At 42.3% G+C, this 57,671-nt stretch carries 58 protein-coding genes (2 of these 58 cut by a window edge); 6 read left to right on the top strand and 52 right to left on the bottom strand.

Annotation, left to right across the window (positions count from 1 at the left end; genetic code table 11):
• The 19 genes from BKD12_RS06380 to BKD12_RS06290 form a co-directional block, all read right to left on the bottom strand.
• Positions 1-1,379 carry the 5' portion of an ATP-dependent nuclease gene (locus BKD12_RS06380; protein ID WP_070088548.1) on the bottom strand. The gene continues 613 nt to the left of window position 1, outside the view, so the window shows 1,379 of its 1,992 coding nt (coding positions 1-1,379); the start codon lies at positions 1,377-1,379; its stop codon lies off the left edge, out of view.
• A gap of 164 nt (positions 1,380-1,543) precedes the next feature.
• Positions 1,544-4,837 carry a DEAD/DEAH box helicase family protein gene (locus tag BKD12_RS06375; protein WP_070088547.1) on the bottom strand — a complete coding sequence of 1,098 codons (3,294 nt, stop codon included), beginning with the start codon at positions 4,835-4,837 and terminating at the stop codon, positions 1,544-1,546.
• A 49-nt stretch (positions 4,838-4,886) separates the two neighbouring features.
• On the bottom strand, positions 4,887-6,008 hold the full coding sequence (locus tag BKD12_RS06370; RefSeq protein ID WP_070088470.1) for an AbiH family protein: 1,122 nt from the start codon (positions 6,006-6,008) through the stop codon (positions 4,887-4,889).
• A gap of 79 nt (positions 6,009-6,087) precedes the next feature.
• Positions 6,088-7,242, bottom strand: coding sequence for a restriction endonuclease subunit S (locus BKD12_RS06365; RefSeq protein ID WP_083262865.1), 1,155 nt, complete (start codon positions 7,240-7,242; stop codon positions 6,088-6,090).
• Positions 7,243-7,353: 111 nt separating this feature from the next.
• A complete protein-coding gene (locus BKD12_RS06360; protein ID WP_070088468.1) occupies positions 7,354-8,145 on the bottom strand; it encodes a DUF3800 domain-containing protein in 792 nt (263 codons plus the stop codon).
• A gap of 23 nt (positions 8,146-8,168) precedes the next feature.
• Positions 8,169-9,671, bottom strand: a complete 1,503-nt coding sequence (locus BKD12_RS06355; protein WP_070088467.1) for a class I SAM-dependent DNA methyltransferase — start codon at positions 9,669-9,671, stop codon at positions 8,169-8,171.
• 1 nt (position 9,672) lies between these two features.
• Positions 9,673-10,728 carry a Fic family protein gene (locus BKD12_RS06350; protein ID WP_070088466.1) on the bottom strand — a complete coding sequence of 352 codons (1,056 nt, stop codon included), beginning with the start codon at positions 10,726-10,728 and terminating at the stop codon, positions 9,673-9,675.
• Between the two features lie 402 nt (positions 10,729-11,130).
• On the bottom strand, positions 11,131-11,991 hold the full coding sequence (locus BKD12_RS06345) for a DUF2935 domain-containing protein (protein WP_070088465.1): 861 nt from the start codon (positions 11,989-11,991) through the stop codon (positions 11,131-11,133).
• Between the two features lie 141 nt (positions 11,992-12,132).
• Positions 12,133-12,687 (bottom strand): class IV adenylate cyclase, encoded by a 555-nt coding sequence (cyaB, locus tag BKD12_RS06340; protein WP_070088464.1) that lies wholly within the window; start codon positions 12,685-12,687, stop codon positions 12,133-12,135.
• A gap of 217 nt (positions 12,688-12,904) precedes the next feature.
• Positions 12,905-13,372: a helix-turn-helix domain-containing protein gene (locus tag BKD12_RS06335; RefSeq protein WP_070088463.1), complete on the bottom strand. Its 468-nt coding sequence runs from the start codon at positions 13,370-13,372 to the stop codon at positions 12,905-12,907.
• Between the two features lie 10 nt (positions 13,373-13,382).
• On the bottom strand, positions 13,383-13,661 hold the full coding sequence (locus BKD12_RS06330) for a hypothetical protein (RefSeq protein ID WP_070088462.1): 279 nt from the start codon (positions 13,659-13,661) through the stop codon (positions 13,383-13,385).
• A 175-nt stretch (positions 13,662-13,836) separates the two neighbouring features.
• On the bottom strand, positions 13,837-14,154 hold the full coding sequence (locus BKD12_RS06325; RefSeq protein WP_242872723.1) for a DUF6618 family protein: 318 nt from the start codon (positions 14,152-14,154) through the stop codon (positions 13,837-13,839).
• The gene (locus BKD12_RS06320; protein ID WP_070088461.1) at positions 14,151-14,969 is read right to left on the bottom strand and encodes an ExeA family protein; all 819 of its coding nucleotides are present in this window, start codon (positions 14,967-14,969) and stop codon (positions 14,151-14,153) included. The genes BKD12_RS06325 and BKD12_RS06320 overlap by 4 nt, the downstream gene beginning before the upstream one ends.
• On the bottom strand, positions 14,962-16,371 hold the full coding sequence (locus tag BKD12_RS06315) for a Mu transposase C-terminal domain-containing protein (protein ID WP_070088460.1): 1,410 nt from the start codon (positions 16,369-16,371) through the stop codon (positions 14,962-14,964). The genes BKD12_RS06320 and BKD12_RS06315 overlap by 8 nt, the downstream gene beginning before the upstream one ends.
• A 77-nt stretch (positions 16,372-16,448) precedes the next feature.
• Positions 16,449-16,949, bottom strand: a complete 501-nt coding sequence (locus BKD12_RS16890) for a DUF6431 domain-containing protein (RefSeq protein ID WP_176730930.1) — start codon at positions 16,947-16,949, stop codon at positions 16,449-16,451.
• An 835-nt stretch (positions 16,950-17,784) separates the two neighbouring features.
• Positions 17,785-20,016 (bottom strand): nuclease domain-containing protein, encoded by a 2,232-nt coding sequence (locus tag BKD12_RS06305; RefSeq protein ID WP_070088459.1) that lies wholly within the window; start codon positions 20,014-20,016, stop codon positions 17,785-17,787.
• An 18-nt stretch (positions 20,017-20,034) separates the two neighbouring features.
• Positions 20,035-22,473, bottom strand: coding sequence for a DUF8727 domain-containing protein (locus BKD12_RS06300; RefSeq protein ID WP_070088458.1), 2,439 nt, complete (start codon positions 22,471-22,473; stop codon positions 20,035-20,037).
• 133 nt (positions 22,474-22,606) lie between these two features.
• A complete protein-coding gene (locus BKD12_RS17205; RefSeq protein WP_070088457.1) occupies positions 22,607-24,235 on the bottom strand; it encodes an HNH endonuclease in 1,629 nt (542 codons plus the stop codon).
• An 83-nt stretch (positions 24,236-24,318) separates the two neighbouring features.
• Positions 24,319-24,711 (bottom strand): hypothetical protein, encoded by a 393-nt coding sequence (locus BKD12_RS06290; protein ID WP_083262862.1) that lies wholly within the window; start codon positions 24,709-24,711, stop codon positions 24,319-24,321.
• Positions 24,712-24,818: 107 nt separating this feature from the next.
• On the opposite strand from BKD12_RS06290, the gene BKD12_RS06285 reads away from it, so the two are divergent.
• Positions 24,819-25,073, top strand: coding sequence for a helix-turn-helix domain-containing protein (locus BKD12_RS06285; protein WP_070088543.1), 255 nt, complete (start codon positions 24,819-24,821; stop codon positions 25,071-25,073).
• A gap of 59 nt (positions 25,074-25,132) precedes the next feature.
• Here the strand turns inward: BKD12_RS06285 and BKD12_RS06280 are convergent, their stop codons facing one another.
• The 4 genes from BKD12_RS06280 to BKD12_RS06265 form a co-directional block, all read right to left on the bottom strand.
• A complete protein-coding gene (locus BKD12_RS06280) occupies positions 25,133-26,560 on the bottom strand; it encodes a MobA/MobL family protein (protein ID WP_334293016.1) in 1,428 nt (475 codons plus the stop codon).
• 331 nt (positions 26,561-26,891) lie between these two features.
• Positions 26,892-28,187, bottom strand: coding sequence for a virulence-associated E family protein (locus tag BKD12_RS06275; RefSeq protein WP_070088456.1), 1,296 nt, complete (start codon positions 28,185-28,187; stop codon positions 26,892-26,894).
• A complete protein-coding gene (locus tag BKD12_RS06270; protein WP_070088455.1) occupies positions 28,090-28,836 on the bottom strand; it encodes a CHC2 zinc finger domain-containing protein in 747 nt (248 codons plus the stop codon). The genes BKD12_RS06275 and BKD12_RS06270 overlap by 98 nt, the downstream gene beginning before the upstream one ends.
• Positions 28,833-29,027 carry a YNR034W-A-like family protein gene (locus BKD12_RS06265; RefSeq protein ID WP_070088454.1) on the bottom strand — a complete coding sequence of 65 codons (195 nt, stop codon included), beginning with the start codon at positions 29,025-29,027 and terminating at the stop codon, positions 28,833-28,835. Before BKD12_RS06265 ends, BKD12_RS06270 begins: the two co-directional genes overlap by 4 nt.
• Before the next feature lie 212 nt (positions 29,028-29,239).
• Between BKD12_RS06265 and BKD12_RS06260 the strand changes: the two genes are divergently transcribed.
• Positions 29,240-29,824 (top strand): helix-turn-helix domain-containing protein, encoded by a 585-nt coding sequence (locus tag BKD12_RS06260; RefSeq protein WP_070088453.1) that lies wholly within the window; start codon positions 29,240-29,242, stop codon positions 29,822-29,824.
• Positions 29,825-29,871: 47 nt separating this feature from the next.
• Entirely contained in the window at positions 29,872-30,990 is a 1,119-nt protein-coding gene (locus tag BKD12_RS06255; protein ID WP_083262861.1) for a site-specific integrase, read from the top strand.
• A gap of 449 nt (positions 30,991-31,439) precedes the next feature.
• Here the strand turns inward: BKD12_RS06255 and BKD12_RS06250 are convergent, their stop codons facing one another.
• The 9 genes from BKD12_RS06250 to BKD12_RS06215 all read right to left on the bottom strand — a co-directional run bounded on the left by BKD12_RS06250 (position 31,440) and on the right by BKD12_RS06215 (position 37,713).
• Positions 31,440-32,309, bottom strand: a complete 870-nt coding sequence (locus tag BKD12_RS06250; RefSeq protein WP_083262860.1) for a TrmH family RNA methyltransferase — start codon at positions 32,307-32,309, stop codon at positions 31,440-31,442.
• The gene (locus tag BKD12_RS06245) at positions 32,306-32,830 is read right to left on the bottom strand and encodes a DEAD/DEAH box helicase family protein (protein WP_083262859.1); all 525 of its coding nucleotides are present in this window, start codon (positions 32,828-32,830) and stop codon (positions 32,306-32,308) included. The genes BKD12_RS06250 and BKD12_RS06245 overlap by 4 nt, the downstream gene beginning before the upstream one ends.
• Positions 32,831-32,971: 141 nt before the next feature.
• Positions 32,972-33,286, bottom strand: coding sequence for a hypothetical protein (locus tag BKD12_RS06240; RefSeq protein ID WP_173829266.1), 315 nt, complete (start codon positions 33,284-33,286; stop codon positions 32,972-32,974).
• Between the two features lie 21 nt (positions 33,287-33,307).
• Positions 33,308-34,657 (bottom strand): plasmid recombination protein, encoded by a 1,350-nt coding sequence (locus BKD12_RS06235; protein ID WP_070088538.1) that lies wholly within the window; start codon positions 34,655-34,657, stop codon positions 33,308-33,310.
• A 141-nt stretch (positions 34,658-34,798) separates the two neighbouring features.
• Complete coding sequence (locus tag BKD12_RS16885; protein WP_172516886.1) at positions 34,799-34,975, bottom strand: hypothetical protein; 177 nt, start codon at positions 34,973-34,975, stop codon at positions 34,799-34,801.
• 1 nt (position 34,976) lies between these two features.
• Positions 34,977-36,110 (bottom strand): AAA family ATPase, encoded by a 1,134-nt coding sequence (locus BKD12_RS06230; protein ID WP_070088451.1) that lies wholly within the window; start codon positions 36,108-36,110, stop codon positions 34,977-34,979.
• On the bottom strand, positions 36,107-36,430 hold the full coding sequence (locus BKD12_RS06225; protein ID WP_070088450.1) for a plasmid mobilization protein: 324 nt from the start codon (positions 36,428-36,430) through the stop codon (positions 36,107-36,109). Before BKD12_RS06225 ends, BKD12_RS06230 begins: the two co-directional genes overlap by 4 nt.
• A gap of 4 nt (positions 36,431-36,434) precedes the next feature.
• On the bottom strand, positions 36,435-37,517 hold the full coding sequence (locus tag BKD12_RS06220; protein WP_016302463.1) for a site-specific integrase: 1,083 nt from the start codon (positions 37,515-37,517) through the stop codon (positions 36,435-36,437).
• A gap of 16 nt (positions 37,518-37,533) precedes the next feature.
• The gene (locus tag BKD12_RS06215; protein WP_016302462.1) at positions 37,534-37,713 is read right to left on the bottom strand and encodes a helix-turn-helix domain-containing protein; all 180 of its coding nucleotides are present in this window, start codon (positions 37,711-37,713) and stop codon (positions 37,534-37,536) included.
• Between the two features lie 336 nt (positions 37,714-38,049).
• Here BKD12_RS06215 and BKD12_RS06210 point away from each other — a divergent pair, with 336 nt between their 5' ends.
• A complete protein-coding gene (locus tag BKD12_RS06210) occupies positions 38,050-38,610 on the top strand; it encodes a helix-turn-helix domain-containing protein (protein WP_070088449.1) in 561 nt (186 codons plus the stop codon).
• Positions 38,611-38,788: 178 nt separating this feature from the next.
• Here the strand turns inward: BKD12_RS06210 and guaA are convergent, their stop codons facing one another.
• From guaA to BKD12_RS06155, 11 genes are all read right to left on the bottom strand, one after another.
• The gene (gene guaA / locus BKD12_RS06205; RefSeq protein WP_070088448.1) at positions 38,789-40,336 is read right to left on the bottom strand and encodes a glutamine-hydrolyzing GMP synthase; all 1,548 of its coding nucleotides are present in this window, start codon (positions 40,334-40,336) and stop codon (positions 38,789-38,791) included.
• A gap of 131 nt (positions 40,337-40,467) precedes the next feature.
• Positions 40,468-41,823 (bottom strand): MATE family efflux transporter, encoded by a 1,356-nt coding sequence (locus tag BKD12_RS06200; RefSeq protein ID WP_408606941.1) that lies wholly within the window; start codon positions 41,821-41,823, stop codon positions 40,468-40,470.
• A gap of 150 nt (positions 41,824-41,973) precedes the next feature.
• Entirely contained in the window at positions 41,974-42,204 is a 231-nt protein-coding gene (locus BKD12_RS06195; RefSeq protein ID WP_070088446.1) for an HPr family phosphocarrier protein, read from the bottom strand.
• 64 nt (positions 42,205-42,268) lie between these two features.
• A complete protein-coding gene (gene spoIIID, locus BKD12_RS06190; protein WP_070088445.1) occupies positions 42,269-42,523 on the bottom strand; it encodes a sporulation transcriptional regulator SpoIIID in 255 nt (84 codons plus the stop codon).
• Positions 42,524-42,590: 67 nt separating this feature from the next.
• Positions 42,591-43,433, bottom strand: coding sequence for a hypothetical protein (locus tag BKD12_RS06185; RefSeq protein WP_242872722.1), 843 nt, complete (start codon positions 43,431-43,433; stop codon positions 42,591-42,593).
• Between the two features lie 276 nt (positions 43,434-43,709).
• The gene (locus BKD12_RS06180) at positions 43,710-43,892 is read right to left on the bottom strand and encodes a type II toxin-antitoxin system antitoxin (protein WP_070088444.1); all 183 of its coding nucleotides are present in this window, start codon (positions 43,890-43,892) and stop codon (positions 43,710-43,712) included.
• Between the two features lie 84 nt (positions 43,893-43,976).
• The gene (locus BKD12_RS06175) at positions 43,977-44,963 is read right to left on the bottom strand and encodes an SPFH domain-containing protein (protein ID WP_070088443.1); all 987 of its coding nucleotides are present in this window, start codon (positions 44,961-44,963) and stop codon (positions 43,977-43,979) included.
• Between the two features lie 98 nt (positions 44,964-45,061).
• The gene (locus tag BKD12_RS06170) at positions 45,062-45,676 is read right to left on the bottom strand and encodes an SGNH/GDSL hydrolase family protein (RefSeq protein ID WP_070088442.1); all 615 of its coding nucleotides are present in this window, start codon (positions 45,674-45,676) and stop codon (positions 45,062-45,064) included.
• A 36-nt stretch (positions 45,677-45,712) separates the two neighbouring features.
• A complete protein-coding gene (locus BKD12_RS06165) occupies positions 45,713-46,045 on the bottom strand; it encodes a hypothetical protein (RefSeq protein ID WP_070088441.1) in 333 nt (110 codons plus the stop codon).
• Positions 46,046-46,111: 66 nt separating this feature from the next.
• Positions 46,112-47,167: a sensor histidine kinase gene (locus BKD12_RS06160; RefSeq protein ID WP_070088440.1), complete on the bottom strand. Its 1,056-nt coding sequence runs from the start codon at positions 47,165-47,167 to the stop codon at positions 46,112-46,114.
• Positions 47,157-47,861, bottom strand: a complete 705-nt coding sequence (locus BKD12_RS06155) for a response regulator transcription factor (protein WP_070088439.1) — start codon at positions 47,859-47,861, stop codon at positions 47,157-47,159. Before BKD12_RS06155 ends, BKD12_RS06160 begins: the two co-directional genes overlap by 11 nt.
• A 282-nt stretch (positions 47,862-48,143) precedes the next feature.
• Between BKD12_RS06155 and BKD12_RS16435 the strand changes: the two genes are divergently transcribed.
• Entirely contained in the window at positions 48,144-48,722 is a 579-nt protein-coding gene (locus BKD12_RS16435) for an AP2/ERF family transcription factor (protein WP_083262858.1), read from the top strand.
• Between the two features lie 37 nt (positions 48,723-48,759).
• On the opposite strand, the gene BKD12_RS06145 is transcribed toward BKD12_RS16435, so the two are convergent.
• The 5 genes from BKD12_RS06145 to BKD12_RS06120 are packed head-to-tail and all read right to left on the bottom strand — an operon-like array spanning position 48,760 to position 54,103.
• On the bottom strand, positions 48,760-49,332 hold the full coding sequence (locus tag BKD12_RS06145; RefSeq protein ID WP_070088438.1) for a DUF3841 domain-containing protein: 573 nt from the start codon (positions 49,330-49,332) through the stop codon (positions 48,760-48,762).
• Positions 49,325-49,900, bottom strand: coding sequence for a DUF3841 domain-containing protein (locus BKD12_RS06140; protein WP_070088437.1), 576 nt, complete (start codon positions 49,898-49,900; stop codon positions 49,325-49,327). The genes BKD12_RS06145 and BKD12_RS06140 overlap by 8 nt, the downstream gene beginning before the upstream one ends.
• A complete protein-coding gene (locus BKD12_RS06135) occupies positions 49,842-51,404 on the bottom strand; it encodes a BCCT family transporter (protein ID WP_070088436.1) in 1,563 nt (520 codons plus the stop codon). The genes BKD12_RS06140 and BKD12_RS06135 overlap by 59 nt, the downstream gene beginning before the upstream one ends.
• Before the next feature lie 54 nt (positions 51,405-51,458).
• A complete protein-coding gene (gene grdH / locus BKD12_RS06125; protein ID WP_083262857.1) occupies positions 51,459-52,763 on the bottom strand; it encodes a betaine reductase selenoprotein B in 1,305 nt (434 codons plus the stop codon).
• Positions 52,764-52,777: 14 nt separating this feature from the next.
• Positions 52,778-54,103: a glycine/sarcosine/betaine reductase component B subunit gene (locus BKD12_RS06120; protein WP_070088434.1), complete on the bottom strand. Its 1,326-nt coding sequence runs from the start codon at positions 54,101-54,103 to the stop codon at positions 52,778-52,780.
• 280 nt (positions 54,104-54,383) lie between these two features.
• Between BKD12_RS06120 and BKD12_RS06115 the strand changes: the two genes are divergently transcribed.
• A complete protein-coding gene (locus tag BKD12_RS06115) occupies positions 54,384-55,055 on the top strand; it encodes a TetR/AcrR family transcriptional regulator (protein WP_083262856.1) in 672 nt (223 codons plus the stop codon).
• 56 nt (positions 55,056-55,111) lie between these two features.
• On the opposite strand, the gene BKD12_RS06110 is transcribed toward BKD12_RS06115, so the two are convergent.
• The 4 genes in view from BKD12_RS06110 to BKD12_RS06095 are tightly spaced (at most 11 nt apart) and all read right to left on the bottom strand, a layout consistent with a single transcriptional unit that may run on beyond the window.
• Entirely contained in the window at positions 55,112-55,729 is a 618-nt protein-coding gene (locus BKD12_RS06110) for an ABC transporter ATP-binding protein (RefSeq protein ID WP_070088433.1), read from the bottom strand.
• Positions 55,726-56,541: an ATP-binding cassette domain-containing protein gene (locus tag BKD12_RS06105; protein WP_070088432.1), complete on the bottom strand. Its 816-nt coding sequence runs from the start codon at positions 56,539-56,541 to the stop codon at positions 55,726-55,728. Before BKD12_RS06105 ends, BKD12_RS06110 begins: the two co-directional genes overlap by 4 nt.
• An 11-nt stretch (positions 56,542-56,552) precedes the next feature.
• Complete coding sequence (locus tag BKD12_RS06100; protein WP_070088431.1) at positions 56,553-57,380, bottom strand: ABC transporter permease; 828 nt, start codon at positions 57,378-57,380, stop codon at positions 56,553-56,555.
• Positions 57,377-57,671, bottom strand: the final stretch of a protein-coding gene (locus BKD12_RS06095) for an ABC transporter permease (protein WP_070088430.1). Its footprint extends 698 nt past the window's final position; the window shows 295 of its 993 coding nt (coding positions 699-993); the start codon falls outside the window, past its right edge; the stop codon is at positions 57,377-57,379. Before BKD12_RS06095 ends, BKD12_RS06100 begins: the two co-directional genes overlap by 4 nt.

Below are 57,671 nucleotides of genomic sequence, written 5' to 3'. Positions count from 1 at the left end.
GGTTTCCCCAATAAATCAGCAAATCTTGGAATTAAATACTCCTCAGCAATTCCCTCTACCAAAATCACCGCCTTTCCAAGATAAATTTCCCCCCTTTTAACATCCAGATACCTTTCAACATCTAAAAACTCCCCATCACACATGGGCATTGTTGCTGTAGCATGTATCACTGTTCCGCCTTCTCTATCATCATGCAGATGAACAATTGAATCAATCGGTGCTATCGCAGTAATATGCGTAGAATGTGTTGTAAGCAAAACAGAATTGCTGCTATTTTGTATGACATCTCTATATATCAATCTTTGATTAACCGGATGTAGATGAGCTTCTGGTTCCTCAATTGCTAAAATAGTAACACCTTTTGAAATCGGCATATTTTCAGACATAAAAGTATACAATTTATCTTGTTGAATCTCTGAAATATCATCATTAAGAAAGTAGTTCCCATTTTTACTTTTCTCATAGGTATCTTTCAGTATCTTGCCACCTTTAATTGATGATAACTCCATATATTTCTCTGCTTTTATCAAAGACGGAATCGTCTTATCCTGCAATAATTGTAAAATCATAGAAATATATAAGATGTTATTCAACCCCAAACTTATCTCTGTTGTATTCCGTTGTGCCATTAAAAGTTTTAACGAAGAAAGTACTTTGGCTGGATTGATTTCCATTGCCCGAAGGGACACATCAAAGTCATTATTTCCTAAAACCATTCCAAATCGCTTATTTATATTATTCGTAAGATCCACTAATTCATCTAAATTCAGTATCTTCTCCCCATTTTTTCGGTATTCTTCTGCAATATGCTCTAAATCCTGTTTATCTATTGCATAATTTTTAAGCATCTTCTGGATAGGTGATGTCCGTGAATTTCTCATTTCACCTTCTACATCTCGCAGTGCCTTAACAACCTTTATATTCAAATATTTACGTTCATAAGAACCAAATTTCTTTGTCTCGTCATTTCCTTTATAAATATTGTATTGGTATTCAGCAACTCCCCCTTCATTAATATATGGAAAGAAACGATATGTAAATTTCAATACTTCCTTTCCGTCTTCTGTCATGACTGTTGCATCCTGAAATACAGCTAGAATTGTTTTGTTCTTATCATAATTATCTATAAAAATTTCAATAAGAATTTCTTCTTTGTTCTCCATTGGATTTTTAATAGAGTCATTAAAATCTGCTTCCTGCAACATTCGGTCTTCATCAGAAAGCGTAGGATCTAGTACCAACTGTAATGCCCGCAAAAAATTTGTTTTTCCAACATTATTTTCTCCAATAATAATCTGTTTATGACCAAGGCAAACATCTACATTTTTGAAATTCCGAAAATTTTTTATTACTACTCTTGAAATAAATAAACTTTTCATATTTCCTCCTCTCCCTTTATCGTGCTTATTTTCTCCGACTATAGGTACTTTTCTCATATTCATATCTTCTTCCGTCGCTTAATTTTCTCATATCTGTCTTACATACCGCATATTCCCGGTCATATACATTCCTATCTGTCTTCTAGCCAGATCAATAACATTTTTTATGCTACCTTCGCATTATCATTGATCCCTTCAATAACCTTCCTTATTCCCATCCATACATTCAAATCAGTAAAGATATCCACAACACTTCCTTGATCTGTAAACGGAGATTCCTGCAGTACAGATAAGTCCTTCATCAATCCATTATGTACGATATATTCCACAATCTGATTCACAAAGTAAATCTGTCTGCTGTCCAGATTGGCCTCATTCAAGTATTCAGAAAATGCTTCTTTTGCAGCGTTCATATCCAGGCCCACGATCTCACGGACAAATTCTCCAAGAGGCTTGTCTCCATATTCTGCTTCATATTCGTCCTTCGTCCCCAGATCACTCCACAGAATTTTTTCCAATGTTTTGATATCATCCTGGGTCATTGGCTTATTCTTTTTCAGTTTCGCAATGACGAGGTCATCCTGGTGCTGACGGACATAATATTCGGCCTTTGCCTTATAATTCTTCAGATCATCATTCTCCAGTTCTGACTCTTTCCATTCAATGGACAGAATATCATCCTCGAAGTTTGTGTCATAACGCACCTTCTTTTTAGGAAGATACTTCATCAGATCACGAAGACTTTCCCGGATATGTTCAAATTCATTGATTCCGGCACGATCCAGATAGTCCGTGTGGAGAATCTGATTAATCAGTTCTGCCTGTACCATAATTTCCGGTATGTTTGCCACTGTAGAAATAGCACTGACTTTTTTCAACAAATCACTGCGGGCTTTCCCATATTTCTTTCCTATCAGATAGGCCAGCTCTATTCCGTACATCAATGCATCAAATCGAACTGCACTTGCCTCATCTCCATCCGGCAGAATCAAAGGCGCCAGCTCTTCCCTTACAAGCAACGTATCCTCATAACTCAGGGTCTGGTAGCTGGATTGATCTGAATACAAATCTACATATTTCAGGTGCTGACGGACTGCAAAGTTTTCCCTGTTCAGTTCCTGCACTTTCTCACTCATATGCTGTATCAATGCATTCCGGTAGGCAATCAATCGTTCTGTCTGGTATTCCATATCCTGCAGTTTGTAAGTAATCTGAAATTCCAGATTAAAAATTGCTCCCTGCAGTGCCATCATATTGGCTGTTGCCTTTCCTTTGTTCATACGGAAAAACTCGAAGTTGCCACAAAAATCAAAAATATAAAATTTCTGCTTGTCCTCTCCATCCAACAGACCGGGACACAGACGGGTCCCCCGTCCGATCATCTGCCAGAATTTTGCTTTACTCATAACCTTCTTAAAAAAGACAAGATTCAACACTTCCGGCACATCGATTCCTGTGTCCAGCATATCTACAGAAATAGCAATCCGAGGAAGTTTATCTGATTCCGAGAATTCATCAATGGCACTCTGCGCATAAGTCATATAATTATCGATGACTTTCGCATATCCCGGAAGATTCGGATATTCTTTCCCAAAGATTTCCAGAATCTTTTCCGCATGGTCATGATTCTTAGCAAAGATAATGGTCTTTCCTAAAGTCTCTCCATAGTTGATACGAATTCCTTCTGTCATAAGAATATGTAGCGCCTTTTTTATGGTATCTTCATTGAACAGCCATGAATTCAACGCAGAAGAATTGATTCTTTCCGGAAGTTCTCCATTTTCATTTTCAAAAGTAGCCTCATACGCTTCCTTATCTTCTTCTGACAATTCATCATACACAATTCCCTGTTCAATAAATTTCAAAGAAGATTCTACAGAGAGGAAATCTACCAGATATCCATCTTTAACAGCCTGTGACAGTTCATATCCATAAGTCGGCACACCATTTTCCAATTCAAAAATATTGTAGGTATTTTTATCAATTTCATCCTTTGGCGTAGCTGTCAAACCTACCAACGGCGCATCAAAATAGGTAAAAATGTCTTTGTATTTATTATAAATAGACCGATGGGCTTCATCGCAGATTACCAGATCAAAATGTCCGCAGGTAAACAGCTTTCCCTCTTCGTCCTTTACAAAATCAATACAATTCATCATGGTCTGATAAGTAGAGAAAACACAATGTGCCTGATAATTATCCTTTTCTTCACACAGATTTGTCACAGACAAATCCGGAAGAAGATTTACAAAGCTTCGTTTTGCCTGTGTAACCAGAGAATTCCGATCTGCCAGAAACAGGATATTCTTTACCCAGCCATGCTGCAGCAACACGTCGCACAACGAAATAACCGTTCTTGTTTTCCCAGAACCGGTCGCCATGACAAGCAATGCTTTCCTACGCATCTTCCCTAAGCTGTCACAAACCGCCTTGACTGCACCTTCCTGATAATAACGCCCAGCGATATTCTTATCCACAATAATATTCTTCAGGCTCGTCTTCATAGACTGCAGATTAAACCATTTTTCCAGATCTCGTTTAGAATAAATCATGGATACTTTCCGTTCCGGATACTGACCATCATCAATCCTCGTATCAAATCCATTGGTCAGAAAAATAACCGGTCTTCTTCCATACTGTTTCTGCAGCAGATCCGCATATAACTTTGCCTGCTGGCGTCCTTTTGCCACATCCACACAGGTACGTTTTGCTTCAATTAACGCAAGTGGTCTATGAGCATCGTCATACAGCACATAATCTGCATAACCCACCTCTGATTTATTTGGCATTCCTGGAAGCTCCACTTCATTGATCCAGTTTTTCCCTTCTATCCATCCGGCATCCATCAACATGGTATCAATATAAATCTTTCTGGTCTTATACTCGGACAGATCAAGAGGCTTCGGTACATAAGTCTGCTGCTGCTCTTCACGTCTTGCTGTCAATTGCTCTTTCAACGCCTGATTTTCCGCAATGAGAGCTTTCAGATCAATTTCCGAAATTGGCGACTCATCTTCTAAAACAGGCTGTTTAGATTCTTCAAGAAGTTCTACGTTGAACTCCCCTTCTGTATAATCTTTGGCATAACAATACGCCACAAAGTCCAGAAAGATATACAAATTTTCCAGACATAATTTTGCTTGATCCAGGGTAATCTTCTTGCCATTATGAGCCGCATTGTTTCCCACTCTACGGACAAAATCCAGTCTTCTCCAGAGATCTGAATCTACAATATCCCGAAACTCTTCTGTACTCATCAGGCTGACCAACGTATCCTGATACGGCATGACAAGAGAACCATCTACGGAATACATCCATTTGATAGCAAACTCCATAGCCCGGCGGCAATTAATCACACTTGCTTCTACATCAATATGTAATATTTTTTCGGCCGAAATGGCTACATCTGCGAAAGAATCAAATTGTGATTCTTCCTTAAGGAAATCAAAGTTGGTCATAAAAATCACCCCATTTCTCCATTACTCGAAGCCAAATATCTTTTTCCTTTTATTTCAACGTTTTATCTTTTCCTGTTTCAATTTGAGTACTTTTATCAACACTTTCTTGTAATTTTTCTATTGTTTTTCCATAATTTTTTATCTGGTCATTACTTTCTTTTTCCTCACTTATTAAAGGGAATTCAAATATATCTTCTAACGATAAATGTATCCTATCTCTTAGCGATTCTACTTTTATTCCTGTATTTTTACTATATAGTTGGAGTTTATCTATTAGAGAATCCATTTTTCTTATCCATCCAAACTGAGTAGATCTTGAGAAATGGTCATCATGTTCAAAAATAATTAAGTGCCTGTCTTTTGCACCATTTAGCCATAAAATAAGTTTTTTCCACCATAATAAATCTGTTTCTCCTAAGGACATTCCATATATACAGATAATTCTACTTCTATCTATCATTTTAGAAGCAGTACTTGCATTTCCCATTCTATGTAATTCATTTAATGAAGGTTTAATTAAGTACTTAACAAAAGCAGAATCTTTTGCTAATTCAGGATTTTTTATTTGTTCCACATCATTTAAGCCCATAAGTGGAAATTGATTACACAATCCATGCACATGTATAATTCCTCCAATTGTATCTGTATATATCGTATTTGATATTTTTCTTGTATTAATCTTCTTGTTCGGTATTTTTTCTAGGCATTTATCCAACGCTTGTGTATAATTGAAAGAAACAAAATTATAATTATGTCCACTAGCCTTATACGTATTAAAGACTTCTTTGATAGTAGTAATAGATTCTGGATGAAGCGTTTCATAAAATTTTAAAATTTTTTCTTGAAAAAATTGCCCTATTTTCCCCGAATCATCGAGTTCAAGTTTTCTTTCTTCATTCAAAAGATACGCAACGAACTCTTTTTCAAAATCCTCTATTTGCTCTATCAAATCCTGTTTATTCTCTTTAGAAAATTTTAAAGTATATTCTCCTATCTGCTTTTCAAAGTAAGACCACTTATCTGCATTATCACCTAAATCTTCCGAAAAATCTTTAAGAACTTTTTTCTTGTCTTTTCCGTTTTGGATATAACAAGGTATAAATTGAGCATATTGTGTTTTCATACCTAAACCAATATCAAATCCATTTCCAATCAAAAAAGTAATTTCCATATAGCTCCTTTATCTTTTACAGTAAATTATCCCAATTCAGCATCCGCAAACTCGGTTGTTTTATGCCGTAACGTTCTTATTATCCAAAATATTTCTGCATTAAACAATCAAATAATGTTTGTGTTTCATCTAATGATTTTTGTATGACAGCTTTTGATTTGTCGGTCTGTTTAACGAATGCGGCGAATTGATCTTGCTGCTCTATCGGAGGCATATACACCACAAAAGATTGTACATCTTTTTGGTTGATACTTGCTTGATTGACCGCCTTTTTTGCTCGTCTTAAAATTTGCTGATAAATAAATTCAGAGCAAAGCAGTTTCGTAATGTAGACCGGATGAAATTTATGTTCATCTACATGTAATCTCATCATATTTGACTCAAAAATCGTATTTTCTACTAAACCTTGAATCAAACCGCACTTGCCGAGATATTCAATGCTATTGACTCGATTGATAACAATATCATTTTCATATAGCGAGTATCGTTTCAGCTCTATTTCTGAACAAATTAGCCGTCTTAGTGATGAAAGATTCGACACTTTGCCCTCATAAAAACTATCTATTCGGAGAATAGGTACACCTGTTCCATCTGATACATAATCGGACTGAGGCTTATAAAGTCCATTCTGCGGCTCGATTGTCAAAACTGATCCTAAAATCACTTTTGGTAAGTTGTATGGATTCGTCATTGGGTCCCCAAACATCTCGATAAATCGGGATTTGATAAGCTCATCCAGCTTCTGAAGTTCCTGTTTTCTAAGTTGAATAATTCCATTTATTTTTTCAAGAATTGCCGAATATTCAGCCTGTTGATCTATACCAATATCTGGAACTAATATTTCTTCTAATACTTTACGACTAATAGCTTTAAATGTACTTCCTGTTCCTTTACTATTTAACTCTGCGGTTTTCCCTTTTAAGAGCCAAAACATAAATTCCGGTGAAATCTTGGATTTATTCGGAGTCAATGCTGCCAGCCCTCGTCCAATGCAACATTCTTCTTTCGCATAATTCAGCGCCCCTATCGGAGCACGGACTGATATCAATATATCTTCTGGTTCTGCCATTTTTATTGGAGCCGAACACCATTGCCTAGCCACAGGATAACGCTCACCAAAGTCAGCATTGCCTTGAAAAAAAGGAATACCTTCACCATTATCATTATAGCTATCTGACGCCGGAGATTGCCCCATCTTGATAGAACAGACTTCTTTTAACATCATATATTTCATTCCTTTATCCCCACAAATCCGAATTTATTTTATAATTTGTTGACTAAATTATAATTATTTCATATAATATTATTGAACCACTGAAACCGCGAATGCGACGTAGGTGGTGTTTTATTTTGGATAAATCACAAAACCGTATGTATGCTTTTCATTCGCTTTCAGATTGATCTTTTCTGTCTGTTTCAATGTCGCCATAACTCTTCCCACAAAGCTTTTATCGATAACATTTGCCACACGTTTGGGCAATTCTTTATTCTTTTCATAGCACGAATAATACAAATGAACAAAAAACGATATAAAATCACATATCTGTATAAAGTAAGACTCCGAAGAATCTTTTTCCATAATATCCTCAATCAAATTTTTTATCGGTTGATTTCTATATCCATATGAATACTGTGACTGTATGGGATTATATACTCGAATAGCTCTTGCTGTCTTTCTCATAGGAGCAGTTCTTCCTTTGTCTGTGATAATCAGATAATTCCACTCCCCATTGCTATCATTTTCTATTCTCTGAATATTATATTTCAAAGCATTTTCTAACACAGGATAATCTTCTTTTTTTATTTTGGTTTTATCAATTATCACGTTGATTATCTTCAAATTTAATCCACCAATCATTTTTGTAAATGCAATGATAATCTCTTGCTTTTCCTCTTTAGACCACTTGTACTTTCTATATGGATTTTTGTCTGTCAAAAAATGTTTCGTATGCATTTCTTCACTTACATGAAACCCATATTGCTCTTTTAAATCTTTTCTTAGTTCTCTAATCTTGTCAAAATTATCCTGCCAGTTTTCTGCAGACATATAAATGCTTGTCAAAATAAAATGATCACTTGAAGCCGTAGTAATTCCATCGTCACCAGTTTCATCAAAATAGGCCAGATATGTTTTCAAAAGTTCATTTCATCTCCTTATATTTAATCACCTAACATTTCATCCAACTCCGCCAAATTCTTTGTAATTTCCCTTTCCAGCTCATTCAGATTCGCCATAATCTCCTGTGTAGATGGATACTCTACCGGTATATATTCCACTTCTTTATACTTATTAATGGAAAGGTCATACTCATTATCAACGATCTCCTGTTTCTCTACAAAGAAAGACTGCTCCGTCCGTTTTCGCTCTGTCTCCTGGTCTCGATTTCGGAATCTCTCTATAATATCCGGTATATCATTTTCATTGATCGGATTTCGCTTATCATCAAGGCTGAATCCATCTGCCTTCATATCATAGAACCAAACCTTATCCGTTCCGCCATGTCCTGTTTTTGTAAAAATCAGGATAGCAGTGGATACTCCAGCGTACGGCTTAAACACACCGGATGGCATAGAAATTACCGCCTCCAGACGATTTTCTTCTACCAGTTCTCTGCGGATTGCTCTATGTGCTTTGGAAGAACCAAACAAAACTCCATCCGGTACGATACATGCACATCTTCCGCCTGTTTTCAGCATTTTCAAAAATAGTACTAAAAACAGAAGTTCCGTTTTCTTCGTCTTCGCAACTTTCAACAAATCCTGGGATACGATATCATAATCAAGACTTCCCTTAAACGGCGGATTTGCCAGAATCAGACTATACATATCCCTATCCGTATTCTGATCGGAAAGGCTGTCCCTATATTCAATATAAGGGTTCTCCACACCATGGGTCATCATATTCATAGCACCAATACGCAGCATAGTCCGGTCCATATCAAATCCGTGGAACATATGATTCATATAATGATCTTTGTTTTTCCGGTCAAAAAATATTTCTTCCTTCTTATTTTCTTTCATGTATTCGCTGGCAGCCACCAAAAAGCCAGATGTTCCACAGGCTGGATCGCAGATGATTTCATCCGGTTTCGGATCCATCAGTTCCACCATCATCTTAATAATATGTCTTGGGGTTCGGAACTGCCCGTTTACTCCTGCTGTTGACAACTTCGATAAGAGGTATTCATAGACATCTCCTCTTGTATCTGCCTTTTTCAACCGTGCCATCTGATCATAGATTTCATCCATGGCGGTCACAATTTTATCCAGCATCAGCGGTGTCGGTATTTTAAAGATTGCGTCACCCATATATTTTGCATAAGCACTTTCTTTATTTCCATGAAGATTTTTAATAAACGGGAAAACCCACTCCTGCACGGTAGTGTACATTTTCTGAGCCGGGAAATCATGGAATACACTCCATTTCAACTGATTGCCAGCTATGCTCCGCTCTCCTATCTGTACTTCTTCCGCAAAGATACTCTCATATGGAAGGCCAAGCATTGCACTTTCTTTGGTATGCAGCTTGTCCACATCGTCCAGATCTCGAATAAACATCAGATACGTCATCTGTTCAATCACATCCAGCGGATTGGTAAGTCCTCCGGTCCAGAATATTTCCCATAAACCATCGATTTTATTTTTCAATTCACCTGTTATCATACTATTCATTCTCCCTATTCCATACGTAGGCAGTATAACGACCGCCTCCGATTTTTAGTATCTCACCTTTTTTCACCATATCTGTCAAAGCTCGTTCCACCGTCACACGGCTGATATCCGGACATTTCTCCATAATCTGTGCTCTTGTCATCTTTCCTATGGATCCTCGGACAATCTCACGAACACGCTCCGGTTTCGACATCCCGCTAGTGGCTAACAGCTGTACTCTGGATGAAAAATCACGATAAGCTGCAACGATCACTCCCAGCATATATCGTACAAACGGTGCATCATCATTTTCCTCTTCATGCCAGTTATAGGAACTCTCCTGCAGGGTTTCATAATAAGTTTCTTTTGTCTGTTCGATCAGTTTTTCAATACTGATATACATTCCCACAATATATCCTGCCCGGTATAACAAAAGCAGCGTCAGCAAACGACTCATACGCCCATTTCCATCATTAAATGGATGGATGCACAAAAAATCCAATATAAACATAGGAATCAGAATCAATGGATCACACTGGGAATCCTTGCAGATATCTTGAAAGGCGTCACAGATTGCATCAATATACGCCGGCGTTTCCCATGCCGGAACCGGCTGAAACCGTATAGATTTGTTTCCCTGTTCATCCTCCTGTGCAATCACATTATCTGATGACTTAAAACTACCGCCCGCATTTCCCGCGAATTTATATAAATCCCGATGCAGCTGAAGAAAGATAGATGATTTTACGGGTATATAGTCATAATTTTGATGTATTGTATTTAACACATCCCGATATCCCGCAATTTCTTTCTCATTTCTTGTTTTCGGCATCGTCTTATCACGAACGATTTTTTTCAAACGCTCATCCGAAGTATAGATACCCTCGATCTTATTGGAGGCCTCCGTACTCTGGATTTTTGCAACTTCTAACAGCTGGGTAAGAGTATCTGCTTTCGCTTCCACAAATAGCGTCTGTTCCCCTTTATACTCATGGATCTGCGCCACTAAAGCAACAATATCCGATTGTAATAAACGTTCATATCTTTTCTTATAATCAAAAGTTCTCATGAAATCTCCTTACAAAATCTCAAACTTGGATTATTTTTATCTTATCACGAAACATCGTCAAAATCAATTTTAATCTCGTCATTTTTCGATTTTTGACGATGTTATTTTTGAAATGACGAGTTTCTTTCACCGCTGTCACTTATATACTACATATCGAGAAGCACGATTAGAATAAACTCATTAAAGGGGCCGCCGCATCCATTAAGAAATCCCCCTGGATGCGTCAGCCCCTTTACCTTATCTCCTGCTTTTCAATATTCTTCCGCAAAATTCTTTACATCTGCACCTGATAGACTGCTTCATCACACGGAAAATGCCCCACATTCCTGATTCAACGTCCCATCCCAAGCTTCCAGAACCGTACAGATAATCGCCTGGACAGGCGGCTCCGCCTTTCAACGCTTATGCCCCTTCCTGTTTCAGGACCCGAAGGTAATGATTTGCCTCCCGCAGTACATGATCCGCCAGTAGAGGAAGGATGACAGAACGTATGTCGCATCCGGTAATCCCTTTTGCACCCGCTGCTTTGAAATCACGATATCGCTCTGTCGTTTTCAGCGCTTTCCTTGTCAGCGCATTCATTGCTCTGCAGTCCTGCTGCCTGGCTTCTTCCAGCAGCCGACTGTAATCTCCTGCAAATGTATCTGCGGTTTCTATCAGCTCACATTCCGTCGGGTCAAGCAGACCGCGTATAAACAATGCATGCTCCATCATGATCTGATTCCAGAACATTTCCGTCTCAGCAATATTTTCCTGCGAAATACAATTTCCCTCTTCCAGCATCGTTATAATCTGCCGATATAATTCCGCCTCTCGGATGATATGCTCGATCAGCAGCGGATAATTAACCGTATATAATCTACAGGAAGTAACCTCCCGCAATATCTGCTTTTTAAACATGATCAGGCCGTTCAGCAACTGCAGCACACACTGATTCAGCCGCCTGATCTGACAGTCCATCCTGTCTGCCATCTCATGATCCATATATTTCCCACAGTCTGCCCGCAGTCTCTCCTCCGTCTGCGTGATCCGAAAATCTATCGGTACCTTGGTCAATCTTGTTGTCTGCTGCTCCGCCATTACCGTAAATTCCGTGAACACCTCTCCGGAACACAGCACATCTTTTCCCACCATCCCGTCAGCAAGACGAACGGTCCGCCACAGTATTTTTTCAAACTCTTCACGATACCGGCCTGCCTTGTTACTGTATCCCGTCTCGCCCGCCGGAAAGCCCGCCTGAAGGAACAAGGCGTGCTCCTTCATAATTATATAAAAAATAAATGTGTTTCTAATGATGAGGTAACATATTCTTTCGTATCTGTGTATACCTTTATTAGTTTAGCGTTCTTTATAATATATGTAAGTGTCGGGAGTTTGGGCTACATCACCCGGTAAAAGTAGCAGTTATTTGTTCTTTCGAAGCATAGACAAATAGGACATCCGCACGGTATCCGAAATCTGATATCCAAGACTGTTCAGAATATTTTCTATCCCCCTAAGTGCTGCATCTTTCTTTTCTTCGCTGTCAGCCAGAATCTCAAGCTCCAGAAATCCGCCAAGTCCACGTACATTGTCCAGACAGGCGGTTATGGACTCTTTCTGCATCATTGTCCGATCTTTGATCACTTCAGGCTCTGCCGGAGCATATCCGATCACCTGCAGAATATTCCTGCAGATTTCTCCATTCTCTACACCGGTTTCCAGTTCCTCCCGGGTCATCGTACAAGTGTCCAGTTTCTTTCCTTTGAAGTTGATCTGTGCCCGGCTTTCCCCTGTCAGATGGTCTTTCGTTTCACGCACCCGCAGGGCCTCACCATTGGCTCTTATATCTCCCTGCCGATTGTCAAAATATGTATCACATTCTTCAATAAACGCGGTCTCTCTAAATCCCATTTTTAAAAGCTTTCCCTTAATCGTATCGAGATCCGCGACCTGCAGCTTTACTTCCACTTCGATCATTTTGATTCTCCTTTTCTTCTTCATTGAAATATTCTTTTATTCAGGCTCCTCACCGGATAGTTTGAGCCGACTGTTTTTCTATACTTTTATTAATTTTATCATTCTCGTTTCTCACAACTCCTCATATTCGTGTCAGTTTTTAAAACCATAATCGAACCAGTCAGAACCGCCGTCTGTACTCCTTTCCGTTCATGCCTTTAGACTTATAACCTTCTCTTTACTCAACTTTTCTTTCCAGGCCAAGCAGATAATATTGATAAATGATATAGCAAATAGACGTCATAAGGATCAAAATATAAGCCACACTATCTTTCAAAGTTCTGAGATAAAGCGCAAAAACTACAAACCCGATACCCTGAATCATGATTTTGAATTTTTTGTCTTCAAGTTTTCCCATTTTAAATAAACAATAGCGGATTCCTATTACTGCCGGAGAAAACACAACTGCCAGAATAATCAGCAATAACGGCTGCTTATCAGCAGCAAATTTCTTAAATATATTCCTCTCTTGATTATCAATCTCTAAACATTGGCACAACAGCCTTAATGATGCCTCATCAGGTATGCTTTTTCCCAACTCCCATTTCGAAATAGTCTGTCTGGTAACATATACAGAATTTGCTAATTCTTGCTGTGTCATTCCCTTTTTTATTCTCGCTTCTTTTATCATTTCCGAAATTTCCATACACCCTCCACTATCTGCTGTTAGTATCCAGAATACTGCTAATAGCAATAATAACTCCAATACACATTATTAGGACGAAACTCATATCCCATTCCCGTTTAAATAGGACTCCATATATACATATAAAAGCACAAACAGTCAGGAAAATCCACCCGAACATTTTGGGATAGCGATTTATTATTTTCACAATGCATATTGCAACTGGCACTAATAATAAGCCAGCCATACCAAATAATCCAATGGTACCTATCCCCAAGATATACTTTCTACTTTTTCTCATAGATTTCATAACTAAAACCTCCTCGTTTTATACTCTCATTTTAGGAGGTATGTCTGCCAGAGTGTTAATGCTCTCCTGGGCTGTCATGATCTCGCTCTGTCATGCTGACATGAGATTACCAGGATATCTGTCATGGAATGTTTCCTTTGATGGGGCGGATCTATCCGCCCCATCACGGAAGGAATTAGTTCATACATCCATGCTCTGCCAGCACTTTAAGCGCCGAGACGATGGTACAGGCATCTGCCTTTTTCATTCGGCTGTAATGCCGGAGGCGTTCCTCATTCCAGAAGAGATCTGTCAGTGATGAGAGTTCTGTACCAACATCCCAGTTGGGAATACAGAGATAGTTCCCGTAGGAATGCTTTCCTACGATCAGGTGGAAGCGGCTTCCCCTGGCACAGAGTTCTGCCTCACACGGGTTTCCTCTCTGCAGGATCTCAAGACTGCCTTCCCACTGCCGGGGAGAACATCCTTTTCCTTTACAGGTAAATGTGATCATTGGCGTGTGTCACCTCCCAGCATTTCATGTTCAATGATATAGCGCACGAGATGTTCATCGATCAGGCGTTTTCCCTGCTGGCTGGCATACATCAGGCTCTTTTCACAGATCCGGTTGATCCGGCGTGGGATCCCGGTGGACTCCTTATAGATATCATCCAGCGCTTTGTCTGTGAAGATGTCCTGCCTGCCGCCGGCATAAGCCAGATGTGACTGGATGTACCGTTCGGTTTCCGCACGGTCCAGATGGGGAAGGACACAGTTGATATCGATCCTCTGCCGGACAGCAGCATACCGCTGCATCCGGAGTTTATCCCACAGTTCCGTCTGCCCGACAAGGACAAGCGCCATCGGGCTGATAGAATCAAAGCGGTAATTCAGCAGAAAGCGGAATTCCTCAATGGTCTCCTTCTCCAGAAGATGGGCCTCATCCAGGATGCAGACCACTTTCTTCTTCTGGACGCCGCGGATGATCTCCACTTCCTTCTGGAGCTGCCGCTTCGCGTCACCGCGGTAAAACTTTGACTCGATCCCCAGCTGATCCAGCATCCCTTTATAGAACCACCGCGGGGTCAGTTTGGAATCCGACAGATACAGGAACAGGTATTCCTCTTTTGGCAGGCTGGTCACAAACCGGCGGATGAGCGTGGATTTCCCGCAGCCCGCGTCCGCAGTGACTACCGCAAAAAGCTGGCGGTCTGCCGCATAGGCGAGTCTCCCCAGGGTATCCGACATGGCAGGCGACTCATAAAGGTCGGCAACCGGTGTGGCCCTTGAAAAGGGAGTGTGATCCATCTGGAAAAATGTTTCATACATCGCTGCCACCATCCTTCCTGTACTGGCCGAAGGAGATCGCGTCAGCTACCTGCTGTCTGCTCTTTGCATGTTTCTTCTCCAACGCAGAAAGGAACCGGGAAGCTTCCGTTTCCTGTTCCTGCATGGAGACCGGCAGCGCCGGAGTTTTGGAGCAGAATTCCCCGATCTTTACCGGTTCTGCCTCAAAAGGCGTGATCCCCGGATAGGATACCCTGACCACTTCCGGAGACATCGGGTCGTAGGAAATCTCCACTTTGCAGCCGATCAGGGAAGGTTTTGTCTCATATTTTCTGCCCTGGAAGCTGATGCACGCGCCTTTGTCTACCAGACGGGTCTCGTGATGGAGAAAAGCTTCTGCGACTACGCCGGTATCCAGGAATGTCAGGGGACGGCTGTCCCTTCCCCATTCCTGCATTGGTGTGATCCCCTGGGCGGGAACGGGGCTGCCCAGGCTTTCGTAGTACTCACGGATCCCTTCATGGGGCTTCTTGTGGTAGTACTCTTCGAGGAAGATCTCCCAGTACTGGTTCAGCTGTTCCAGTGTCCGGATCTGATGCGCTTTTGCTTCCCTCAGGTACGAATCTACAACCTGATGGAATTTTTCACATTTGCCTTTCGATTTTCCACTCGCCCTGGGCGCATGGCGGATTGTGATCCCAAGTTTCCCCAGGGAGAGTTTCAGCTGTTTTGCTATGTACTGTGATCCGTTATCAAAGTAACAGGCATCAAATTTTCCGGCTTTGAGGACCACTTTCCGGAAAGTATCCTCCACAATGGATTCTTCCTGGCTGGCATAGAATTCAGACTGGATCACATACCGGGAATGGTCATCGATCGCGGAAGAGAGATAAGTCTGGACCATAGCCCCATTCCTGCCGATGGGAAGCTTTATGCCGTATTTAATGTCGCCCTGGATCAGCATCATCCGGTGCGGTTTGCAGAACCGTTTTGCAGAACTTTTCCGAGCATCGTTGTACATCTGCATCTGCCGGACACCGAATCCGGCTTTGTAGAGATAACGCTCCATCGTGGAGCGCTTCAGGACTCCCGGGGCTACGCGCCCCTCCAGTTCCAGGATATAGATGATCTGACGGACCGAGCGTTTTGGGACTTCCCGCTTCAGCTGGATTGCCTGTTTCAAAAGCTCATCGAAGTTTTCCGGGAGCTTCGGGGAGCGTTTCGTTTCCCGGTCCTGTGGCTTCAGTCCGGGGAATCCGCCCTTTCTGTAAGCCGCCTCATAGCGGTACAGGGTTCGCGGGGACAGTCCGTTCTGTTCTGCGATCGCCTCCCGCATCTGGATCCGTTTTGCATTGTCCAACGATTCATCCAACAGGGGCGCGATCAGCTGGTACCGCCGCAGTGCCTGTTCTTCCTGCCACTTTATAGTTTCGTTTGTTTTCATTGGTATAACCTCCTTTGCAGGGAGGGTACCACAGGGCAGTGGTGACAGCAAAACAAAGTCGGTGCAAAGCAGGAATGTTAAACGTGGACAAGAAAACCTCCGGAATTATAAAGGAACCGGAGCAGTGTTTCCAGCCATTCCGGACGTGAACTTCGCAGCTTATCGAGCAGCGACACCCGGGATCCCAGAAGTTCTGTGGAGAATCCCAGCAGACGGTATCCTGTTGATTTCAGGTATCCGTCTATCCTGAGCCGGTTGGCTTCCAGCCAGCAGTGCCAGCGGCGCATTGTCATTTCGCAGGGAAAATCTGCGGAATCCTCATCGTCTGGTGAGACGATCCCATCCAGTACACCGGAGATCACTTCGGAAGCATAGTGTTTGTATGGGACCAGACAGTCTGGGAGTTCCCGATGGAGTCTGCCGCAGTTGCTGCATTTCAGCCTCCGGATCAGGAATCTTCGCTTCATTCCGCCCTCCAGACGCATGATCCTGACACAGGAATCCCGATAGGAAAGCGGTTCCCCACAGACCGGGCAGTAGGATATGGCGCTGCTCTCAACAAAAAATATCATTTTCATGATTGTAAGTGAACGTGTAATCTGATACAATAACCATGGTTTTAATGCCAGGGTTTCAGAGTACACAACTTGCTACGGAGGGTGCTCTGGAACCCTTTTTCTTTCTGTATACTGATGACAGTATACAGGGCAATCCAGAGACATGCAAGCAGAGCAGCATAATGCTAAACTATGAGGTCAAAAACAGCCAGAGTCACGCAACGGCCATCATAATTGGCGCAACATCCACATTGTATTTTTATAAATTGTGCCTTTTTCTGCTTCCTCGGGTGTTCTGCTATAGTTATACTCTATACATTTTATTTGAATTATTTTTATACGATTATTCGGGATCATGTCTGTTTTGCTCATTATTAACGTAAAAACCTTACCGGCTTTCAGCTATATTTCTGAAAATCGGTAAGGTTTTAATGTTATAGAAATATTTTCCTATTCGAACTCCACTTTTATATTTGTACGGTTATAGATAATATGTATTATGGATTCGTATTTCGTCTATTTTATGTTATTTTATATGCATGATTCGTTTCGTCCATAATATTTTTGTAGCCAAAATGTAGCCACTATGTTTATTCACCTTGAATCATCTTATTCATCGCCACCGGATTTTTTAACTCTAACTAAGTTTCATCCGGTGGCTTTCAAGTTTTCTCTTTGGTAACCAAGATTGACATTTGGATTACTGTAAATCCTTGTAAATCAAGAAACTAAGTGGTGTATTGTTACCACCATGTTACTAACTCACGATACCTCACCACCCTTGATTGCACATTCACTTTTTAATAATAATCAAACAAATAATTGACTACATCAATATACCATTAACTATAAGGCACTATGTTTTACTTTTATTTTTTCTCAAATAAAATCTACAATTATCTGTTCCAACACAACCTGGCATTCCAGATATTGAACATTCTACTCTTGATACTTTCCCCTTTTTCATGTATCTAATAAAATTTCTACAGGTATCTTCGTCTTTAAACAACTCTTTTCCACTCTTAGAAATATAGAATTCACATTCTCCTTCAGAAACAATACACCTACTTCTCTGGCACATACACATACCTTTTCCATAATAGAAGCATTTTTTCCCGTTAACTTTAATGCCTTTATTTGTCACATAATTATTTTCCGCAACAGCACCCATATTTTCATTATAATTTTCCGCCTCATCATGGAATTTATTCTGATTTTTGCCATCTCCAGTTACTGAAACAGTAGTAGCAATTTCTTTCACATTATTACCATCCAAAAATGTATGTGGCATAGTACTAGTATCCTTTTCTAAACACCCTTGATCCCGCTCTATATAATCGACATTTTCTAGCATTTTTTCTATCCGTGCCGAAAGTGCTACATTACCACTATCCTGTCCCATTACAGTCATAGAAAAATATTGGGGTAACGACGTTTTTTGAGAATTAATGCTATTCTTTTTATAATAATGGATGTTATCATTTTCTCCCGGATATATTGCACAAACGCCAACAACCTCTGAAAAGAATTTATCCTTAGACGCAATCTGAGTACCATATTTCAAAACTAATTCTGGCATATATATTTTCTTAACATTTTGATAATTGGAATATTTAGCATCTAATATATAATAATATTCACTAGCTTCCCCTTTTATTTTCAATATAAAATCTGGCTTCCATCGATTATTCCACTTTCCCTTAGAAAAGTTATATCCAGTAGAATAAAGCCCCATTTCTTCATTTATTTTATCAACCCAAACAGATGGTTCATAAAACAATGTTAATTCATAATTACCCCCTGTGAAAATATATTGATTATTAATTTCTTCGGTATCATCTTCCATATCATAAATAATTTTATTTGTTTCTTTAATCGAATATCCGCATAATATAATTGCCGATTGTAGCTTAATTAAACAAAAATACTCAAATATACGACTTAATGTTTTTAATTTAAACAAATAATCCAAATGATCAAAAGAATAATCTCCTGCTTCAAACCATTTAACCATACATTCATAACATACACGATAATGAAATACCTGTTTAAACGTGTTTGTTAATTTGGGAATACCATATAAAATGTCAGCCCGGCATTCTAATGTTTTTTCATACTTATAATATATTTCCACTAATCTTTCTTTTCTATCGATTAATTTTTCAACCACTCCCTTATAATAGATGTATACACATCTTCCGGTAAGTTCATGAGTATTTGGGAGCTGAATAACAATGCTCTCTGGAATATTTTCTAGTTCTGCAATTTCATTGCTAAAACCGACAATTTGATCTTCAATATAGTTTATTACTGTTTGTAAAAATCCAAGAATCATTCTGTTTTCATAAACATCATAAGAATATTGAGACAAATATGTTTTTATTTTTGATGGGATATAGCTTTTCCCATTCAAACTAATTCCTGAAGTTTTATCAGTTTGAACAAGATTATCTGGATTACATACTATCCACTGCAAGCTTTCTTGACCTATTTCGCGCATTGCTTTTATATCTGCAATTGTTGCAACTTGCTCCACAGATGTTTTTTTATGGTTTACAAAGCATCCATAATTTGTTTCATATATATTTATAATATCATCTAATATTTTAATAGTATTCCATATCGACCTTACATCGTTCTTTATTATCCCAGATTTTTTTCTATTTCGACTGAAACATACATCCAAAAAATTGGGGAGTGCTTCTTCAATCTCATTAAGCATTTGGGATACTTGTTTTGCTGTCTGCTTCGTAGTTGCTATACGAAGAAAATCTGTATAAAGCAACTTTTCTGACCCTTCATCATTTTCTATGTATACACTAACATAAGCTAAATCAAAGCATCCACCAAAAACCAATTCCTTTCCACTTTCCAAGCATCCTGTATTTTCATTAAAAATCAATGGAACTGAATAATCCCCAACAAATAATTCAACATTATCTATTGCATCAATACCACGTATAATAAGCTTATATCGATAGTTTTCAAATAATAATAACTCATTGTTAACATTATCAAAAGAAGGCTGCTTTTCATTCAATGGAATTTCTGCAATATAACCATCTGGCTTTACTACGCATAATTTCATATTAACAATCTCCCTATTTTACAAGCTGAAAAATCCATAAAATTCGTGTTCGGATCTTTCAATTATGTTAGAGAGAATACTAGCACTTCTGCTCAACTGATTTTCTTTACATATGCTCATTAATCCTTTTAAAAACTCTCCATATGCCTTGCCATTCCCATTAATACATGGCAAAATTTTTTGTGAAATTGCAAAATCCAATGCAACTTCTTTTGATGACATATATTCTTCTGCAACAAGATAATAATGACTGATTGCATGTAAACTACGTGCACTTATTCTATGCCCACCCTCTTTCATTTTATCGACTATTAAATCAATTCTTGTCTTGGTGACCGGATTCATTTTCTTTTCTTTGTAATTCTCCCACCCAAACATATTTTGTAATGCTCTCAGCGAAACAATAGTATTATTATTTTCAACCATTGTATCATCTATCATATTTCCAACCATATTATCCACTGCAATCGGATTCATAGAAATCACCCAAGCTCTATCCAAAAATCTTGGTGACAAATCATTTGTTGTTTGATCATAATTAATTGTAGCTAAAAACTTAAGTTCTGAACCAAATTCATACTTATCGCCATTAGAATATTCCACCACTTGATGCTGTGGATTATCACAAAAATAATTAAACTTTGACCAATAAAATTCTATCGGACTTAAATTTGCTTCATCAAGCAATACAAAGTATGGAGCCTCCACAATATCATTCTGATTTTCCAAACTCAATCTTTCCATGCAAGCTGAAAATGCTGGCTGAGTTTTTTCAATTTCCTTCGTCAATGGATTATAATATCCAACTAAATCTTTTGATGAAGTCCATCCTCTTTCCACTAATATTTCAGCAAATCTAGTATCATATATCCCTAAAGCCTTAGCTAATAATTTGCACATAGATGTCTTGCCAGTTCCAGGCTCTCCTGCAAATACAGTAATATAATTTTGAACAACACTTATCAAGTAGTTGCAAGAATCATCTTTAGTTACACTTCTACCTGCATCTGTCAATTTTTTATACAATAAAGCAATAACATCGCCTGCTTCGAGATTATTGTTAACATTTTCCAATCTTTTAGGCATTACCACCTCTAAATCTGATTCTGGCATTTCCAATTGAGACACAAGTAAACTAATAATTTCAGAATTCCTGTTATCTGAAGCCCATTGTGTAATCTTGGAGTTAATGTCATTGCTAATACTATCTCGTTCTTCTTTTAATTTTTTTACTTCGATTCTAAATAATTCTCTTGCACCATCTAGTCTCTTATATTCTGCCATCGCCTTATCATAATCTTCTTTTACTTGCTCAAGCTCACTACGTTTTGAAGACATCATATCTTCAATTTCTTTCCGTTTTTCAGAAATAGCAAGCTCACCCAGTTTTTTTAATTCTGCTTGCTGATCACTTAACTTCTTTTTACTATTCTCAAGTTCCGCTTTTAATTCACTTTCTTTATTTTGAAGTTGTTCTAACTGCGCTAAAAACTCTTGCTTTTTTTCTTCATAACGCACATCATCACGTGCCATTTTATCCAATAATTCTTCATGGCTATTTAAATAGGTCTCTTTATCTACTTGTGCATTTGGATTATTTTTAAAATATTCTTCTGTAATCCGAACTTTACAATCACTAAGCTCTTCCGCTGTCTGAAGTAAACTACAAATTCTCTCTATTTTTTTATCACTCAGATTCCCTTCATCCGAAAATCTGTCTATGATTTTCAAAAAATCCTCCCTCAACTCAGAAACATTTTTTATTGCTTCAGACTGATCTAAAATATTTTTCAAATAATCCGCCAATTCTTCATTATCATAATATTCAATTTGTCCAACAGGTTCAATCTTATTAAGGCTCTCAATATTATATATAAACTGCATTTGATCACTTCTTCTAATTGAAAAAGTCGCATCAAATATAATACGTTCTAAATCAGAATACTTATATCGATTAACACTTTCACTATTAACAAATATTGTAACATTATAAAAAAGCTCCTCTAATGTAGAAATACATTCAAACGGCCCAAAACACTCTTGCCCATGCTTTAACAAAACCAGTTGATTTGGTTTGTGGTTTATTTTCAATTTTCTTTTTACTCTATCATTCAAAAACTCTTCAATCGTACAATCCAAATTCACTATCTCAATAATTTCATCTCTATCTAGCTCAATAAGATTTGTCAGACTTATCTGATATTTATTGCTATTGTCGTTAAAACTGGCGTATCCAGGATGGAAATCTTTATTTAAATCAATTTTGAATTTAACAATTCTATTTTTTATACTATCAATATCTTTATCAGATAAAAAAGAAAGAGATACTGTTCCACCATTTGGAAATTCTTCCCACCTATCATCACCAATAATTCTCAAACCATTATTTTCTAAAATTTCAAACTGGGGTCTAAGAAAGCTTCTATTTCCAAAAGCTCCTAAATAATATTTGTACATACTTTTCTCCTCTACTCATACAATCATAATTCTTATTTGCCATTCTAATTTACAATTTCACTCGTATCAAAAAACTACCATTCCTCCTTACACAATTAACACATAAATACTTTTCTCCATCACCTATTCATTATCAGCTTAAAATTTTATCGCTCTTTGCCCTATTACATTTCCAGCACAACGTCTGGAGATTATCCTCCTCCGTATATCCTCCTTTTGCTACTGGAATGATATGGTCTATCTCAAGCAGAAGATTCGGTTCCTTATAAGTAGAATTACCACAGTTACAACAAGTAAAGTTATCACGTTTTTTGATATATTCTCGTAGCTTCTTGGTCATCAAAGCTCGCTGCTCTTTAGCAAAGGCTTTTGCAGTAAGTTTGCTTTCCAACACCTTTATAAGTTCTACAATATTTTCTTCTGTCATTGGAACTGTAAATGACCTTTGTGCCATTCCACCTCCAGAAGTGTAGGCAAACTTATATTCTACAGTCAGTACGCTCTCATCAACATTAGCAAATCCAAGCCTTGAATAGAACCCGGATTCATCATTCTCCATAATATAATCTGGAACATCACCAAGGTACTGTTGATACTCTACTTTATAGTTTTCAATAATTTGCTTTGCATCTCTTAATGTTTCAAGTTCTTCTACAAGCCGATGCAACTTCTGGATTTGCTCAGGATATAACTTTTTATTGGGATAGAAGTACTTTACCACATATTCCAAAGGATTATTCTCTGCACTTGAAAATACTGTTGCAGAAACCTCTGCGGTAAATGGCGTGATTGTCTTTTTATACGGGCGAATATAATTGTATTCATCGTTATTGATGGTTTCATTACGAACCACTCTAGTACCAAAAAGTTTAGAGATGGACTGTGCTTTCTCAGTGATATATTCATTAAATTCTCGCTGTGTACTCATCAATACTTCACAAGTTTCTTTAATCTTAAAAAAACTAGGAGATTCGTAATACTCAAGTATTTTCTGATTCATCCCTACTATTTTTTCTATTTCGCTCTTAAGATGGGCCATGAAATCGCCAATGATATTCCACTCTTCACTATCAATAGTTTTAATTTTCTTGATACTGTTAACTGTTCTATCGAACAACTGTGCAATCAAACTATCTAACTGTTCTTGACTTCCTTTAATAATCAAAGAATCTCTATTCTCATTCGCATAATCTATGATATTATTTACATTTTCGTAGTATTCGTGATGTTTCTGGTTTAAAGCTTCTTTTTGCTGCTCTTTTAAGTACTTATTATATTCTCCCTTGCTCATAAGCAAGGATGGATCTTTCTTAAATCTGTCTATGCCATATTGATTTATAGCGATTTCTTTCCTTCCCAAATTGTTTCCAGCCGAAGATATGTAATTAACATTAATCCTATAAGCCCCCGCATTTTTCAAAACTACATCTATTTGTTTTGTAAGACGATTATACTGTAAACGAGATTTATATTCATTATTCTCAAGAAATCGCTTTAAAGTTGTTGCCACATTATTTTTTCTTTTGATGATATTTTCTGCTCTCACAAGTTTTTCTCTGTTTTCCTTAAAAAACTTTATATCATCATACTTTTCTAATGTCTGACGACTTTTTACGGTTACATACTCATCAAAATAAGAAATAATATTCCAATTTGGAAATCCTAATTCTTTTAATACTTCCGTTTCCAATTGCTTATATTTCTGCTCTAAAATAATACTAACCGCTACAATTAATATAATTATTACTAAAACTAAAATCATCCCTCATTTTCCTTTCTAACAAACGAGATTACTTTTTCTCCTTTATTTGCCATTTATATTATATATTAAAAGTACAGTGAAATTCAATCTTCCCATACATTTAAACCTTCACATGGACAATATATTATTCGTAATGGTGGTTCCTCTTTTTTAACATCCCCCCTCCACCGATATACCTTCATATAAACCTTTTCTGGAACAATCAAATCCCTTGAAAACTTAACAGAATGAAAAGAATTCTCTTCATACATTCTAATCAGCAGTTTCTTAAACTCTTCTTCATTTTCTATTTCATTACGATTCGCCACAACGGTCAGATACTGTTCATTGTTCACAATCATACTACTGATTACATCTGGTTCTCCTTCAACTCTCCTTTCTTCCCCCTCCAGACCGATTCCTATCATTACTGCAAGTACAAGCACTATAGCTACAACCATCTTCCATTTTCTTCTTATCTTTCTCTTCTTTTCCATTATATTACATCCTCTTTGTTTGCAATCTATACATTGCAATTATATGAAAATTTTATACTAAAATCAATGGCAAGGAATTCGTGTAAATGGAAAGAGGTGAAATCTTTATGGCTCAAAAACTAAAGCAAATTAATGATATTTCCATCGGAGATAATCTTCGCAAACTAAGAAATACCGCCAATCTTACTCAGGAGCAAGTCGTAGCACAGTTGCAGCTGCGTAATCTTCCTACATCCAGAAGTGTTTATTCCCAGATTGAGGCCGGAACTTACAATATCCGTATCAGCGAACTGATTGCACTTGCGGAAATTTTCCATACAGATTTCAACACTATTTTCAACGGACTGACACACGACAAATAATCCCAGACAACAAGTTTTCTTCTGTCGCCTGGGATTATTATCTGCATAAATACTTTTTATTACCGATCCAACCAATCATGTTTTTTCTGTTTGTTTAAGGATTTTGGTCGTTCTCTTTCTTTCACACGTTTTTCATTTTCTTTTAATCGCTCCAGAACACTCTTTTTCTTGTCAGGCTGAATATCATTTTGTCCGGTCTTCTGTTTCCAGGCCTCCAGTTCTTTCTTATATTGCTCCACGATCTTATACGCTGTACGGTATCCATCCATAAATTTCTGAACATTTGGATAACCGCTCTTTTTAACAAGAATATGGAGTTCATCCTTCTGTTTTCTTATTCTCTCTTTACATTGATCAATTTTGTTCTGCGCTTCTTTTTTCTCTTTTCCTTTGAAAAATCCGGTAATATCTTTCAGATCCTTTTCTAATCTTGGAAGTTCTACTTGTTCTGCCTGGCGTATTCCTCTTAGCTTTTGATCCAACTTGCTTTTCAAGTTTTCCATTTCATAAAATTCTTTCATGTCAATTCCCAACTTCGGTTTTGATGGAATCCTTAGTTTTCTTATATATTCCCGCAAGATCTGTAGTGCTGCCAGCAGTATCTCTCGAAACGCTCTTGGTTGGAATCCCTGACGAGATATAGACTGTGCTATTTTAGTTGAAATCTCTTCTTTTTTGATTTTTAAAATCTTTTCTTCCGGTACTCCTTCCACCAGAGCCACATCGACCGCCCGGTTCCATTCCTGCCTGATTGCATTATCTGCCCGGATTTCTGCTTCCTTAGGGTTGTTCTTACCGATTTTTTTCGTAGGAAGATAAACACTGCCATGCTGAAAAACATTTAACTTTTCTTCATCATTACCAACATATACATTCATAAGATCTGTAAAAGAATGCTTTACTTCATCCAAAAATCTTTCGCTTTTAAACCTTTCATCCTTTTTGGTAAAGATCTTTTTTTCATATACTTCACCCTTTTTAATTATATGACAACCGGTTCTTATTTCCCCAGACTCACCGAGAATCTCTTTTTTCGTTCTAACATGTTTTCCCGTTTCATCATAAAACATATTTCTGGACGCAATCTTTATAATCGGCTCTTTTAATAATTGACATTCTGAAAAAATCAGGTGAATGTGATAGTTCGTTTTTCTCTTATTATGATGCAATGCAGAAATACATTCCACCTCGTAATTCTTCTTGAAATGTTCTGTAAATAATTTCAGAAGATGATACGGATCATACTCTACAAAACTTTCAGGAAGTGCTATAGTCAGTTCTCTCGCTTCAATGCATTTTCCCTCTGTTCCGCTTTTTCTGAATTCTTCTTGATTGTACTTTGCAAGCTCTCTCCAAAACTGTCGTTCGGTCGTTTCATAAACAGCATACAGATTTTCCTGTTTTGCTCTACTGCTGATGTATGTAATTCTTCCCTTGACATTTGTAAGCTTTGACATCTGTATAAATGAATTTCTTGCGATAGGCATTTCCCCCTTCTTTTTAATAGCTGCATTCTTTCCTGTGAGTAGGTGCATAGGTACCTGTTTACGAACTTATTGCCGTGACCGGCATCAGCCTCGCAGAGCGAAATACACAGAGCATAAACGAAGTTTGTGCGATGGGTGTATTTCGCTCTCAATCGCCGAGGGCTCAATTTCTGGCGTATCCGCCTTTTTCTTTCTGCCCGTATCCGGGCCTTATTTCATTCTTTTGTTTTTAACTTTCAAAGTTTTTTTCTTCCTGTTTACATTTTCTTGTTTACATTTTTTGTAAACAAAGTCCTGTAAACAAGACTCAAAACATTTTAAAAGTTATCTTTTATTCAAAGGGCAGTTCTGTATCATCACTGATTTTTACAAATCCGTCCTTGTCCTTTTGAGATCGAATTCGTTTCCATGATCGCTGGATCCCAATTCCTCCCGGGAACCGATGAGTCCCGTGTTTTTCCCATCCGATAATCTCATTGTCCATCAGATCCCCGATCTCTTTGGACTGCCATTTAGGGACAATGCCTTCCTGATGAAACACTTCCTGATAGATGATAGTAGAGCAGACATAATCCTCTTCGTAATTGTCCAGGAAAGCCTGGATCATCCCGGTCTGTGTATCTTCCGGCATAAAGTCCTTCTGCAGAGATTTCACATAGTCTTCCATATCCGGAGAGAAGGTCAGGAGAAATTCCCCGCTTCGGTAAATTTCCATTGCCTCTGCCCACGCCTGTATGATATATTCTCTGGAGCCTTTTTCATCTCGATATATCGTAGTCTCTGCTTTCTCCGGACAGACCTTTACCGGTCCAAACCGTCGATTGCCCGTCCGGTCAAAGGGTAGGAAAGCAAGATCGTTTGAAGTACCGCAAAACACGCATTGACGGTATCTGTCTTCCGCTCTTCTTTCGTAGGGAATCCTATAAGTGTCCTTCTGTCTGCTCAGGAAAGATTTAGTCTCCTCAATGCTTTTGGCATTCGCTACTGCGTTCATTTCCGACATTTCCACAATCCAATGCCCCTGCAGATATTCGTAAACTTTCTTGTCATCCAGCCGTTTCACATCATCCGTGAACCATTCATCCTGAATTGCCAGATATTTGAAAAAAGTAGATTTTCCTGTCCCCTGACCGCCAACTAGACAGAGCATGATATCGTACTTCTTTCCGGGTTCATACAGGCGGCTTATGGCTGCCAGCATGTGCATCTTCATAACCTCTCCTGAATATTCTGGATTTTCCGCCCCGAAGAAATGAGTCAGCATCCCTGCAATACGGGGTCTGCCGTCCCACTTCAGACTTTCCAGCAGATCAATGATCGGATGGAAACTGTTATCGTTGGCTACAATATCTATCGCTTTTGCGATCACCCGATCACTGGTTAATCCGTAATTTTTTTCCAGATAGAGAGACAGGTTGTTCATATCCGTATCCGTCATCTGTACGCCCCGCCTCTTCCAGGGCACTTTTTTCTTAATATCAATCTGACAGGTCATCTCATTCCTGCAGACAGCTCCCCTCAGACATGGATCATGTTCCAACACGTATTTGCAATTCTGGATAGACTGCCGGATCCGGCCTTTCTCCGTTACTTCCAGATTGTCCCGGATTTCTTCCGGTGTCAGCATTTCCTGCTCTACAATATTCTCTAATTTCTTCCAGGACTCCTCGCTGATATTCTTCCATTCGCTGCTCAATCTTCTCCACCTCCTTCCGTTTATAAATGAAAAATTCCGCTATTTCCTCTCCGTCACCGGTCAAAAGGATATCCAGATAATCATTGATCTTCCTCTCATTATCCAGTGCCTCCACAAAGCATTCCTGCTCAAAAGGCTCCGGCTCGGATCCGTAAAACTGTTTCCAGAACCGAATCCACGAAAGATAGTCCGTCAAAACCTTTACGGCATGATTTTTCCAGGTTTTAACCTTGCTTTTTACCGAAAAATGATACCGACTTTGTACCTTTTTACCTTCTCTGTCCCGGGATTTGTTCTGAACAGACTTTTGTTCCTTCAATGGGATTGGAAGATTAAAATCAGTGATCAGCTTTTTTGTCGCCTCATAAGGAGACATTCCAAATAATTTGCCCGTAAACGTGATTACATCTCCCTTTGCACCGCAAGCAAAACAGTAGAATCCTTTTTCCACTTTCATGCTGGGATGCCTGTCCTTATGAAAAGGACAGCACACCATTCCATTTCTGTTTACTTTCACCCCATACTGCTCAGCAGCCTGCCTGGCAGTCACAGATACCTTAACACTTTGAAAAATACTCATTCTACCTTCATCTCACATCCATAATATTTTTTCTGAAAATATCTGACTGGAACTTTTCCCTTGATTACGTTATATCCGGCATTTTCCAGTTCCTGATTCATTTCCCTTACAATGTCATATGCCTTACTTCTGCCAATTCCGAGAATCTCCATAATCTCGTTTGCAGTAATATAAGAAACCTTAATCTGCATCTTGTTCCCTCCTTTGATTGATATCTATTGTTCTGTGCAATAAAGATACGCCTAACATTCATATCAAATCACTATACACGTCTTTTATATGCACTTTTAATTCGTATTTATATCATACGGCTAATATTCATATTTGTCAACTTATATTTTAAATAATACGCACTTGCAATTCGTATTATTTCATGTTATATTATCCATGAGGTGAATAAATAATGAACGATATGGAAATTTCAACGATTGGAGAACGTATTAAAACTCTCCGAAAAAAACGAGGTTATAACCAGAAAGAGTTAGCAGATCTTTTAGGAAAGTCACTTCGCACCATTCAGAAATACGAAAGCGGAGAAATTGATGTATCTATTGCTATGGTCAATGAACTTGCCAAAGTGCTGGATACTACTTCCACCTATCTTCTGGGGCATCAGACCGGCGATTTTAAATTTGACAGCCTTTCAGATGTAATGGAATGCCTGTTTCAGATTGAAAAAATAACAGGACTTCATTTTTCTATTGAGACAAAAAGACCGCCTCATCATGACGGCTGGCAGTGCTCCATTACCTTTGACGGAAAAGATAAAGCAGCTGATCTGAATGCGGATATATGTCTTTTCCTGGAAGAATGGGAAAACAATCGAGAATCTTTCAAAGAATACGGCATGTCAAAATCTGCCTATGAGGCGTGGAAAGATAAGACACTGGCTTATTATGCTTCACAGGGTGTAGAAATGTCTGAATTAGAAGAACTTGATGAGGACGAGCGTATAAAAGGAAGAGCTGCTCTGCTTTCTGGCGAATAATCTCCCAACATAGGGTTTTCATAACTCTAAGAAAGGAATGATCAGATTTGTCAGTAACAAAGGATACTTCAGGAAAATGGATGTCCCAGATCCGTGTCAAGGATTACACCGGAAAAGTCATCCATAAAAAGAAACGTGGGTTTGCAACCAAAAAAGAAGCTTTAGAATGGGAACGGGATTTTCTGAATAAAGCAACAGCCGATATGGGAATGCTGTTTCAGGATTTCGTAGAACTGTATTTTGAAGATATGAGCCACCGGCTGAAAGAGTCTACCATCATCAGTAAGCATTATATGGTGGACAAAAAGATTCTTCCGGTATTCGGAAAGATCCCTATCAACGAGATTACGCCGAAAGATATCCGCAAATGGCAGAACAGCTTAACTGCCTATCGGGATGAAAATGGAAAACCTTATTCTCAGACTTATTTAAAAGCGATCAACAACCAGCTGACGGCTATGTTCAATTATGCAGTGAAATATTATGATCTGCATGAGAATCCATGTACCAAAGCCGGAAGTATGGGAAAAAGTCATGCGGAAGAAATGAACTTCTGGACAAAAGCAGAATTTGAGCAGTTTATAGTGGCAGTACAGGATAAACCAGCCTCCTATACCGCATTTATGACTCTATATTATACCGGAATGCGTGTAGGAGAGTTATGTGCATTAACACCTGCAGATGTGGATCTGGTAGGCCATACAATCACGATTAATAAGACCTTTCAGCGTATCAACGGCAGGGATGTGATCTGGCCGCCAAAGACGCCAAAAAGCAATCGGGTTGTTACCATTCCACAAACCCTTGCTAACTGTCTGAAAGAGTATATGAATAAGTGCTATGATATCCAGCCGGATGACAGACTGTTTCCTTACACCAAAAGTTTTCTGAACCATGAAATGCTCCGTGGATGTAAGAAGTCAGGAGTTAAAAAAATCCGGGTACACGATCTCCGCCACTCCCATGCGAGTCTTCTGATCGAAATGGGATGCCAGCCTCTTCTGATCGCAGACCGGCTCGGACATGAAAAAATACAGACGACCTTAAATACTTACAGTCATCTGTATCCGAATAAGCAGGCAGAAGTAGCTGCTCAGCTTGAAAATGTGATGAACGGAACGACAGTTCCGAATGGTAGTCAAATGGCAGGTGTAGCCAATTTGTAGCCAACAAAAGAGAAAAATCTCTGGAAAGCCTGTAAAATAAGGCTTCCCAGCGATGTGGTGTCTATTCGAACTCGGCGTGTTCTTTGTTGTTTTTAACTATATTTGTTTAAGTTTTATGCAAATACACGCCCATTTTTACATCAATTACATCATTTATTATGGCTTGCTGATTTTCTGTTGCCAAAATGTTGCCACGCATTTATTATAGCAAATCCCTACAAATTAGCAATCCATTTTTTGAAATTTTGCACACGCACCAAAAGCAAAATTTTTCCTTAATCACCTTATTACATGGTGCTAGCACCATGTATGTATATATCATAAACAGTCAACTTGTCACTCCCCGCCATTTTAATTATAAAGTCTTAATAACGCATTCTGCCACTAATTAATCAAGAACGCATTTGCTTATAAAGACGAGCTATGGAGCAGATGTAACATGATAGCTTCTAAAGAGTCCCTTTGATTTTTATTCCTCTCTGCCTTGTTATTTCATACATCAGTATCGAAGCGGCGCAGCTTACATTAAATGATGTGGCGTATGAGTTCTCGGACATCGGTATCGTACAGAGCAAATCACAATACTCCTTTAGCGTTTTGTTTAATCCCATGGTTTCATTTCCCATCATCAACATAAGCGGAGAAGTCAGATTTATGGAGTAAACAGGATCTTCATTATGAGCCGTAGTTCCTATTGTAGTAAAATCAGTATATCTTTTTTTCAATTTATCAATATATTCAAATAATGCCTTGTTATCGGAAATTCTGATAACAGGCAGTTTAAAAAACGACCCCATGGCCGAGACCACCACGTCCGTATCATATAAATCTACCGCATGACCCGTGATGATGAGCATGTCCACCCCAAGCGCATCACAAGATCGTATCATAGTGCCAAGATTTCCCCTGTTTGAAGGGCGGTCAAATAAGACAATAAAAGGCTTCTCGGAAAGCGTGACCTGCTCAAGTTCATCCTCCCGCATTTCGATTACCGCCATCAACTCTGAAGTGTCCTCTTTTCCACTCAATTCTTTCATAAGCTCCGGCGTCAGACAATAATTCATGTCTGTATTTACCTTATTTATCATATCCTTCGCCCAATCGGAAAGATTGTTTTTATCATAAACAAATGATTTGATTTTCCAGTTATTCCTCACTGCCTCGTTAAGGCTGCGGACACCTTCAACAAAAAATTCATGGTATCTGTAACGTTTATTTCGATTTGTTTTCAGCACCTCGAATTTTTGAAATATGTTGTTTTTAGTGAATACTTTTGCTTCCTGCATTTTTCTTTCCCCCATTCTCCATAAATCAATCATAGGATTTTTTCCATAACCCAATTATTAACCCTTAAGGCTGCCTGTATAGGCGAAATGTCAGAAGTATCCAGTAATGTTATAGGATATGGAGCATTTTCGCTTGCCTGTTGCTTCAGCCATTTATTAAAATCCATAGAGTTTCTAATCCACTCATCATCACTTACCCCGCGTCCTTTACGCATTCTTTCAACCAAAACAACATCATCACAGACAACGGCAAGATAATAAGTATGGGTAAACAATTCTCTTTCCGGTAAATTTTCAAGTTGTTTGGGCACTCTGCAGCCACATAGCACAACAGGTTTTCCAGCTTGTGCGATATTGCCGCATACCCTTAACCATAAACGATTATACTCGAAATAATCATCCTCTGGTGTATTGTAGATGTCATTCCACAATAAGTCACTTTCCATTACAATATACTCTTTTTCGTTAATCAACATTTCATTACAAAGCGTTGATTTTCCAACACAGGAAGCCCCGGTGACAATGAATAATGGTTGTTTGTTAGTAAGTTTCATAATAGCCTCCAACAATTCCGGTCTAACATTCTTTTAATTCTCCCTTTCTGCAATTTATCATTTAACATTTTGATTATATCACCTGTTTCTTTTATTTTCCACAAAAATATAGGGCATAGCAACCGCCACGCCCCACATTTCTTATCGTTCCAAGGATTTCTCAATCTTCCACTTCTGCCCTTTCAAGTCATTCTGCTTCTCATACAGATTATTGCGCTCTTTGCACAGTTCTTTCATGCGTTCCAACTGCGCCCGCACTCCCTCCCGACAATCCGGCTCTATCTTTTTATATTCCCCGGTCAGATTACGGATTGTATTATTGTTTTCCTTTATCTGCTCCGACAAACATACCCAGTCTATCAGATTTTGCACCTCCTTGTCCGTTTCGTAAAGGTCTGTATCTGCTACGATTTTAGCACACAGCCGTATCATAACTTTCTTTTCCATATCGGTCATATCCTATCAATCCTCACTTTCCTATCGGCTCATTTCAAAGGCATGTTTCGGGCGTTTCTTTGCCATTTCTGCCTGTTCTAATGCCTTTGCCCGCTCTACTATCAACTGCACCTGTTCCCTGCCGAAATGACGCTCCAAACGCCCAAAATCAACCGCTTTTTCCTGCAATCGGTCTATGGTGTCGCTCTGCTCCATGACCTTATTCGTCAAGCGACTAATCTGCTTTTGTTGCCCGTCCACTTTGGCGGTCAACTTCCTGCCCTGCTCCGTAAGCTGTACGCACTTGATAGTCAGATTTTTTACCACTTCTTTCAATTTCTCCACAAGCGGTAAAGCCTTTTTATCCCTGTATGCTTTTGCGCTCATAAATGCCCCCGGCTCTGCCAACTGCCATTTCACATCTTCGTCATAGGCGTGTATATTTCTCTCCATGACTTCTTTTGACTGTACCATTTTGTTAAGTTCCTGCTGTAACTTTTTCTGCTGTTTCTCCAATTTTTCATTTTCGGATAACAGCTTTTCTTTATCCTCAGTCAGCGTTTCCGTCTGCTCTTTCAACAGATGATTTGTTGCGGTAAGTTCAGATACTTCCTGTCGGATTGCTTCACCCTCTTTCCGTATCTGCTCCGTTTCCTGTCCTGCCGCTATCTGCTGATGAAGAATATTAGATAATTCCTCTTTACTGCCGGAAATCGTCTGTTCCAGTTCCGCAACTTCTTTCTGCCGTTCCTGCTTCTCAAAGTCGAGTACAGACAAATGCTTGTTATGTGTGCCTAACTGCTTCCATTGTACGCCATAATGTCCCATGACTTTTGAAAGTTCCTGCTTCTCCGCTTCAATCCATTCATTCCATTCCGTCATTCCCCTTGTGCCGCCTTTAAAGCCCTGCTCTGACAGTGCGCCTTTGAGGGAAACTCTCGTATCAAGTCCACGCTTACTGTTACGGATAAAAGGAACAAAATCAATGTGAATATGCGGTGTCTGTTCGTCCATATGCAAGTGACTTGAAAAAACATATAAGTTCGGATTTCTTTTCTGAAACTGCTCCATAAACTCACATAAAATTTCTTTCGCCAACTGTCCCTCATTGCTCTGTACGTTCATATCGTCCTTGTTGCCGATTTGGAAGATTACCTCATAAAATAATTTCTCCTGCTTTCCCCGGCGTATCTTCTCATAGTAATCGTCAATCTTTCGGTCACTCCGTTTCTGCTTTGCGTTGTAGCGTTCCAGTGCATCATCAAAAAGATTGTGGTAAACTTCTTTTATATCCGAGTGGCAAAATTCCACGTTATCCCGACTACGTTCCTTATCTACATTTTTAGCTGTAAAGGCTCTTGTATTGTGATTGACTGAACCTTTCCCCATCATACCGCTAATCGTTCTTTCCAATAGGCATATCCTCCACATTCTATATACTGATTTTACTGCGCCGACTAAGGCGCAAAGCGAAGTTTCTTCGCTTCGGCTTTGTTACTTTCCCGAAAGTAACGCAAAAGCACTTTCGACAGGCTACGCTCTATCAAAAGTGCCTTTGCGCCCTGCCGGGGGCTTTCCGTCCTGCGGACGGTGGACGGCTACCCGCCGCTTTACTGCTCCCCCATGCGTCGGTTTGCGTCGATAGCGTCGATATTTTCTATACCGCCCCGCTATCAAAAATACCGTCGCAACCGACGCATATCGTCGCACCTTACTCTTTTTGCTCTAGCCGTTTCAGAATGATTTTTCTCTCATGCCCCCGCTTATTGTCGTAGAAAATGCCATACTCATTAAGCAACTGGCTGTTGACTACATTTAATTTCCGAGAAAGCACATTCGCCGACAACTGCATATCCGGCAACTGTTTCAGAAGTTCCGTTGCAGTCCCCTCCCACTCCTGCATCTCCTCTGTCAGAAATTCGTTGATTGCTTCAAGTAATGGATTGGGCGGCTGTTTCCACAATTCCGTTTCCGCTTTCTGAAATTTCCAAATACATTGTTCCCGGTCAAATTCGATTGTTAATTCTTGATCGGGCTGGTCACGACCCACAATGTCCATGACCGCCGTATTGTCCGTACGCTTTTTCTTGTGCATGATAAACGCCCCGTCTGCCGCACCGAGAAGTCCGTTTGTGCCGGAAATCATATCAAAACTGTCCTCGGACTCCAACTTGCGGGTATGATGAACCACCAACAAGCAGACCCCATATTTATCGCTGAATGATTTCAGCTTTGTCACAATCTCATAGTCACTGGAATAACTGTACCTGTCCCCGCCGACCTCACGCACTTTTTGGAGCGTGTCAATGATAATCAGCCTTGCGTCCTTATGCTCCTTTATAAAGCCCTCTAATTCTCCGTCCAGTCCCTCGTTCAGTGTCTTTGCCTGCGTTGCGAAATATAAATTGTCCGCACACTCCACGCCAAACATGACGGACAGCCGCCGCTGAAGCCTTGCATAATCATCTTCCAGTGCAAGGTATAATACCGTCCCTTTTCGGACGGGATAATTCCACAGCGGAAGCCCCATTGCCACATGATAGGCAAGCTGCCCCATAAAGAACGATTTCCCCACTTTCGGCGCACCTACAAAGAGATAAGTGCCGCCATACAGGAAGCCGTCCACAACAGGCGTTCTCGGCGGGTAAACCGTATCATACAGTTCTGTCATGGAAACCGTTTGAAGCCCGCCGCCCTGCCCGGATTTCTTCGGGCAATTTGTGGCTTGCAGATTGTTTTTTACGTTTTCATTTGCTATAATTTTTTTGTGGTTTTTATTGTTCGGCTGTTCCCCATCTGCGCCAACAGATGATACGGGAGCAGTCGTTTTTCTTTTTTCTGTCATTCATCTTCCCCTTTCAGACCGTCTAACGTGATTGCGATTACCTGTAATGTGTAGAGCAGTTCGTCATTGTCCGGGCTTACGCTTTCCATGTGCTTCAATTCCTCATAAATTGCCGACATTTGATTTTTCAGTGCCTTATACACCCTCGGATTGCCCTGCACCACAACGTCCCGGCATAAGAGCCGCCTTGTAATATAATCCTGCTTTGTCAGTCCCGACAAAGCCACCAAATCATTCAGTAGCTTTGCTTCTTCATCAGATACCCGGAACGCCACCGTATGATTGCGCCATCTTCCCTTGTAATCAAGTGATTTTTCCATGTTCTTAGTCCTCCTTTGTCATTCTCTCCATTTCCAATTTCTCCGCCATTTCCGTCTGCACCGTAGGGAACAGGTGGGCGTAACGGTAAGTGATTTTCTCTGCTTCATGCCCCATGCGCTCCCCAATCGCCAGTACCGAAAATCCCATGTTGATTAACAGCGAAACCGCACTATGGCGAATATCGTGGACACGGATTTTCTTAACGCCCGCCTGCTTCGCCCCTCGCTCCATTTCGTGATTGAGGTAGGATTTTGTGACCGTAAATAAACGTTCGTCCGGCTTGATGTCATAAAGCATTTTGATGTACTCCTGCATTTCCTCACACAGAAACGGCGGCATTTTGATTGTGCGGTTGCTTTTTTTCGTCTTTGGGCTTGTGATAATGTCACGCCCTTTGGAACGGTGGAAAGTCTTGCTGATTGTGACTGTCTGCTTCTCAAAATCAATATCAGCAGGCGTGAGCGCAAGCAGTTCGCCGGAACGCATACCGCACCAGTAAAGCATTTCAAACGCATAATAGGAACGGGGCTTATCCATCATGGCTTCGGAGAATTTCAAGTATTCTTCTTTCGTCCAAAAGTCCATTTCCTTAACGGCTTCGCTCCCAATCGTCCCTGCCCGTCTTGCCGGATTGTAGGGCAGGTTATAAAAGTTTACCGCATGGTTGAATATCGCCGTCAGTTGTGCGTGTATCGTCCTCAAATAATCTGCGGAATAGGGCTTGCCTTTCTCGTCCCGGTAAGCCATTAACTCATTCTGCCACGCTATCACGTCCTTTGCTTCAATCTCTGCGATTTTGCGGTTTTCAAAGTATGGTAAAATCTTTGTCCGTATCACATGGCTTTTGGACTCCCAAGTGCTTTCCTTGACACGCTGCTTCTTGTCGGCTTCGTACACTTCAAAGAAACTGCCGAAAGTCATATCCAGCTTTGCACCCTGTTTGAGCATTGCTTCATGTTCCCACGCCTGCGCTTCCCTTTTGGTTGCAAAGCCCCTCTTTTGTGTCTGTTTCCTCTCTCCTTTCCAGTTGGTAAAGCGGTAGATTACCCGCCACGTCCCCGTAGCGTTGTCCTTGTATACAGCCATCTAAATCAACTCCCTTCTATTCGCTGTAACATACTTTTTTATGAAAAAATGTAGCGTTCACACGTCCTGCCACCGTCAGATAGCCCTGTTTCTGCATTTCTGCGTTGAGTTCCCTTACAATCTGATAGGCTTTTGACTTTGACACACGCAGTTCCGCTGCCACTTCCTCCACTGTCATAAAAGATTTTTCTGTCATTCAGATATCCCCTCCTTTCAATGTTTAACTGTTTTTGTTTAAGTGTTGCATATAGAATACTAAATAAATTCCGTTAAGTCAAGTGGTTTTCAAGAAAATCTTAACTTTTTTTATTTAAGTTATTCTTGCTATTCCTATTGCACCATGTTATACTAACTTCAACAGATTTGTTTAAGTAAAGTCATGCACGACTGGAAGAAAACAGGACGGCGGGTGCTTGCACACGCTGAACTGCTTTCTGACAGGCGTATATGGCGCACCGCCACAGCGAGATGAAGCGGAGCGTAATCAAGCTGGCATGACTTTACCTCACTTCACAATAACGGAGGTTTTATTATGGCAATCGGCAAACGTATCCGCTTTTTCCGCAACCGAAAAGGCATGACACAGAAACAGTTAGGCGAAATCCTCGGATTTCTCGGAAAGACCTCTGATGTCCGTATGGCACAGTATGAAACCGAAGCAAGGACACCGAAGCACGACCTTGTAAAAGAAATGGCGAATATCTTTGATGTAAGCACCCACGCCCTCACCGTGCCGGATATTGATACCTATACCGGGCTTATGCACACGCTCTTTGCGTTGGAAGATATGTACGGGCTGAAAATCGGGGAGATTGACGGGGAAATCTGCCTGCGCCTTGACAAGTCCGACTATTCCACTTATACGTCCATGTTCGATATGTTCCACGCATGGCAGGAGCAAGCCGCCAAACTGGAACAGGGCGAGATTACCAAAGAGGAATACGACCAGTGGCGGTACAAGTACCCGGAACTGGACACCTCAAAGCATTGGGCGAAAGTCCCCTCACAGGCGGTCAGTGATATGCTCATGGAAGAATTTCAGAAAATCGAGAAAGAAGAAAAGAAAACATCTAAAAAGAAAAAGCAGAAATAAGCATAAAAAAGACCTTGCCGATATTCAGTTTCCATATCTGAAAATCAGCAAGGTTTTTCTTATGCCATTGATGTAATTATTTAGTGCGTGATGTTGAAAATGTTGCCAAATCGTTGCCAGCGCCTAAACAAATTTGCTTGCAACCCGCATAAACACTAGCTTTCTAAATCCAATTTCATCACTCGAACTCTATCGTCCCCGGCGGTTTACTGGTCAAATCGTAAAATACCCGGTTAACCCCCTTGACCTCATTAATGATCCTGCTCATCACCTTCTGCAGCACCTCATACGGGATCTCCGCCGCCTCGGCTGTCATGAAATCAATCGTCTTCACCGCACGCAGCGCCACTGCATAGTCATAAGTCCTTTCGTCTCCCATGACGCCAACAGAACGCATATTAGTCAGTGCCGCAAAATACTGATTGATTTCCTGGTCCAGTCCGGCATTTGCGATCTCTTCCCGGTAAATAGCGTCAGCATCCTGCACGATCTTTACCTTCTCTGCCGTCACCTCTCCGATGATACGGATACCGAGTCCCGGTCCCGGGAACGGCTGACGGAATACCAGTTCTTTCGGAAGTCCCAGTTCCAGTCCTGCTTTTCTTACTTCGTCTTTGAAAAGATCACGAAGCGGCTCGATGATTTCTTTAAAATCAACGTAATCCGGAAGTCCGCCTACGTTATGATGAGATTTGATCACAGCGGATTCTCCGCCCAGACCGCTCTCTACCACATCCGGATAAATAGTTCCCTGCGCCAGGAAGTCTACGGCGCCGATCTTCTTTGCCTCTTCCTCAAATACGCGGATAAACTCCTCGCCGATAATCTTACGCTTCTGCTCCGGCTCTGTCACACCGGCCAGCTTGCCATAATATCTTTCCTGTGCATTGACACGGATAAAATTCAGGTCAAAATCCCCTTCCGGTCCGAAGACTGCCTCTACTTCGTCCCCTTCATTTTTTCTGAGGAGGCCATGATCAACAAATACACAGGTCAGCTGCTTTCCGATAGCTCTGGAAAGAAGTCCTGCTGCCACAGATGAATCCACGCCGCCGGATAACGCCAACAATACCTTGCCGTCTCCCACCTTCTCACGGATTGCCTCGATGGAACTCTCTACAAAGGAGTCCATCTTCCAGTCTCCTGCACATCCGCAGACATTCCGCACAAAGTTAAAGAGCATTTTCGTTCCTTCCTGTGTGTGAAGCACTTCCGGATGGAATTGGATCGCATACAGCTTCTTTTCTTCATTTTCTGCCGCTGCTGTCGGGCAGTCTGCTGTGTGCGCTGTGATCTCAAATCCCGGTGCGATCTCTGAAATGTAATCGAAATGGCTCATCCAGCATACAGTCTTTTCAGATACATCCTGGAATACTTTGGAAGTCTTCTTGTCGATCAGGACTTCCGTCTTGCCGTACTCTCTCACGTCTGCACGTTCTACCTTGCCCCCCAGCACATGCATCATCAGCTGCGCCCCATAGCACAGGCCAAGTACCGGGATTCCCAGTTCAAATAATTCTCTGGAATATGTGGGGGAATCCTCCAGATAACAGCTGTTTGGTCCTCCGGTCAGGATAATTCCCTTAGGATTCATGGCTTTGATCTTTTCAATATCAATCCGATAAGAATAAATCTCACAATATACATTACATTCCCGGACACGTCTTGCCACCAGCTGGTTATACTGCCCGCCAAAATCCAGGACAATGACTAACTCTCTTTTCACCCTTGTTCCTCCTTATATACACTGTCAAAACAACTACATTTTCTTTTTCGAAAATCATTGTATCTATTTATTATAAAGTAGGAAATCCACTTTTACAATGACATTTTTCTACGTTCCTGCGAAAATTCCCCTTAAGAAATAGCCTGGTGTTTCCATTTCCCGCTGCGGTACCTTATCACAAAACAGCTCTCCCGTACCAGCCAGTCGATGATCATAGCCACCCACACTCCGAATACGCCCATGCCCAGATATTCGCCCAGCACATAGCTGAAAATGACCCGGAATATCCACATAGACACCACCGAAATGATCATACACATTTTCGCATCACCGGATGCCCGGAATGTAGCCGGGAGGGTAAATGATAACGGCCAGAACAGCACGCTGCAGACTGCATAAAAAATAACGATCTGCGAAGTTGTCTCTGCTGTGATATCCGACAGATGGTAAACCTTTAAGATGAATGGAAGCGCCACCACAATGACAACATTTGTAATTACCAGCGCTCCGTGGGTGATCAGGATTAATTTTCTGGTATAATATTTCACCTGTTCATAATCCCCCGCCCCGACACACCTTGCAATCACCGTGGTGACCGCAAGTGCAATGGCCATTCCCGGCAGGACCTGGAATGAAGCCAGAGTATTGGAAACAGCATTGGCTGCGATTGCATAAGTCCCAAAGGTAGAAACCAGGCTCAGCACAATAATTTTCCCCAGCTGAAACATACTGTTTTCCAGTCCATTTGGTATTCCAACGCTCAGGATTTTCCTGATCAGCATAAAATCAGGGCGATAGTTCAGCGACGGGGTCACCGATATTTCTCTCCGGCTGTCACAGAGAAGCACCATGATCAAAACCGCCGCAACGATTCTGGAAACCAGCGTCGGGATCGCCACTCCGGCAGTTCCCATGTGTACTCCATAAATCAGGATCGCATTTCCCGTCACATTGATGATGTTCATCACAATAGATACCCGCATGGAGATCCGGGAATTTCCCATCGTCCGGAAAATGGCCGCGCCGCCGTTATATAATGCTATAAAGGGAATCGATGCCGTTACGATCAAAAGATAGGTATTGGCATGGCCCATCACTTCAGCATCAATCTGTCCGAACACACCATGCAGGATCCAGTAGCGGCAGACATAAATGAGCAATGTAATCGCCACTGCGCAGATCGTGATAAACCAAACCAGCTGATCTGCAGCCTTTCTGGCACCTTCCTTTCTTCCCTGTCCCAGATACTGCCCCGCTACGACAGCGCCTCCTGTGGCCAGCGCCGAAAACACATTGATCAGCAGCACCATAATATTGTCTACCAGGGAAACACCAGACACTGCTGCTTCCCCGACGCTCGCCACCATGATACTGTCGGCCATCCCCACCAGCACAGCCAGCATCTGTTCAATAATCAGCGGGATGATCAAAGCAGTAAGCTCCCGGTTACTGAACAGATAATGGCTTCTATCCTTCTTTTGTACCAAACTTTTCAAGTTCCCTCATCTTCCTTTCCGACTCGAACCATTATCCTCTTTTCACGAATATTTGTCAATGCAGTTTCCGATAAGCGCATATAAAAACAGGAGCAAAGCATATCTGCTTTACTCCTGCATAGTCCTTTTGCTGCTGCATTTTTATGCCGCTACAAATTCTCTGATATCGTTCCAAAGCTCCTCACAATCGTCGCCATAGACTTTTAATTCAATCTTTTTCTGGAATCCAAGGTTCATAAGGCCGAGCAAAGATTTCGCGTCAACGATATACCTTCCGTGCTTCATATCCATATCATATGGATATTTCGTAACCTTCCTTACGAATTCCACAACGTCATTTGGGCCCTGAAAGACAACTAATCTTTTGTTCATAGTAACCTCTCCTTTTCACAGGCACTATATTAACATATTTTTCCAATAATGCAACAGCAAATTTTTATGCATGCTGATGCAGATACTTCTCCCTTGTAGCAAGGCCGCCCCGGATATGGCGTTCGGATTTGTTGACATCAAGCACCTTCCTGGCTTCTGCCGCCAGGGCCGGATTCACCTGCCACAAACGCTCCGTCACATCCTTATGTATCGTCGATTTACTCACCCCAAACTGCTTTGCCGTCTGCCTCACTGTGGCCTTGTGCTCGATGATATAGTATGCGATCTCCACCGCCCGCTCTTCAATATAATCCTTCAAGAAAAATCCCCCTGCACATCTTGTTTTTACAATCTATGCAGGGGGAAAGGAAGTCATGCTCACTTACTTAGGAAAGTTTCCCGCTCACTTCTTTTTTATATCCGGGGAACTTCGTGGCAATCCGTTTCGGCATATCTTTTGGAGCGCTTATCTTCAATCCAAATAACATTTTGACAAACCAGGACATAAACACCAGTACAATGATCGGGATCAGGCAGGAGGTAACCAGCATTACAGCAATCGTTTCAATAAAATGGTTCAGAAGAGTTTCGCCTTTTTTCAGCAGCCCCTCTGCTCCATCCTTGATCTTGGATAAGGCTTTCTCTACAATATTACCCTCTGAATCCGTACTTTCATCTATTTCTTCCGTGATTCCCTCCGCCTCTTCCATCGTTTCCTCAACACTCAGATCATAGGTTTCTTCTATCATCGCCGAAACATTCATACTGATTGGGATGATCAGGAATATCACAAGTCCAAATGCGGCTATTTTCAAAGCCAGCACCTGAAGAAACGTCCGATTCACACATATCCCCACTATCAACAGTGCACATGCTGCCGGAATCAATATTGTAAATGCTGCATATCCTGTAAGCGTGACCAAATACTTTTCCAGGAAAACAACCATCAGAATGATCAAAAAATACGATGACAGATCCGCCATTTTATTTGCCACAGGTGTCGTCGCGTCGCCGGGTATTGCCGCAAGCGCAGTGGCCGCTGCCGCTGATGTCGCCGTCAGTTTCAGGACATCCTCTTTCTTTTCATCGAGCGCTTCGATTGTTTCCGCATGATTCTCCGGGTCGCTTGCCGCCTTTGAAAAAACAGTCACCGAAAGAATCATCACTAAAAGGATCACAAGCACTGCCGCTGCTTTTCTCCTGTCAATTTTATGCATGATCTTTAACATTTTACCCTCTCCTTCATCTTCCTCATTTGTTTTACCCGCCCACAAATTATCTGAAATTCTGTTTTTGCAGTACATTCCCCTCTTCTTTATTTCCCTCTAAACAGTATACACGAAAAATAACTGAAGAAAAGTGGTACAAACTATTTTCTCTGGTTTTTTCCCTTATTTCTGCTTCCTGTCATCAAGACCATATACCACACAGGAAAAGGACGTATCGCTTTTCGCAATACGTCCTTTTCCTGCACCATCTACGGAAATCTCGTTTTAAGATCCTATTTATTCCTTTTTTCCCTTCCGGCGCTTCACGCACTCTGTCAAAAGGTACTCGATCTGACCGTTCATTGACCGGAAATCATCTTCCGCCCACTGAGCGATCTCATCATACAGCTTCTGTGACAGGCGCAGGGGGACCTGTTTCTTGGCTTTTGATTTTTCCGCCGCTTTATCCTCTTTTCCCAAAAGCACGCCCCCTTTCCGTCCAGTTTTCCGGCAGCCGATCTGGTGACTCTTATGTCTGCCGCCGTTACCTTTCCCAGGCCTTCGTTAATACAGTGTTCCGCTGTTTACAATAGGCTGAGCCTCTTTATTGCCGCACAGGACTACCAGCAGGTTGCTGACCATGGCTGCTTTACGCTCCTCATCAAGCTCAACGATCTCGTTTTCATTCAGCTTTGTCAGTGCCATCTCTACCATGCCGACAGCACCTTCCACGATCTTCTGTCTGGCGTCAATGATAGCGGCAGCCTGCTGCCTCTGCAGCATTGCGGATGCAATCTCAGGCGCATAAGCCAGATGGGTGATCCGCACCTCTTCAATCTTGATACCCGCATCTTCTGTTTTCTTCTGAAGCTCCTGACACATGATGTCTGCAATCTCCTGGCTGCTTCCCCGCAAGGATTTCTCATCCCCGCTCTCATTCGTATCATAAGGATACTGCCTTGCCGTATTCCGGATGATTGCATCACACTGAATAGACAGGTAATTCTTATAGTTTTCCACGTTGATCACAGCTTTGGTAGGATCTACCACGCGCCAGATCACAACCGCTCCTATCTCTACCGGGTTCCCCATAAGATCATTTACCTTCTGTTTTTTATTGTCCAGTGTCATCATCCGCATGGAAACCTTCTTTCCGGCTCCCACAGATATGGTCCCGACAGAACCTTCCACCTTTCCCGTTACAACCGGCAATGCTTTTACTGTCGGATTGATCGCCGAGCAGAAAGGATTCGTCCAGAAGAATCCTTCCTGTTTGATCGTTCCATAATAATTTCCAAATAATGTCAGCACATATGCTTCATTAGGATTCAGTACTTTCAGCCCGCACAGAAACAGAATCCCAGCGATAATCAGGATTGTCCCCACGCAGACGCCTACACCGATCAGCACTCCATTTTCGTTCATAGTTCCCACAACCGATCCCGCAATAATGCCTCCAATCCCTGCAATCAATATAACTAACCCGAAAAGAAGCATCAGATATCCACTGGCCGGATGCAGCACTTTTTCCTGTACATTTTCTTTCTTCATAGTGACTCTCCTCTCTCTGAGTTGTGATATCATTTTGATATCATTATCATAGCACCGTATCTGGGAGAAGTCAATCCATTCAGTCAAAAATCCAACATTTAAATTCCCATCTCCATGGCTGCCCCGATCCACAGATCCGCTACGATCCCTGCTCCATATCTGGTCAGATGCGTTCCGTCTGCCGTCACTGCATCATACCCTTCTTTCTCCGCCGTCCGGTTCAAAATATCGTGCAGCGGCAGAAACCTGGCTGCCATATCCCGGGCTGCCTCATGCTCTATCTCTTCAATTCTTTTGATCACCGGGATCCAGTTTGCATACTCCAGCGGATGAGGAAAGATAAATGGCCCCATACACAGAATCTCTGCTCTGGTACTTTCCTTTATCCGCCCGAGAAGCCTGCGGTAATTCTCTGCAAACTCCTGTGCTTCAAGCGTTTTCCCGGTATTCATAAACACTGCCGCATCATTACACCCGATCTGGATACTTACCAGATCCGGATCATGCTGCATACAGTCATACTCAAACAAACGCAGAAGGCCGGACACGGTGAACCCATCGTGCCCGGCATTGCGGATAAAAACCTGTTTTTTTCTTTCTTTCAGTTTCTCAGAGATGATTTTTACATATCCATTTCCCAGCTTTTCCTCATCCACATTCATCTTGTGAAATGCATCTGTAATACTGTCTCCCAAAAAAACAATCTTTTTCATCCGTTATCCCTTTCCTGTTCTGAAATTCTGCCTGCTTTAAATAAGGAACATTTTTACAACTCCTCCCAGGCAGGATACTATAACCAATGCATACGCTATATTAAGCTGCATCTTTTCTTTTGCTTTTACGTGTACAACTATTCCGGCAACGCTTAAGAACCCGAGAGCCCATGCCGCAATCTGCTGCGCCGTATAGTTGGTCGGCAGACTGGTCGCGCTCAGCACAGCAACCGCCATTCCCCAGACACTCATTGCATAAAATATCTTTCTTTTCGCTTTCTCACTTTTAACCAGCAGGAGCAGAAGCGTTCCTAAAATACTGATCACACACAGTCCTACAAACAAAATTACAATCATTCCAATCGCCATAATTATTTCTCCTTTTCTTTCCTCTTTTTCTTTACAAACGCAGTTTAACAATTTTTCATAAAGAAATTATGGAGAGATTTCTGAAGAATTCTGAAGAACCGGAGAGATTTCCAGTCTGATCCGGATACGGAAGGTCCCATTCATCTCCCCGGCCTCCATATCCCCTTTGTAGATCTGTGCAAGCTTACGTATATTTGCAAGACCGATCCTATGGCTGTCTTCCTGACGCTCGTCCCTTCGGATTCCGTTTTCCTGGGTAATGATCACGTATCGATTTTGATTTTCCACTTTTAAAAATATTTCCTTCTCTTCGTCCGCATACTTTTCTATATTAGATATCAGATTGTCAAAGATCCTTTTTAATGAAAAGATATCCATCCTGCCTTCCAAGGCTGCAAGTCCGCTCAGATCTGTCCTGATCGTGAAACGTTCTTCCAGGATCTCTTCCCACTCCTGCACCAGCTGAGAAAATAGAAAGGCAATATCTTCTATATCTTCCCAACGGATTCCTTCCTGCCCCATCAGCTGATCCGTCAGTTCCTTTATCTGCAGGGATTTCTCATGCATCAGCCGTACAGCGTCTCTCAACTCCTCCGGCTCCGGATTTTCCTTGTCCAGCAAAAGCTCCGAATAAGACACCATTGAGGTCAGCGGTGTTCGGATATCATGGGACATAGAGCGTACCCATGCCTCCTTTTCCTCCTGCATCTGCCGTTCTCTCTGATCCAGCTCTCTTCTGGATGCCGCCACAAAATTGATCGTTTCTGCCAGCCTCGTCAATTCATCGTCACCTTCCAGCGGGATCCTGGTCTCCATTTCCTTTTCCTTCAGCAGCTCCACCCCCTGGATGATCTGAATCAGATAAGACAGTCTCTGCCCCAGCATGAACAGGAATAAAACGACAAAAATAATCAGCCCTGCAAGCCCGCACACGCTCCGCAGCCAGACGCTGAATACCCTTTTCTGTACCTCTGTCAATACAATCCCATGGTGCCAGAAATAGTTTTCTACAATAGACCCCGACAAAAAATACAAAAAGCAAAACACGAATAACGATATCAGCACACTGATCAGCAAATATTCCAATATCACGACAGCCAGCTTTTTCCCCTTAATCGACATAATACCCCTTTCCCCATGCCGTTTTGATATATTCCGGATTTCTGGAATTATCTTTCAGCTTTTTACGCAGATTCTTAATATGTACCATAATAGTACCATCTCCCACTGCTTCATCCTCCCAGACACTCTGGTAAATATTGTCCATGGAAAATATCTTTTTGCGATGAGTCAAAAACAGTTCCAGGATCTTAAATTCTGTATAAGTCAGTACAATGACCTCTCCATCCTTCTCTACGGACTGTCTGTCCAGATCCAGCCTCAGATCCTTATAATGAATAATCCCTGGCCGTTCTTCCCTCTCAGCCACCTCTGGAACGGATGCCGGGCCGTAATCCTTTGCTCTTCGAAGATGCGCCCGTACTCTCAGAAGAAGTTCCATATTAGAGAAGGGCTTGACCAGATAATCGTCCCCACCTACCGAAAATCCCATGACCTTGTCCGACTCTCCGGAATACGCCGTCAGGAACAAGATCGGCGCATAATAATGTTTCCGGATCTCTGCTGCCGCTCCAAATCCTGACAATTTCGGCATATTCACATCCAGGATATAAAGGTCGACGGAAGCATCTGCAAGCGAAAGCGCCTCCTGCCCGTCAGCTGCCGCCATTACCTCATAGCCTTCCCCTTCCAACAGCATCTTTACAATATCACGAATCTCCTTTTCATCGTCAGCGATCAGTATCTTTGCTTTCATCCACATTCCCCTTTACCAGATATAATCTATATGATATCCTCTTTATAGTCTCTATTATACCCGATAGTCTCTGCACTCTTCTACTCCTTTCCTGATATTTTCGAATATTTCCCGGTTATATCTATGTGTCCGGTTCCTGTAAAAAGGAAAATAGTTCCAGATCATACTGGCACTTGAAAAAGCGCGCTTTTTCAAGTAAAATAAACTTAATGCCATTTACATAAATTTTACAATGAAGGGTTTGAGAAGGTACACTTTTTAAGTGAGAGAAGGGAGACACTTTTGACACAAAAACACGGCAGCAAGATACTTGACATTACCGGCAGAAGATTCGGACGGCTGACGGCTTTATTCCCTACAGAAAAAAGAGACCAGAACGGCTCTGTATACTGGCACTGTCTCTGCGACTGCGGCAATACTTCTGATATCTCAGAAGCAAAACTGGTACATGGAAATTATAAAAGCTGCGGCTGTCTCAAGACAGAAAACCAGAAAAACATTGCAGGCCAGCTTCATATCATCGACGGCACCTGTGTAGAGATCCTGGAAAACCGAAAGCACAGAAAAGATAACACCAGCGGCTTCCGCGGCGTCTATCAAATGAAAAACGACCGTTACCGCGTTGACATCGGTTTTAAAGGGAAGCGCTTTTATCTTGGCACCTTCCAGAATTTCGACGATGCGGTCCAGGCACGGCTGAATGCAGAGAAAATGGTTCATGGCGGTTTCCTGAAGGCCTATTATATCTGGAAGGATCATGCAGACAAAGACCCGGAATGGGCCAGAGAGAATCCTCTGAAATTTGATGTTACAAAAGAAAACGGGATCTTAACCATTGATCAAAAAAGCAAGACGGAATAGAACATATTTTCTATTCCGTCTTATTGTTTGACCTTCTCTATTTTTTTGCCGAGATCCACTCTTTTTTCAGGCACCAGGAAGCGCCCTGGATATCTTTTACATCCATCTTCTCCTCATGAAAATCATCAAACAGCCGCCTCCAGCTCTTCTTGATTTCCGCCTTCAGCTGAGGATAATAGGGCTTTGCAAAGACATCCGACGCATCCATGACCCCTTGCTTTTTCATCCGTGCGTCAAATTCCTGTTCCTCTTCCTTCGTTCCTACATAAGAAAGATTCAGGATCCGGTTCCATTTACGCCGGTCAAATAAAAGGACTTCCTCCTTGGGGATCTCTATTTGCAGGCGGTGAGTGCCCGGATCCGGCAGCGCCCATACGGGATCGCCGAAAAGCCATACCGGGGATTCAGCTTCAAGGGGCTTACTTAAAATTTCAGATGCATGCGCTGTAAAAAAATCGTAGGCTTCCCGGAAGATCCAAGCCGTCTCCTGATATTTTTGTTGAACGTAACTTTTTTTCACATAGTATACGCCGTCTCTGGCCAGCGTACACAGCACTCTATCCGCCTGCACGGTAAACATCTTTTTTATTTCTTTTGTTCCATCACTCATATCTTCTCACTTCCCGCACCCAGCTTTTCCGAAGCTCCCACGCGGTAGCCGCCGCATTCTCTTCCGTATCCGGCGGCACCGTAAATATCCGCTCCCAGCTGCCAGTGATCTTTCTTTTCAGCATTGGATAAAACTCACCCTTCCGCCCGGTCACCAGTTCATCTTCTGACGCAATGCCATAACGCTTAAGCTCTTCTTTGTGCTTTTTGTCATCTTCCTGATCCAGAGGAACATACCAGTAATTTACCCGGTAATCCCATCCTTTCATATTGCAGATCAGATACTGCCCTTCCGGGATCTCGAGTTTCAGGATCACAGTATTCTCCACTGGCTGCAGCATGAACTCCTCGCCCAGCGACAGCCAGATGGGATACTCACAGCCTGGAGGGATCGTAAGATACTTTTTGGCGGTCTTCGTATACCATCGGTACAGTTCCAGATAATAATCCGTGATGGATCCGTTTTTTTCTTCGATATATTCTTTTTTTACCCGGTATATGCCGGAGCTTTTAAGCTCCTCCCAGACTTCCGGTCTCTGCCTGGTCCACAGCGTTCTTGCCTGTTTCATGCTTCTCTACAACCTTTTCTGAGCGGACTGCCTTGATAAATGACGCACATGCTCCGAACATGATGAAAATGAACGGGAACGCCGCCGCCAGCGATATGGTCTGAAGAGGCTTCAGTCCTCCTGCCATCAGCAGGCCGACAGCCATAACAGACTGAATCACACCCCAGAGGATCTTCTTGCTGTTCGGAGGATTGATATCTCCATCTGTGGAAAGCATTGACAATACATATACGCCTGAGTTTGCAGACGTAATAAAGAATGCACACAGAGATACGATCGCCACAATGGACAGCAAAAATCCCAGCGGATATTCATTTAATACGACAAACAATCCGACCTCCGGCGTAGCGACAGCCTCCTGCAGAGTTTCGATCGCCATTTTGCCTTTTTCTGCCAGGTTGATTCCAAGGTTTCCAAAAACAGCTCCCCAGATACAGGATGCGATAGCCGGAACCAGTACCACGCCCATCACAAATTCACGGATGGTACGTCCCTTGGAGATACGGGCGATAAATACACCAACAAACGGAGCCCATGCAATGAACCATGCCCAGTAGAACAGCCTCCAGCTTCCCAGCCAGCTGTTGTCGCCATAAGCATTGATCCACATTGCATCCGGGATAAAATCGCCAATATACTGACCGATGCCATTGATAAAACTATTCAACACCTCGATCTTCGGCCCTACGATAAAGCATACGACCATCAGCCCGATAGCAACATACAGGTTTGTATCCGATATGATCTTGATGCCTTTCTCAATACCGGATACCGCAGATCCGATGTAAAGGAAGGAAACCACCACAATAATGATGATCTGTACCATCAGGTTAGAAGGAATTCCAAACATATATTCCAATCCGGCGTTGATCTGCAGTGTCCCAAGCCCAAGAGATGTTACCACTCCTGCAACTGTTGCAAATACCGCCAGAATGTCTACCAGCTTTCCAAGCCATCCATTTGCCAGCTTTTCACCGATCAGCGGTTCCAGGATCGTGCTGATCAGACCCTTTTTATTCTTGCGGAACATAAAATAAGCAAGCGCAAGACCAATCACCGCATAGTTTGCCCAGGGCAGGATTCCCCAATGGGTAAAAAAGGATTTGATCGCAAAATCTGCCGCTTCAGGCGTTGCTCCTTCGATTCCTTCCGTCGGATTCAGATAATGGCTCAACGGCTCTGCGACTCCCCAGAATACCAGACCTACACCCATACCACAGCCAAACAGAAGGCCAAACCAGGTAAGATTACTGTATTCCGGTCTGGAATCATCACCGCCCAGACGGATTTTCCCGAATCTGCCAAAGGCCACATATACGATAAATACCAGAAACACGATCATCGCCAGCAGATACAGCCACCCGAAATCTGTGGTCAGAAAATTAAACGCCGCATTGGAGACAACCGTAAAACTATCATTAAACACAACTGACCATATAGCCATAACAGCAACTATGACCAGCGAAACAATAAATACTGTATTCCCCGCTTTTTTCTTGTCCATACACTCTCTCCTTTCCAGTCCGGCAAGGGGCGGCGTTTCCCGCCCCTTCCCTCCTTATACACGGAATACCGTCTGCTCTGTAATGTCCGTAGCAAGGCTCTCAAGAGCCACTTTTGTCCTGTGATAACGAAGCTTCCACTGTTCTTCCTTCGGTGTGCCCGGGTCTCCCAGCGGATATGGGATAGAGATGGTCGGAACAATCCTGTTGGATCCAACAGTCTTTGCTACCGGGATCAGATTACACATCTGAACGATCGGGAAACCAGCCCTTTCGATTTCTTTTACCATCGTTGCACCGCAACGAGTACAGGTACCTCAGGTGGAGACCATGATCACGGCGTCCACATTGTCTTCTTTGAGATACGGAACCATTTCTCTTGCCATTCTCTGGGCCTCTGCCTCCGTAGTTCCTGTTCCTACCGTGGAGTAGAAATAAGGATGCAGGCTTCCGTAAAATCCTTCCTTTTCCAGCACCTTTAAGGCATCAATCGGAGTGATAACGTTTGGATCCGCATCAGCTGCCGCCGGGTCAAATCCTGCATGGATCGTCTTATACTCTCCGCCCTTCAGCGCATCTACATTGGAAATGTCATAACGTCCCCAGCGCGTTGCAGACGCAGACTGGATATGGTCCGGATTGTCTACCGGAACGATACCGCCTGTAGTCACCAGTGCGATCCTTGCTTTCTTCAGATCCTTCACTGCCGGAGCGATCGGTACCCTGTCGATCTTCGGGATCGGCAGCTCTGTCTGGAAAGGCTCTCCATTCAATTTTTTCACCAGCATATCGATCATACGCTCAGATGCCGGCTTTCCATCGGCAAGCCAGGTCTGACGGCGGATACCTCTTGCAAAATATCCTTCCTCATCCGCGCTTCCCACCGGTTCGCCATTCAGCAGCTTATTCGCCACTTTGACCATTGCGGTAACATCCTTGCGCATTTTTGCGGCAATATTGCCACCCTGCATAATGTACATATCTTTTTTAAACATCTCTACACCCGGATTTTCCACATTCATGGATGTCACCACCGGAATGTTGAATTTTTCTTTCACGGCTTTACAGATGGTTCCGCAGGCCACGCCGTAACGTCCGGCCTGGAACGCAGGTCCTGCAAGGAAGAGATCGATCTCTTTTCCTTCCAGCATACCAAGAATCTCACTTACTGCCGCCTCGGTATTGGTTCCCATATAGTTATCGCCGCAGATAATGGTGTGTGTGATCTCGGCATCCAGATCCTTTGCAAACTGCATTGCCGGCCCTACTTGTCCTTCGTGGATTTCAGGGGCGATTCCTGCCTGCTCCTCACCACCGATCTGACCAAAAAACTGATTGATATATAAAACTGCTTTTTTCATCTTTTCACCTCCGCCTAGAACTCTTTCATCGTCTTCGGAGACCAGCCGCACACCTGGTCACCACAGAACATAGAATTGTTTTCCATAATGATGGAACCGTCTTTTCTCACGGAAGGTCCTAAAATCTCATCATCTGCCCATCCGCCGGAAAGTCCGTCTCTTCCAAGTGCTTCCAGCTCTCCGAGCACGGTCTCCATCGGAGGAAGCTTAATAAGCTCTGATACGTTTCCGCAGGAAACGATAGCGTCACATTTCTCATCCAGTGTTACCAGCGGCTGGGACTGCCCGTCACGTCCGGTACACTCATTGGTTACGCCTACTGTCTTAACACCAGCGTCTTCCAGTGCTACGATGCAGCCTACAAAGTCGGCGTCCGGGTTTCCATAGCCTTCCTCTGCAACGACTGCTCCGTCCGCCCCAAGGCTGGTTGCGATCTGTGCAACAAACTGCGCCGCACGTTCCTTCTGGTCCAGAGCTACATTCAGGTTGGACATGATTACACCCAGGAAGTTGATCGTCTTGCCATGAGCCTCATACAACGCCTTGATGTTCGGACAGTTCTGCATATCATAAGTAGACCATTTGGAGGAAACCGGCATAAAGCTTCCTGATACCAGCGCTCCGTCCAGCACCTCGTTTGGATGCATGAAGGTCGGCACCATGTGGTTGGTATCCCATCCATAAAGCAGGTCGTTGTAGCCCATCTCTTCCATCTGGGACTGCGGCTGCATTACATAAACAACAGAAGGCAGCTTTTCAATTTCCGGATCTCTTCTGATCGCTGCTTCCAATTCATAAACTTCCGTATCTTCCGGTGTCAGCTCTTTTACACATGCACCGATAAACTCTGCCAGCTTATGTCCGGCTCTTCTCAGAGCATCATTTTTCTTCTGCTGCTCATGCTTTTCAAAATCCTCATTGGTGTCTGCCACCAGAACGATATTGTTGAGCTGGCCGAAATATGTATATTTCTGCCCCTCTCCGCTCATGTCGATCACACCGTCCTGGAAACCACCCCAGTGTCTTCCGACAACCAGAACGCTGCAGTTTTTCAGTGCATATACCACGCCTTCGCCTGCCGGCGCCAGATCATCGGTATACCCCGGGAATATTCCCCTTCCATCCGGACGGATCCTGGGTTCGATCGCCTCTTTTACCGGACACATCCGGATCTTATCGCCGGGCTTTGCAATATAAAGCTCTGCTTCTGTGATCCTCTCATCCTGACGGATAAAATCAAGGGCCTCTTCTTTGTTTACGGTGAGCACACCGTCCTTCAAAGACAGTTCGTTCCCGAATACAATGTCTCTGACATAGAAATTGCCAATCTCAAGTTTCATATTTTCCCTCCTTGCCATGTTTAACTATAGATAAAATCTATAGTTAGTTTTCACATAATTCTTTTTGATAAGCGCGCTTTTTCTAACATTTTTACCATAATTATATAGATAAGCGCGCTTATTGTCAATGATATTGATTAATTTTTTAACAAACATTTTTTTCGCTTATATATTCTGTCTATATCCGTTTTGTCACTTGTAAAAGCACTGCAAAAATGATATAATTTATAGGCTTAGCCTCTTTACGGGCAGCCCTACATTTTTAGGAAATTTGTGAAAAATGAAGGAATCAAAAGGTATGTCAATGAATCAAAAAGAAGAATTAAGAACACAGAACATGATCCGCTTCATCGAAGCGGCCCGGGAACTGATCGACCAGGAGGGACTTGAGTCTCTCTCTATACGGAAGATCGCCGAAAAAGCCGGGTTTCACAACTCGACGATCTATCTTTACTTTAGGGATATGGATCATCTGGTCATGCTGGCCACGCTCAAACACTTCACCGACTATAGCAGATCTCTTGCAAGACTTTCCAGACAGAATCTCCCACCCTTGGATAACTTTTTTGCGATATGGTCCTTCTTCGGACACACGGTTTTCCGAAGTCCCCATATTTTCTACAACTTTTTCTTCGGAAAACACAGTGACAATCTGACAGACATCATGGAAGAATATTATGCGATCTTTCCGGAGGAAAAAGAGGAATACTCTGCACTGATCGGCATCATGTATTACGGCAAAAATATTACCGAGAGATGCTACCGCCTGCTGGAATCCCTGCTGGACTGCGAAGGCCTTCGCATCGGCAGAGACAATCTGGAGATGGTCAATGAGATTATTGTCAGCTTTCTGAAATTTTTGCTGGAAGAAAAATGCCAGGATCCTGAATCAGATCCCGGCATTATGAATCATCGTTTACTGGAAATGATCAAATATGTGACAGGCGCCTGATATACCAGGCCCTGTCACATATTTTTTACCAAAACACTATCTCCAATGATGGCATCCTAGCTTCCTCCTTCCAGTGATTCCACTCTTGTACACACTCTCTCAAGCAGCGCCTCATCATGGCTGACTATCAAAATCCCCAGCTTTCTCCTGTCTGTCTCCCTCAGCAAAAGCTCAAAGATTCTGGCCTGATTCCAAAGATCCAGCATTGCCGATATCTCATCACACAAGAGGTACCGCACCTCTTTCCCAAGGGCACGTGCCAGACAGAATCTCTGAAGTTCTCCTCCTGACAGCTCCGACGGAAATCGTTCCAGCCACTCTTCCCGTATCCCGAAGCTTTCCATCCGCTCTGCCAGATCCGGCTCTTCTACCTCTTTCATAGTTTCTTTCAGCCTTAAAAGCGGATCGACCGCCAGCTCCGGATGCTGCCAGATCATCTGCACCGGACAGATCCCCTTGTATTCCCCAAGAGGCCTCCCGTCCAGAAGGACCTCCCCTTCTTTTGGCTTTTCATATCCCGCCAGCAGACGGCATAGCGTTGTTTTCCCTCTGCCGCTCGGCGCCTTTAATCCGACCCGCTCTCCCGGGTGAATCTCTAAGTTTACCTCTTTCAGCACAGGCTTCCTTTTTCTTCCCCGGTAGTAAAATGTCACATTTTTTGCCTCTAAACTCATGCGTCTCCTCCAACGTCTCCTGGTCCTTCTATCTCTGCCGCCTTAAAGTCATGCTCCGGCATCGCTGTCCACAACGCCTTTGTAAAGGGAGCCTTCAGCCGGCGGATATCCTGAAAATCTTCCGGCGATGCCTTTTCGATCGTCTCCCCATTATAGAACACTGTCACCTGGTCGGCAATGGTAAGCGCAAGCCTTAAATCATGAGTAATCAGAAGCACTGCCGCCCCTTCATCCGCAAGCTCCCGGAAATGTCCAAGGATTCTTACAGCCGTTCGTTCGTCCAGCCCCGGCGTTGGCTCGTCGGCAATCACAAGCCTTGGCTTTTCCGCTACTGCCGAGGCGATCAGTACCCTCCTGGCCATGCCCCCGGACAGTTCAAAGGGATACAATTCTTCCGTCTCCGGCCCCAGTCCATAACGCGCAAGCGCCTCCCGGTACCGCGTCTTTGTCTGCGCATCCTTCTTTCCCTTAAAGAGCTGCGGCCCCACCTTCATAAGCGGGTCTAGCCATGACACGCCCTGGGGAATCAGTGCGATTTCTCGTCCCCGAAGCTCTTCCGCCCGTTTTTTATCAAGCGTACGTCCGTCATAAAGGATCTCTCCCTTCATCTGACTGTTATAGGGCAGGATTCCAAGGATCCCGTGAGCCAGCAGGCTCTTTCCCGATCCACTCTCGCCTACCACGGCCGCCACCTGCCCCGGAAGGATCTCCAGCGACAGATTCCGGATCGTCTGAATCTTACGCTGCTTCGTCCCTTTCTCATATTGTTTAAAAGAAATGGATAAATTCCTGATCTTAAGAATCGGTTCCATATGGTTCCCTCCTACTCATGTACGCTGGCCGGATCCAAAAGTTTCCTTACGCGCTCTCCCAGCATGGCAAACAAAAGGACTACCAGCACCAGGCTAAGCCCCGGGAACAGGGCAAGCCACCATTTTCCCGTAGTCAGGTACTGCATGCTTTCCGACAGGATCACGCCGATAGCCGGCTGCTCCGAGGACAGCCCGAACCCTAAGAAGGTGACACTGGCCTCATGCAGGATCGCATGGGGAAACAAAAGGATCGTCCCTGTTAAGAACTGCGGCAGAAGATGGGGAAACATATGCACGGCCGAAATCCTCATCTTTGACACTCCCAGCTTCTCTGCCACAAGGATATAGGGAGCCTGGCGAAGCTGCAGCACCTCTCCCCTTATAACTCTCGCAAGCGACGGCCAGTGGGTCAGTGCCACTCCGGCCACCACCCCTGTAAAGCCCCGGCCGCAGGCAATGGAAATCAGCATGACCAGAAGGATATGCGGAATTCCCATGACCAGATCGATACACCAGGAGATGGAGGCGTCAGCCTTCCTGCCAAGGACCGCCGCTCCGATACCGATAAGAAGCGCCGCTGCCCCGCTGATAGCGGCGGTCAGAAGTCCGATCCGGATACTTAAGGAAAGCCCGGCAAGAGTCCGAAAAAGCATATCTCTCCCCATCCAGTCGGTACCAAAAATGTGGACAGCGGAAGGCGCCTGGTTCCGGCTCAAAAAATCCGTCTCCATCGCCGCTTCCGTAAACAGGATGCCGCACACCGTCACAGCCGCAAGCACGACCGTCACCACTGCGGCAAGGATCTTTGCTTTCTGTCTTTGATTGATCTGCTTCCTCATGACTTTGCCGCCCCCCTTCGTATCCTGGGGTCTACGGCTCCATAGAGAAGATCTGCGACCAGATTGCCTCCAAATACAATAGCTGCCGTGATCACCGTGATCCCCAGGAGAAGCGGAAGATCACTTCCAAGCCCTGCCGTCACAGCCGCCTGACCAAGTCCCGGATAGGAGAAGACCTGTTCTACCAGAACAGAACCGCCAATGATCTCACTGATGGATGCAAACTGCAGCGTAATCGCCGGAAGCATCACATTCCGAAGCCCGTGGCGCAGGACGATCCCCCGGGCATCC

The sequence above is a fragment of the Merdimonas faecis genome, assembly GCF_001754075.1.
In the GTDB taxonomy this organism is placed as follows: Bacteria; Bacillota; Clostridia; order Lachnospirales; family Lachnospiraceae; genus Merdimonas; species Merdimonas faecis.
This window is presented reverse-complemented; position numbering and strand designations above follow the sequence as displayed.

What these genes read in the sequence shown, in the direction of transcription:
- BKD12_RS06375 (WP_070088547.1), bottom strand. Translation starts at nt 4,837, where the DNA reads ATGACCAACTTTGATTTCCTTAAGGAAGAATCACAATTTGATTCTTTC.
- BKD12_RS06370 (WP_070088470.1), bottom strand. Translation starts at nt 6,008, where the DNA reads ATGGAAATTACTTTTTTGATTGGAAATGGATTTGATATTGGTTTAGGT.
- BKD12_RS06365 (WP_083262865.1), bottom strand. Translation starts at nt 7,242, where the DNA reads ATGAAATATATGATGTTAAAAGAAGTCTGTTCTATCAAGATGGGGCAA.
- BKD12_RS06355 (WP_070088467.1), bottom strand. Translation starts at nt 9,671, where the DNA reads ATGATAACAGGTGAATTGAAAAATAAAATCGATGGTTTATGGGAAATA.
- BKD12_RS06350 (WP_070088466.1), bottom strand. Translation starts at nt 10,728, where the DNA reads ATGAGAACTTTTGATTATAAGAAAAGATATGAACGTTTATTACAATCG.
- BKD12_RS06345 (WP_070088465.1), bottom strand. Translation starts at nt 11,991, where the DNA reads ATGAAGGAGCACGCCTTGTTCCTTCAGGCGGGCTTTCCGGCGGGCGAG.
- cyaB (WP_070088464.1), bottom strand. Translation starts at nt 12,687, where the DNA reads ATGATCGAAGTGGAAGTAAAGCTGCAGGTCGCGGATCTCGATACGATT.
- BKD12_RS06335 (WP_070088463.1), bottom strand. Translation starts at nt 13,372, where the DNA reads ATGGAAATTTCGGAAATGATAAAAGAAGCGAGAATAAAAAAGGGAATG.
- BKD12_RS06330 (WP_070088462.1), bottom strand. Translation starts at nt 13,661, where the DNA reads ATGAAATCTATGAGAAAAAGTAGAAAGTATATCTTGGGGATAGGTACC.
- BKD12_RS06325 (WP_242872723.1), bottom strand. Translation starts at nt 14,154, where the DNA reads ATGATCACATTTACCTGTAAAGGAAAAGGATGTTCTCCCCGGCAGTGG.
- BKD12_RS06320 (WP_070088461.1), bottom strand. Translation starts at nt 14,969, where the DNA reads ATGTATGAAACATTTTTCCAGATGGATCACACTCCCTTTTCAAGGGCC.
- BKD12_RS06315 (WP_070088460.1), bottom strand. Translation starts at nt 16,371, where the DNA reads ATGAAAACAAACGAAACTATAAAGTGGCAGGAAGAACAGGCACTGCGG.
- BKD12_RS16890 (WP_176730930.1), bottom strand. Translation starts at nt 16,949, where the DNA reads ATGAAAATGATATTTTTTGTTGAGAGCAGCGCCATATCCTACTGCCCG.
- BKD12_RS06305 (WP_070088459.1), bottom strand. Translation starts at nt 20,016, where the DNA reads ATGAAATTATGCGTAGTAAAGCCAGATGGTTATATTGCAGAAATTCCA.
- BKD12_RS06300 (WP_070088458.1), bottom strand. Translation starts at nt 22,473, where the DNA reads ATGTACAAATATTATTTAGGAGCTTTTGGAAATAGAAGCTTTCTTAGA.
- BKD12_RS17205 (WP_070088457.1), bottom strand. Translation starts at nt 24,235, where the DNA reads ATGATTTTAGTTTTAGTAATAATTATATTAATTGTAGCGGTTAGTATT.
- BKD12_RS06290 (WP_083262862.1), bottom strand. Translation starts at nt 24,711, where the DNA reads ATGGAAAAGAAGAGAAAGATAAGAAGAAAATGGAAGATGGTTGTAGCT.
- BKD12_RS06285 (WP_070088543.1), top strand. Translation starts at nt 24,819, where the DNA reads ATGGCTCAAAAACTAAAGCAAATTAATGATATTTCCATCGGAGATAAT.
- BKD12_RS06280 (WP_334293016.1), bottom strand. Translation starts at nt 26,560, where the DNA reads ATGCCTATCGCAAGAAATTCATTTATACAGATGTCAAAGCTTACAAAT.
- BKD12_RS06275 (WP_070088456.1), bottom strand. Translation starts at nt 28,187, where the DNA reads ATGCTGACACCGGAAGAAATCCGGGACAATCTGGAAGTAACGGAGAAA.
- BKD12_RS06270 (WP_070088455.1), bottom strand. Translation starts at nt 28,836, where the DNA reads ATGAGTATTTTTCAAAGTGTTAAGGTATCTGTGACTGCCAGGCAGGCT.
- BKD12_RS06265 (WP_070088454.1), bottom strand. Translation starts at nt 29,027, where the DNA reads ATGCAGATTAAGGTTTCTTATATTACTGCAAACGAGATTATGGAGATT.
- BKD12_RS06260 (WP_070088453.1), top strand. Translation starts at nt 29,240, where the DNA reads ATGAACGATATGGAAATTTCAACGATTGGAGAACGTATTAAAACTCTC.
- BKD12_RS06250 (WP_083262860.1), bottom strand. Translation starts at nt 32,309, where the DNA reads ATGATTGATTTATGGAGAATGGGGGAAAGAAAAATGCAGGAAGCAAAA.
- BKD12_RS06245 (WP_083262859.1), bottom strand. Translation starts at nt 32,830, where the DNA reads ATGAAACTTACTAACAAACAACCATTATTCATTGTCACCGGGGCTTCC.
- BKD12_RS06240 (WP_173829266.1), bottom strand. Translation starts at nt 33,286, where the DNA reads ATGACCGATATGGAAAAGAAAGTTATGATACGGCTGTGTGCTAAAATC.
- BKD12_RS06235 (WP_070088538.1), bottom strand. Translation starts at nt 34,657, where the DNA reads ATGATGGGGAAAGGTTCAGTCAATCACAATACAAGAGCCTTTACAGCT.
- BKD12_RS06230 (WP_070088451.1), bottom strand. Translation starts at nt 36,110, where the DNA reads ATGACAGAAAAAAGAAAAACGACTGCTCCCGTATCATCTGTTGGCGCA.
- BKD12_RS06225 (WP_070088450.1), bottom strand. Translation starts at nt 36,430, where the DNA reads ATGGAAAAATCACTTGATTACAAGGGAAGATGGCGCAATCATACGGTG.
- BKD12_RS06220 (WP_016302463.1), bottom strand. Translation starts at nt 37,517, where the DNA reads ATGGCTGTATACAAGGACAACGCTACGGGGACGTGGCGGGTAATCTAC.
- BKD12_RS06215 (WP_016302462.1), bottom strand. Translation starts at nt 37,713, where the DNA reads ATGACAGAAAAATCTTTTATGACAGTGGAGGAAGTGGCAGCGGAACTG.
- BKD12_RS06210 (WP_070088449.1), top strand. Translation starts at nt 38,050, where the DNA reads ATGGCAATCGGCAAACGTATCCGCTTTTTCCGCAACCGAAAAGGCATG.
- BKD12_RS06195 (WP_070088446.1), bottom strand. Translation starts at nt 42,204, where the DNA reads ATGAACAAAAGATTAGTTGTCTTTCAGGGCCCAAATGACGTTGTGGAA.
- BKD12_RS06185 (WP_242872722.1), bottom strand. Translation starts at nt 43,433, where the DNA reads ATGTTAAAGATCATGCATAAAATTGACAGGAGAAAAGCAGCGGCAGTG.
- BKD12_RS06175 (WP_070088443.1), bottom strand. Translation starts at nt 44,963, where the DNA reads ATGAAGAAAGAAAATGTACAGGAAAAAGTGCTGCATCCGGCCAGTGGA.
- BKD12_RS06170 (WP_070088442.1), bottom strand. Translation starts at nt 45,676, where the DNA reads ATGAAAAAGATTGTTTTTTTGGGAGACAGTATTACAGATGCATTTCAC.
- BKD12_RS06165 (WP_070088441.1), bottom strand. Translation starts at nt 46,045, where the DNA reads ATGGCGATTGGAATGATTGTAATTTTGTTTGTAGGACTGTGTGTGATC.
- BKD12_RS06160 (WP_070088440.1), bottom strand. Translation starts at nt 47,167, where the DNA reads ATGTCGATTAAGGGGAAAAAGCTGGCTGTCGTGATATTGGAATATTTG.
- BKD12_RS06155 (WP_070088439.1), bottom strand. Translation starts at nt 47,861, where the DNA reads ATGAAAGCAAAGATACTGATCGCTGACGATGAAAAGGAGATTCGTGAT.
- BKD12_RS06145 (WP_070088438.1), bottom strand. Translation starts at nt 49,332, where the DNA reads ATGAGTGATGGAACAAAAGAAATAAAAAAGATGTTTACCGTGCAGGCG.
- BKD12_RS06140 (WP_070088437.1), bottom strand. Translation starts at nt 49,900, where the DNA reads ATGAAACAGGCAAGAACGCTGTGGACCAGGCAGAGACCGGAAGTCTGG.
- BKD12_RS06135 (WP_070088436.1), bottom strand. Translation starts at nt 51,404, where the DNA reads ATGGACAAGAAAAAAGCGGGGAATACAGTATTTATTGTTTCGCTGGTC.
- BKD12_RS06120 (WP_070088434.1), bottom strand. Translation starts at nt 54,103, where the DNA reads ATGAAACTTGAGATTGGCAATTTCTATGTCAGAGACATTGTATTCGGG.
- BKD12_RS06115 (WP_083262856.1), top strand. Translation starts at nt 54,384, where the DNA reads ATGAAGGAATCAAAAGGTATGTCAATGAATCAAAAAGAAGAATTAAGA.
- BKD12_RS06110 (WP_070088433.1), bottom strand. Translation starts at nt 55,729, where the DNA reads ATGAGTTTAGAGGCAAAAAATGTGACATTTTACTACCGGGGAAGAAAA.
- BKD12_RS06105 (WP_070088432.1), bottom strand. Translation starts at nt 56,541, where the DNA reads ATGGAACCGATTCTTAAGATCAGGAATTTATCCATTTCTTTTAAACAA.
- BKD12_RS06100 (WP_070088431.1), bottom strand. Translation starts at nt 57,380, where the DNA reads ATGAGGAAGCAGATCAATCAAAGACAGAAAGCAAAGATCCTTGCCGCA.